We start from the raw sequence: 57,671 nt of genomic DNA, 5'->3' as shown, positions 1-57,671 counted from the left end.
AAAGGCGTGCTGATTGTGCGCAGCGATAACACCAGTATCAAATCCTTCGAAGATTTGAAAGGCAAAAAATCAGCGCATACGCTGACCAGCAACTATGCACAGCTGGCACGCAGCTACGGTGCGGAGATTGTCGGCACCGACGGCTTTAACCAGTCGGTCGATCTGGTGGCCAGCGGCCGTGCCGATGCCACCATTAACGATAACCTGTCGTACCTCGACTTTAAAAAACACAAGCCGGACGCCAACGTGAAAATCGCTGCCACCCGTGCCGATGCCGAGCAGGAAGGTATTCTCATCCGTAAAGGCAACCCTGAGCTGAAAGCCGCCATTGATAAAGCCTTAGCTGAGATTAAAAGCGACGGGACTTATCAGCGCATTTCTCAGCACTATTTTGCCGCTGACGTTTCCAAATAACCCCCTCTGTGACACTCCGCAGGGCAACTAATGCCCTGCGGAGACGCTTCTCCTGCTGATGAGTGACTTCAATGACGATCTCCTCCACTGACCTGTTTACCGTCGTTCAGCCCACGGTGCCGCTTGCCGATCCGCATGTTCTGTCAGATATCCGTGACCGGCGCAGCATTATTGATGCGATCTTTGATGCGCTCGTCAGACGCAACGATGAGGGCGAGTTTATTCCGTGGCTGGCGGAAAGCTGGTCAGTGGAGGACGATTGCCGACGCTGGTGCTTCCAGCTGCGCGCTGGCGTGCGCTGCCACAACGGCGCAATACTCACAGCCTTTGATGCCCAAGCCTCTCTGCTGCGCGCGCTCTCACCGGAGATGCCAGGCGAGCTGGGTACGCAGGGCGTGCTGCGCAGCTATTTACAGCATGCCACCGTGACAGTGGCCGATAATGGCGCGCTGACGATCGACAACCCGGAACCTTTTGCTGATCTGCTGGATTTACTGGTGGATATTGCCATTGTTCCGGCAGACAGCCTGCACGCGCTGCCACAGCAGCCTATCGGCAGCGGTCCTTACCAGTTCGCAGAGCAGCAGCCAGGGCGTATAACCCTGCACGCCTTTGATGATCACTGGGCGGGTAAACCGCCAGCCGCCACGCTGGTGTGGCTGGCCGAGCCTGATGCCGTGCAACGCCAGGCGCTGTTCGCCCGTGGTGAGGCCGATCTGCTGGTTGACCCGCTGTTTGAGCCAGCTGGCGCGGAACACATCGTCAGCCAGCGTAGTTATCTGTGCATTATTTTTCTGCTGAACCTGTTTGAGGGTGCCACACAGGATGTTCGGGTCAGAAAGGCGCTGAATTATGCCGTTAATCGTCAGGCGATTATCGCGCATCCACAGATCGCTCAGGGCCACGCGCGCCCCTTAGCCGGGCCGTTAACGGCCCGCCACAGCGTTATTCCGCAGGATGTGCAGCCCTATCGCTACGATCCCAACGCAGCACGACAGCTGCTGGCAGACGCGGGCTATGCCTCAGGGCTGAAGCTGTCGCTGGCGCTCCCGGCACGCTTTCCCGATGAATCGATTGTGCTGGCCCGGCATATCGCGGAGGAACTTCAGGCGGTGGGTGTGACCGTCGATTTGACTATCTATGAAGACAGACCGGCCTATGCGCAGCGGGTACGCGATAAGCAGTTTGGCGATATTGCCTGCTTTGACTCCAGCCCGGCCAGCGGCTGGCGCATTTACCGTGAAAAACTGGATTCCCGCCAGCAGGGCCCGTGGTGGCAGGGGTATCACAGCGAGGCGCTCAATGCGCTGCTTGACCGTGCCGCCGCGACGGCTGATGGCGATCAACGTGCGGCAATCATGCGCCAGGCGTTTACTCAGGTTCACGATGACGCACCCTGGCTATTTTTGTATGCCCCGGATCATCGCTGGGCGCTGGGAGAGAAAGCCCGCGGCTGGCACCCCTGCGCAGAAGGTCGGGTCCGCATCCTCTGATACCCTAAGGTGGCTCACAATACCGAGCCACCTCCCCGGCCCCCCATCCGTCTTTACTCTTCCCCTCTCAGCAGTCGCCCGGCGTCCTCTGCGCTAAACCATGCCACCAGAAAATCCAGCAATGTACGCAGGCGTGCAGACTGGTACTGCCGCGACGAATAAATCGCATACAGCCCCAGCTCATCAAGCTGATACTCTGGCAGCAAGGCTACCAGTTCACCGCTGGCCAACAGCGGTCCTGCACTGTAGTTCGGCTGCATGGAAATACCGGCCCCCGCCAGGGTGGCAGAGAGCAGCATCACCGAATCATTGCCACTCAGATTACCACTGACCGCCACCGCCTCTTTCTCCTCGCCCCGGGTGAAGTGCCACAGGCTTTTACCGAAATGCGAGTAGGCCAGGCAGTTGTGATGGGTGAGGTCCTGCGGGATCTGCGGCGTTCCCGCACGGGCAAGATAAGCGGGAGCCGCACAAATCACCGACTGACAGGTATGCAGGGGGCGGGCAATCAGGTTGGGCTCCAGCTGGGCAGTAATGCGCAGCGCCAGATCAATACGTTCTTCCACCAGGTTGACCCGTTGATTGCTGATGTGCAGGTCGATACGCACCCGAGGATAACGCTGCTGAAACGCGGTCAGTGCCACCATCAGCACGCTTTGCCCCAGCGACAGCGAACAGGAGACGCGCAGCAGCCCGGAGAGCCCCTCTCCCTCTGGCTGGTTGCTGTGCTCAATCTCGGCAGACAGCGCCGCCAGTTGCTGGCAACGCGCCAGGGCATGCTCTCCGGCAGGCGTCAGGCTCAGACGGCGGGTGCTGCGATGCAGCAGGCGCGCCCCCGCCCAGCTTTCCATCTGGTTCAGATAGCGGGTGACCATAGCCCGCGACATATCCAGCGTTTCCGCCGCCGCCGACAGGCTGCCGCGTTGAACAATGGTGATAAAAACCGTCGCTGCGGTGACGCGATCCATAATATGTCCGTTTTATGCAACAATCTGTTGCCTGATAGTCGGTTTATCTGCTGTATTTTGCAACCTACACTGGGTTCTTTTCCGACTCACAGGTTATTTACGATGAAAACCCGCCTCACTCTCCTGCTGGCGCTGACGGCCAGCGCTCCACTGTATGCCGCTGAAACCCTAAAACTGGAAGTTTATAATCCAGGCGAAGCCAGTATGTTTGCGGTTTCCAGCGAAATCATTTCCGGCCCGAATGAAGTGGTGCTGATTGATGCCCAGTTCCAGCGCAATGATGCCGAAGCGCTGGTCAAACGCATCAAAGCGACAGGAAAAACGCTCACTACGGTGTTTATCAGCCAGTCGGACCCGGATTTCTACTTCGGCCTCGATACGATTAAGCACGCCTTCCCACAGGTGAAAATTCTCGCTACTGCCGCCACGGTAGATCTCATTAAACAGAGCAAAGAGGGCAAGCTGGCGTTCTGGGGGCCGAAGATGGGCGCTAACGCTCCAGAGTCGCTGATTGTTCCCGAGGTCTTACAGGGCGACAGTTTTAAGGTGGACGGTGAGCGCATCGAGGTAAAAGGCGTGAACGGCCCGCAGCCGCAGAATACCTGGCTGTGGGTGCCCTCCCTGAAAACAGTGATGGGCGGCGTGGTGGTGTATGGCAATAATATTCACGTCTGGATGGCCGATGCGCAGTCAGCCACCGAGCGGTCAGTTTGGCAGCAGAAGCTGGAAGCGATTACAGCGCTGAAACCGGTGCGCGTTGTTCCAGGGCATTTCCTGCCGGGTGCGGCAGAGACAGTGGCGTCGGTGAACTTCACTCACCAGTATCTGAAAACGGCTGAAAGCGTGTTGGCAGAGAGTAAAGATGCCGCCAGTTATACCGCGACGATGAAGACGAAATACCCTGATTTAAAAGATGCGTCGAGCCTGGAATTGAGCGCGAAAGTGCTGAAAGGCGAGATGAAGTGGCCGCAGTAACCCTTCAGGGTCTGAAATCGTAGGGGCGAGGCACGCCTCGCCACATCCGCAACGGGTGAGGCATGCCTCACCCCTACATGGCCCTGTCGATCCGGGTCAGGCAATATTCAAATATTTGTGCGTCTGCATCGATAACCGCCAGTTACGCGCAATGCAGGTTTCAATGCACAGCTTCGTCGCATCATCCTTCTGACTGATCGGCTGTAGCGCGATAATCCGCGCCTTATCATCGCTGAGCGTTGCCAGCAGATCATCCAGCGCATCGACGTCGCGCTGACGCGCCACCGGGTGTTTCACTTCATCGGCGCGCACCAGGGCCTGATGCAGCACATCATAGCCGCCGCGCATATTCACCTTCGGCGACACTGTCACCCAGGTTTCCGGCGTACAGCGCACATCGTGCGTGCCGCTGGTTTCAATCTGGCAACCGAAACCATGCTGCTGAAGGGCTGCGGTCAACGGAGTGAGATCGTGAATGCACGGCTCACCGCCGGTGATCACAATATGTTTCGCCGTCCAGCCATGCTGGCGGATCACGCCGATCAAGGCCTCTGCATCGGCGGCACCCCAGGCATCGGTTTCGACGGTTTTCAGCAGAATATCGCCCAGCGATGTCTCCCGATCGGCCAGTTTATCCCAGGTATGTTTGGTATCACACCAACTGCAGCCCACCGGGCATCCCTGCAAGCGGATAAAAATTGCCGGTACGCCGGTATAAAGACCTTCGCCCTGCAACGTCTGGAACATTTCATTTATCGGGTACTGCATTAACATCTCGACTGGTGGCTAAAATACGGGCGCAGATTATGGCAGATTGACAGAATAAGGCCAAACAAAGCGTGCCAATCATTGCGCCGCCGTTGACCCTCCCCCCAATGCAGACGGTCAACGGCCAGGCAGGCGGGGTTAAAACGTCTCCCAATTCCCTTCGTCGGTGGCTGCGGCTTTACGCGGAGCGGCCAGCCGTGGGGTTTTGAGTGCCTGAGCGCTGCGGTTATCGACAACCACAGCACGCTGTGGTCCGATTTTAAACACGGCAACCGCCTGAGACAGCAGGCTGGCCTGCTCTTCCAGTGACGCTGACGCAGCCGCAGATTCCTGCACCAGAGAGGCATTCTGCTGCGTCACCCGATCCATCTCGGTGACGGCAAGGCCAATCTGGTCGATGCCACGGCTCTGTTCATCAGACGCCGAGGAGATCTCACCCATAATATCGGTGACGCGCACCACCGCGCTGACGATATCCGTCATGGTTTCCCCTGCCGTCGCCACCTGCTGTGAACCGGCATCCACGCGGTTGACTGAGTCCTCAATCAGGGATTTAATCTCTTTGGCAGCCTGGGCGCTGCGCTGGGCAAGATTACGCACTTCGCCCGCGACAACGGCAAACCCACGCCCCTGCTCACCGGCTCGTGCCGCTTCAACCGCCGCATTCAGTGCCAGGATATTGGTCTGGAAAGCGATGCCGTCGATCACGCTGGTAATATCAGCAATCTTTTTAGAACTTCCCGCGATCTCATTCATGGTTTTCACCACACCTTCTACCACCCTGCCGCCTTTCGCGGCGGTTTCTGAGGCGTTCTTAGCCAGCTGTGACGCCTGACGCGCGTTTTCGGCGTTCTGCTTCACGGTGGCCGTTAACTCTTCCATGCTGGCCGCAGTTTGCTCCAGCGAGGCCGCCTGCTGTTCAGTACGGGAAGAGAGATCGTTGTTACCCTGAGAAATTTCACTCGCCCCGGTGTAAATGGCATTCGAACTGTCACGCACATTACCCACGGTGCCGATCAGCGACTGCTGCATTTGCGTCAGGTTACTGGCCAGCAGACCCATTTCGCTGCGCCCGTCCACCACCAGGGTTTCGGAAAGGTCACCCGCCGCGATACGCTGAATATGGACCAGCAACTGTTTTAACGGCGTCAGCAGAACACGTTTGATCACCACCCAGACCGAGCCCACCAGCAGCAGCAATATCAACACCACCGCCCCCAGCGTCCAGACCATATGGTTGTAGCCGTTTTGGTTATCGGTGACGCCCACCGCCAGCAGGCTGCCGTTCTGCTCACGCCAGCGGTCATAATTTTTTTCTAAATCATCCTGGGCTTTCTGCGCTTCCAGATTACCGTACGCTTCGTAGTTATTAGCCCCCAGATACTGAATGGACTGTTTCATGGTGTCGTACATCAGCTGATAGCTGCTGACAATGGCGTCATCCAGTGCCGTATTCTGGCCCTCTACCGCCGGATACTGTTTATAACGGGCAAAATGTTGTCCGGCATCGTCCAGCGTTTCAGAGGCCTGGCCCAGCAGTTTTTCAATCGCCGCCATGGAGGCAGGATCGGTCTGCTTTTTCAGGATACGGATAGCCACCCGGTTGATGGTGACCCGCGTTTTGACCAGTGTTTGCCATGCATCACTCAGTTGCCCCTGTTGCTCAGTCAAAATCGTGGCACGGGTGAAGTTGGCTTTGTCCTGGCTTATCGCATTGAACGAGAGCGCGCTGGAGACAAGCAATAGCGCACTAAAAATGATCAGCATGATAACGATGCTGGTGACGACTTTTATATTTTTTAGCATGGTGCGCACTCTGTGATGGGGTTAGCCCGATAACAGCTAATATCGGTTCAGAGTGGCATTTACTTTAATTACTTACAAAAGCCCTGTGGGCGGCCCTTTGACGGCCGCCCGGATTGATAAATTACATAAATCTGTTGTCGCGCATCTGCACCATCGCCTGCTTCGCCACGTCTTTCGCCCCGCTCAGGGTAAAGTGACCGTAGTCGTTCGAGGTCGGATGGCCGTCAGACGCCAGCCCGCGACAAATGTTACCGGGGCAGACAATCGAATAGACCGAGATATAGGGCGTTCCCTGCTCGGCCATCGCTGTACGCATTTGTTCGTCCGTCCCGCGGATCTCTTTCTTAATCGATGAGGCAACCAAATCTTTTCGTCCGTCCGTCTGATAAGCCAGCAGGTCCGGCAGCGCTTCGGTATATTCGACGGTCGGCCCCATGACGATGATATTGCCAGAGCGAGATTTCAGGTGCTCGAGCGTTGCGCGCAGAGGCGCGATATCCTCCGGTGCCCAGCGCGCCGAAATGATAATGCCGTCAATATGATGTTCTGCGATCCACTGGTCGTAGACATAGTCCACCAGTCGGGTGCACGGATTACGCAGTGACTGCTGGTACAACGGCTTACAGCCTGCTGAGGTCGCCTGAATAACGTTCACTCCGTCCCCCGCCGCCAGGCTGATAGCACGCCACAGATGCGCTGCATGGCTGTCACCGATCATCACATAGTTCTTCGCGGTCGGAGAGGTCTTGAGGCAGAACTCACGATCAAACGGCTTATCTTCCTCGCTCTTACCATCAACGAAACACTGCCCACGACGATATTGGTAGTCAAACTCCGGCATCTTGCTGTATTCCGAGTACTGCGCCAGCGCCAACGCCGCCGGAGAAAATTGCCCGGAGCTGTTACTGATATGGCCTTTATACAGCGCTCCGCTGGCCATCACGGCAAGCCCTATCACCGAAGCCGCCACAATACGGCCCGGGCTGATGTAAGACAGTTTGTAGCGGAACGGGATTTCGATCAGATAGCGCGATGCCACTGCCAGTCCAAAGGTTAAGGCGAGGATCACCAGCTCACGCACACCCGGTTCAAAATTAAAGAACATGCGCGAGTAAACAATGATCGGCCAGTGCCACAGATACAGGCAGTAGGAGATCATACCGATATACACGACCGGCTTCAGTGCCAGCAGACGGGAGACGACAGACTGCTGACCCGCCAGGATAATCAGGAAGCTACCAAGACACGGATAGAGCGCATTCCACGCCGGGAAAGGCAGGGTGGTATCAAGCCAGAGAAAACCAAACAGAATCAACGCCAGCCCGCTGAGGCTCATGGCGTGTTTCACCCCGGTACGGTAATGGGCGGTTTTGGCTTCCAGCCCGGCGATAGCAATAATCCCGCCGAGCGCCATCTCCCAGGCGCGGGTCGGAAGCATGTAGAAGGTAAAGGTAGGTTTGCGCGTAACGCCGTAAATACTCAACAGCAGCGAACCCGCTATCACCAGCAGCATCACCTGAGTGGTACGGTTGCGGAACAGACGGATCACCAGCAACAGGATGATGGGGAAGAGAATATAGAACTGCTCTTCCACCGCCAGCGACCAGGTATGCAGCAGCGGCTTGAGATCGGCCGGGCCATCAAAATAGCCGGTGGTTTTCCAGAAAAAGATATTCGATGCCGACAGCAATGCCGCCAGCGCACTGTTGCTCAGATCGGTAAACTGAGCGGGAAGCAGGTGGTAATAACCAAATATCATCACCGCCAGCAGCACCACAAACAGCGGTGGCAAAATACGCAGGCAGCGACGTTTATAGAAATCGAGATAAGAGAAGTTGCCACTCATGGCACTGTTATAAATAATGCCGCAGATCAGATAGCCGGAAATCACAAAGAAGATATCGACGCCGGTAAAACCGCCGGGTATCCCCCCTATTCCCATGTGGTACGCAATAACCGGCAGTACGGCGAGTGCGCGTAGCCCGTCAACATCAGCACGGTATTTCATATTTTCTGATCCTGGTTACAAATAGTCACCGCGAATTTACACAAAATGACGCATAAAAACGCCCTGCAATCCATGAACCAGGACTTTTCCGCATTCAAGAAATAACCTTAACTCGCTGAAAAATAAAAATAAGCAAAAAAAAGCCCCGTCCGGAGACGGGGCTTTTCAGATAATCCTCAACCGGATAACCGGTTCAGAATATCGGCAGCTTACTGACCTTTAACTTCTTTCAGGCCGTTGAATGGCGCACGGTTGCCCAGCGCTTCTTCGATACGGATCAGCTGGTTGTACTTAGCAACACGGTCAGAACGGCTCATAGAACCGGTTTTGATCTGGCCCGCTGCAGTACCTACCGCCAGGTCAGCGATAGTGGCATCTTCAGTTTCACCTGAACGGTGAGAGATCACCGCAGTGTAGCCCGCGTCTTTAGCCATTTTGATCGCAGCCAGCGTCTCGGTCAGAGAACCGATCTGGTTGAATTTGATCAGGATGGAGTTAGCGATGCCTTTGTCGATGCCTTCTTTCAGGATCTTGGTGTTGGTCACGAACAGGTCGTCGCCCACCAGCTGGATTTTGTCGCCCAGCACTTCGGTCTGGTATTTGAAGCCAGCCCAGTCAGATTCGTCCAGGCCATCTTCGATAGAGACGATTGGGTACTGTTTGGTCAGGTCTTCCAGGAAGTGAGTGAACTCTTCAGAAGTGAAGGCTTTGTTGCCTTCGCCTGCCAGCACATATTTACCGTCTTTGTAGAATTCAGATGCTGCACAGTCCATTGCCAGGGTGATGTCTTTACCCAGAACATAACCCGCTTCTTTTACCGCTTCAGCGATAACAGCCAGTGCTTCTGCGTTAGAACCCAAGTTTGGCGCATAGCCACCTTCGTCACCAACCGCAGTGCCCATGCCTTTAGATTTCAGCACTTTTGCCAGGGTATGGAACACTTCAGAACCCATACGTACAGCTTCTTTCAGCGTTTTCGCGCCAACAGGCTGGATCATGAATTCCTGGATGTCGACGTTGTTGTCTGCGTGCTCGCCGCCGTTGATGATGTTCATCATTGGCAGTGGCATAGAGAACTTGCCTGGGGTGCCGTTCAGTTCAGCGATGTGCTCGTACAGTGGCATGCCTTTCGCAGCAGCAGCCGCTTTAGCCGCAGCCAGAGAAACAGCCAGAATGGCGTTAGCACCAAACTGTGATTTGTTCTCAGTACCGTCCAGATCGATCATGATCTTGTCGATATTGGCCTGGTCTTTGGCATCTTTGCCGGTAACCGCGTCAGCGATCGGACCATTAACAGCAGCAACAGCTTTAGTGACGCCTTTACCCAGGAAACGAGATTTGTCACCGTCACGCAGTTCCAGCGCTTCGCGAGAACCAGTAGAAGCACCTGATGGCGCCGCTGCCAGACCGACAAAGCCGCCTTCCAGATGCACTTCAGCTTCAACAGTCGGGTTTCCACGAGAGTCGATGATTTCGCGACCGATGACTTTAATGATTTTGGACATTAGTTTTTCCTCAGTACAAGTTAGCTTAAACTTAGACACACGGCTTGAAACCCTAAGATTTCAAGCCGTTATGAAAACACTTATTTTGCCAAACGCTTCTGGTACTCGCTGGCAGCTTTCACAAAGCCACTGAACAGCGGGTGCCCGTCCCGAGGTGTTGAGGTGAATTCCGGATGGAACTGACACGCAACAAACCATGGGTGGTCAGGGATCTCAATGATCTCAACCAGTTGGTCATCCCCAGAGCGACCTGCCACACGTAAACCGGCCGCTTCAATTTGCTTCAATAGCATATTGTTGACTTCATAACGATGACGGTGGCGCTCAACAATGGTGTCAGAACCATAGAGATTACGCACCAGGCTGTTATCCGTCAGCTGGCACTGCTGGCTACCCAGGCGCATGGTGCCGCCCAAATCGCTCTGCTCAGTACGCTGCTCAACGTTGCCTTCTTCATCACGCCATTCGGTAATCAGCGCCACAACCGGGTACTTACAGTCAGGAACGAACTCCGTTGAGTTCGCACCCTCCATATGTGCCACGTTACGGGCAAACTCCATCAATGCGACCTGCATACCGAGGCAAATGCCGAGGTAAGGAATATTGTTTTCGCGGGCATACTGCGCCGTCATCAATTTGCCTTCCACACCACGATAGCCGAAACCGCCAGGGATAAGGATAGCATCCAGATCCTTCAGCACTTCAACACCACGGGTTTCAACATCTTGAGAGTCGATCAGCTTGATATTCACCGTCACACGGTTTTTCAGACCACCGTGCTTCAGGGCTTCGATCACTGATTTGTACGCATCCGGCAGTTCGACATATTTACCGACCATCCCGATGGTCACTTCACCACCTGGATTCGCTTCCTGATAAATCACCTGCTCCCACTCGCCAAGGTTGGCTTCCGGAGCATTCAGATTGAAGCGTTTGCAGATAAAGTCATCCAGGCCCTGCGATTTCAGCATGCCAGGAATTTTGTAGATGGAGTCGACATCTTTCAGTGAGATAACGGCTTTTTCCGGCACATTACAGAACAGCGCAATCTTAGCGCGTTCGTTAGCGGGAACCGCGCGGTCAGAACGGCAAATCAGCACATCGGGCTGAATACCGATAGACAGCAGCTCTTTCACGGAATGCTGGGTTGGCTTCGTTTTCACTTCGCCCGCCGCGGCCATGTACGGCACCAGCGTCAGGTGCATATACATGGTGTGCTCACGGCCCACATCCACCGCCATCTGACGAATGGCTTCCAGGAATGGCAGTGATTCGATATCACCCACGGTGCCACCAATTTCCACCAGCACGACATCATGGCCTTCGCCACCTTCAATGATGCGTTCTTTGATGGCATTGGTAATGTGCGGGATCACCTGAATGGTCGCACCCAGATAGTCGCCACGACGCTCTTTGCGCAGGACTTCTGAATAGATACGGCCTGTGGTGAAGTTGTTACGGCGGCTCATCTTAGTACGGATGAAACGCTCGTAGTGACCGAGATCCAGATCGGTTTCCGCGCCATCATCGGTGACATAAACTTCACCGTGCTGGGTTGGACTCATGGTGCCTGGGTCCACGTTGATGTACGGGTCCAGCTTCATGATGGTCACGTTAAGACCACGCGCTTCAAGGATAGCGGCCAGGGAAGCTGCGGCAATGCCTTTACCCAGAGAGGAAACGACCCCGCCGGTCACAAATATATAGTTCGTTGTCATGCTGAACCTGAGAATGTAGGTTTAAAGACGATGGAATGAATAACCAAGACGGGAAAATAGTATACCCGAAACACCCCGTTGCGACAATTGCTCGTTTCCGGTTGTGTGCTTACCACCGCATTTACCGCCATGAGATTACCTGAATATGCGCATCAGGAGGTTGACGCGCGTCACATTTTTGTTGAATCGTGTCAGCCAATTATTCCTGAGATTTCACAACCTGCCATGCGGCTTCCATCTGTTCGAGGGTCGCCTGCTGCATTTCCATCCCCCCTGCAGCAATAATCTGCTCAACCTGGCGAAAACGACGTTCAAACTTGGTATTGGCCTTCTGCAATGCAGTTTCGGCTTTACTGCCGAGGTGCCGTGACAGGTTGACCGTGGCAAACAGCAGATCGCCAATCTCTTCTTCCAGCTTGTCCTGATCGATGACCGCCTGCTGCGCTTCATGCATCACTTCATCAATCTCTTCATGCACTTTATCGAGCACCGGTCCAATCGTGGTCCAGTCGAAGCCCACGTGACTGCAACGCTTCTGGATTTTGTGAGCACGCATCAGAGCAGGCAAGGCATGTGGGATATCATCCAGCGCCGAATGCTGTGCTTTTCCGGCACGCTCATCGCTTTTAATTTTTTCCCAGTTGACCAACACCTCAGCACTGTCGCTGACCTGCGCATCGGCAAAGATATGCGGATGGCGGCGTTCCAGTTTATCGCTGATCGCATTGCAGATATCGTCGAAGTTAAAGCGCCCCTCTTCCTGCGCCATCTGAGCGTAAAACACCACCTGGAACAGGAGATCACCCAGCTCACCGCGCAGATCGTCAAAATCAGCGCGGTTAATCGCATCAATCACTTCGTAGGTTTCTTCGAGGGTATAAGGGGCAATAGAGGCAAAAGTCTGCTGGCGATCCCACGGGCAGCCGTGTTCCGGATCGCGCAGGGTTTTCATGATGCCCAGCAGGCGATCGAGAGAAGTCATAGTGTATTCCATGTTGAATTAGGAGGGCGACGCATGCGTCGCCCCTACGATCGAACCGGGCACCAGGGGCCGGGCATGCCCGGCCCGGTTAATGCAATCTCTTAGCGTCGATGATATCCGGGACCTGGTTAAGCCGTGCTATCACCCGGCTCAACACCTGCTGGTTATAGATCTCAATATCCATATCAATCGTCGCCAGCTGCTTTTTGGTGTCACTGTGGCTGGATACGCCCAGCACGTTCACTTTTTCATTGGCCAGGATGGTGGTGATATCGCGCAACAGGCCGCTGCGATCGTTCGCGGTAACACGCACCACCAAGGAATAACCGCTGGAATAAGTCTCACCCCAGACCGCATCGACGATACGTTCCGGTGCATGAGACATCAGATCCGCCAACTGGTCACAGTCGGCACGGTGAATCGAAATTCCGCGTCCCTGGGTAATAAACCCGGTGATATCGTCACCCGGAATCGGCTGGCAGCAGCGCGCAATGTGGTGCATCAGATTACCGACCCCTTCCACCACCACGCGGCCGCTCTCTTTGCTACGAGGTACGCTGTTAGAGGTTTTCTGCGTCAGTTTTTGCAGCGCTTCACGATCTTCTTCCTCAGCGCTTGGCTTGTTCAGCTTCGACTGCAGGAAGTTGCTCATCTGGTTGAGACGGACATCGCCACCACCAATCGCGGCCAGCAGCTCATCCAGCGTGTTGAAGTTGTAGCGCGGTAGCAGCAGCTTCTCGGCATCTTTCAGATTGATATCAAGATGGTCCAGTTCGCTGTCGAGGATTTGACGCCCGGCAATAATATTCTTGTCACGATCCTGTTTGCGGAACCAGGCGTGGATCTTCGAGCGCCCCCGGCTGGTGGTGACATAGCCCAGGTTCGGGTTCAGCCAGTCCCGGCTTGGGTTCGGCTGCTTCTGAGTGATGATGTCAATCTGGTCGCCCATCTGCAGCTGATAGGTGAACGGCACAATGCGCCCGCTGATTTTCGCGCCGATGCAACGGTGGCCGATATCGCTGTGGATATGGTAAGCAAAGTCCAGCGGTGTGGACCCGGCCGGCAGATCGACCACATCCCCTTTCGGCGTAAAGACATAAACCCGGTCGTCGAACACCTGGCTGCGTACTTCGTCGAGCAACTCGCCGCTGTCCGCCATCTCTTCCTGCCAGGTAATCAGCTTACGCAGCCAGGCAATACGTTCTTCGTGGCCGGAAGCCCCGCGAGCGCTGCCACTTGCTGCACCCTCTTTATATTTCCAGTGCGCGGCAACGCCCAGCTCGGCATCTTCATGCATCTGGCGGGTACGGATCTGAATCTCGACGGTTTTACCCTTTGGCCCGAGAACCACGGTATGAATAGACTGGTAGCCGTTCGGCTTAGGGTTGGCAACGTAGTCGTCAAATTCGCTCGGTATATGGCGGTACAGAGTATGGACGATACCCAGCGCACCATAACAGTCCTGCAAACGCTCAGCCACGATGCGCACCGCGCGCACATCGAACAACTCATCAAACGACAGCGACTTTTTCTGCATCTTGCGCCAGATGCTGTAGATATGTTTTGGGCGACCATACACCTCGGCCTTCACGCCCTCTTTCACAATCTCCGTGCGCAGCGACTGCACGAAAGTATCAATGTAGTCTTCCCGATCGATACGACGCTCGTGCAGCAGTTTGGCAATACGTTTGTATTCATCAGGATGCAGATAACGGAAGCAGAAGTCCTCCAGCTCCCATTTAAGCTGGCCGATACCCAGGCGGTTTGCCAGCGGAGCATAAATATTGGTGCACTCTTTTGCCGCCAGGACGCGTTCATCTTCCGGCGCGTCTTTCACTTCACGCAGGTGGGCAATACGCTCCGCCAGCTTAATCACCACACAGCGGAAATCTTCCACCATCGCCAGCAGCATGCGGCGCACGTTATCGACCTGCTCTGAGGCCATCGAATCATTGTGGGTCGCTTTTAACTGACGGATGGCATCCATATCGCGCACGCCATGCACCAGCGAGACAATGGCTTTACCGTGCTGCTCTTCCAGAACCTCTTCGCTCACCACGTTGGCATCGGCCAATGGGAACAGCAAAGCGGCACGCAGCGTTTCGTTGTCCATGCTGAGCATTGAGAGGATTTCTACCATCTCGACGCCACGCCACAGTAACAGTGCTGCGTCAGGATGATTTTTGGTCGCTGTTTCACAATAGCGCCAGGTATCGGCCAGTCGTTCACATGACTGCTGGTTGGAGATCCCCAGACTGGTGATCCATTGGTCGAGCGCAAACTCGCCAGCTGTATTCAGATGTGCACTTCTTACCGCAACCATATCCTCTCCTGGAATAGCCTCTGTTCAGGCCTTATTTTCAGCTAAACAGCACCATGGATCTTCGCCGTACACAGTGACGCCGTTGTTTTCAGATTATTGAATCCCGCATTATACGCAGCCTTCACGACTATTGCTGCAACGCCTTCCACACCTGCGACATTTTCAGCCATTTTTCCTGGCGTCTGAGCCCAATTTCTCATTTCAAAAGCACATTTCATCGGTGTGTGGCGATACAGTCAGCTGCTATAGCTTAGGCTTATGCGAAAACTGTTCCAGTTTTTAAAAAAAAATTTATCATTCTGCGTTACTGAGCAGGAAGAACTGATACAAGCCTTTGCCTGCCCCTGTTCGTGACGTTCATGCCAATGTCCTGCCACAAAGCGTGGCGCTGAACGCTATCATCAATCTGAAATGACGCCTTATGTTCACGCTTCACGATGGGGCAACACAATCTTTCAGGGTAGAATTTCATCATTGTTTCTTTGTGATTCACACGTCATCATTATCGGCAGGAAAATCGGGTATTGCCTGCCTCTGAACACAGCGCCAGTTGGACGGCACAGAGCGAAACACCGCGCACAGGGAATATTATGACCAAATACAGCCTGCGGGCTCGAATGATGATTTTGATTCTGGCACCCACGCTGATGATTGGGCTGCTGCTCTCCACGTTTTTCGTCGTGAACCGATATAACGAATTACAGAGCCAGCTCACCGATGCCGGGGTCAATATTATCGAACCGCTGGCGGTCTCAAGTGAATATGGCATGACCTTTCACAGTAAAGAGTCCGTGCGCCAACTGGTCAGCCTGCTGCATCGCCGTCATTCAGATATTGTGCGGGCCATTTCGGTTTTCGACGATCACAATCAGTTGTTTGTCACGTCAAACTACCATCAGACGCCCGACCTGCTGCGCCTGCCGGACAACACGCCGTTAACCACTCGCTATATGAAACAGCGCCACGGAAACTCCGTGATCCTGCGTACCCCCATCCTCTCCGAAAGCTATTATCCGGATGAATCGCCGGGCCAGGATGCGAAACCCAATGGTAATCCCCTCGGTTATGTCGCCATTGAGCTGGATCTGCAATCCGTCAGGCTACAGCAGTATAAAGAGGTGTTTATCTCTACCCTCTTGCTGCTGCTTTGCCTGTGTATTGCCATGCTGTTTGCCTACCGTCTGATGCGCGATGTCACCGGGCCGATCCGCAATATGGTGAGTACCGTTGACCGCATCCGCCGTGGCCAGCTAGACAGCCGCGTAGAAGGGCATATGCTGGGTGAACTCGATGTGCTGAAAAACGGCATCAACTCGATGGCCATGTCTCTTACCGCCTATCACGAAGAGATGCAGCAAAATATCGACCAGGCTACCTCTGACTTGCGTGAAACGCTGGAACAGATGGAGATCCAAAACGTCGAGTTGGATCTGGCTAAAAAACGCGCCCAGGAAGCCGCGCGTATTAAATCAGAGTTCCTCGCCAATATGTCACATGAGCTGCGCACGCCGTTAAACGGCGTGATTGGCTTTACCCGCCAGACGCTCAAAACCACGCTGAATTCCACCCAGCGCGATTATCTTCATACCATTGAACGATCGGCGAATAACCTGTTAAGCATCATTAACGATGTGCTCGACTTCTCAAAACTTGAAGCCGGAAAATTAATACTGGAGACCATCCCCTTCCCGCTGCGTGCCACGCTGGATGAAGTGGTGGTTCTGCTGGCGCAGTCCGCACATGAGAAAGGACTGGAGCTCACGCTTAATATCCAGAGTGACGTGCCGGATAATGCCATTGGCGATCCGCTGCGCATGCAGCAAATCATCGTCAACCTGCTCGGCAACGCAATCAAGTTCACCGAACGTGGCAATATTGATATTCGCGTGGAGAAACGCGCCCTGAGTAATAACCGTATGGAGCTGGAAGTTCAGATTCATGACAGCGGCATCGGGATTTCAGAAAAGCAGCAGTCGCAGCTGTTTCAGGCGTTTCGTCAGGCGGATGCCAGTATTTCGCGCCGTCACGGCGGCACCGGGCTGGGTCTGGTGATCACTCAGAAACTGGTTAATGAAATGGGCGGCGAAATCTCGTTCCACAGCCGCCTCAATCACGGTTCCACCTTCTGGTTCCACGTTAATCTGGCCCTGAATCCGAACGCTGCCAGTGATCCACGGGTGATGGATTGCATCGAAGGCCAGCGCATGGCTTATGTCGAACCCAACGCCACGGCCGCGAAAGCGCTGATGGAGATGCTGGCCGCAACGCCAATGAACATCAGCTACAGCCCGTCACTGAGTGAACTTCCGGAAGCACACTATGATGTGCTGCTGATGGGCGTTCCGGTAGCTGACCCGCAAAATCTTGAGATCACCGGAGAACAGCTGACGCCAATACTACAACGTGCTAACAGCGTCATTATGGCTCTGCCATTCCAGATGCAGGTTTATGCGGAAGAGCTCAAAGCACGCGGTGTGACGGCCTGCCTGATTAAACCGATATCCATGACCCGTCTGATCCCCGTTCTGGTCGATCATCATCACCGTGATGCCCTGCCACTGACCGAACGGCACCGTCTGCCGCTGCGTGTGATGGCGGTGGATGATAACCTGGCTAACCTGAAGCTGATTGGAGCACTGCTGGAAGAGCAAGTCGCGCACATTGTGCTGTGTGACAGTGGTGAAGCGGCGATTAATCAGGCGCGTCATCAGCATCTGGATATTATTTTAATGGATATTCAGATGCCGGAGATCGACGGCATTCGTGCCAGTGAAGCCATTCGTACCCTGCCACAGCACGCCAATACACCGATAGTGGCGGTCACGGCGCACGCACTGGATGGCGAAAGGGAACAGCTGATCAAAGCCGGGATGAACGATTACCTCGCCAAACCTATCGATGAGCATAAACTGAGTCGACTGCTGGCACGCTATTCACCGGGCGGGCAACGCATGTCGCTGCCGGTGATTGAAGTACCGGCGTCCCTCGACTGGGCACTCGCGTTACGTCAGGCGGCGAATAAACCCGATCTGGCACGCGATTTGTTGCAGATGCTGGTGGATTTCTTACCGGAAGTTCAGATGCTGATAGAGCAATATATGACGGAGAATAATACAACTTCACTGCGCGATATCATCCATAAACTGCATGGCAGCGCCAGCTACAGCGGAGTACCACGCATGAAGCAACTCTGCCTGGCACTGGAACAAAGCCTGCGTCAGAGTGAGGATATCACTCAGGTAGAGCCTGAATTGTTTGAGCTGTTGGATGAGATGCAGAACGTGGCACGGCTGGCGAAGGAGCGGCTAAAACTGTAGGTTCGGGATCCGCTGCGAGGCGGGCCTGCATTGCAGACCCGCTCATCAATTATGCAATGAGCTTAGCCCACTGCTCAACCCACGGAGAGGTGACCTCTTCCGGCTCCGGGTTTTCCGTGGCATCCACCAGCAGCATCTCACCCACGCGGATAGCACTTTGATCCTGTAACAGGTCAGCAAATTTTTTGCCGCCGCCGCAGAACTCATCATAGCTGCTATCGCCCAGCGCGATAATGCCGTAACGCAGCTCAGGCTGGTAACCCAACTTATCTTTGATGCCAGCGTAAAGGGAAGCAATGCTGTCCGGCAGATCGCCTTGTCCAGTGGTTGACGTGATCACCAGCACGGCTTTCTGCGCATAGTGCTGCCAGTCTTCCAACGTGGGATCTTCAAAAATCTTCACCTGATGGCCCGCCGCAACCAGCAGTGGTTCAGCCTCTTCGGCCACCAACAGGGCATTACCGTAAACGGTGCCAACAAAAATGCCTACCTCAGCCATGCTCTTCTCCATTTTGGAATGCTTATCGTTGTTCACTATCCTGCGGGCTTTCCGTCGCGAACTCAACCCGTGGAATATCAGGGAGACAGTGCTGCCAGTCGAACTGCGTCATCGCCGTTTGCCAGACGTCATCCAGCCCGGCACGCAGCACCAATGGCACCTGGGTTACCGGGTGCGCCAGGCATAGTTCGCTGGCGTGCAGCATAAGTCGGTTCATCCCGAAGTTTGCCGCAGCACTGCGATTCTGCTTCAAATCGCCATGGGCGCTATCGCCGATAATCGGGTGGCGCAGATGGGTCATATGACGACGCAACTGATGCTTACGCCCGGATTCCGGTTTCATCTCTACCAGAGAATAGCGCGAGGTTTGATAAGGGCCGACGGGCACGGGCAGTTCGGCAGTGGCCAGCCCACGCCAATGGGTGACGGCCGACTGCGGCGCTTTTTCAGGCTGGCTAAACTTATCCGCAATTTTGTCCAGTTCTTCGGTCAGCGCATAGTCCAGTACCTCATCACCTTCCAGCCAGCCGCGTACCACGGCATGATAGGTTTTCTGCAACTGATGCTGTTCAAATTGTTCTGACAATAAACGCGCCACATCACTCGACAGCGCCATCAGCAGTACGCCGGACGTTGGCCGATCCAACCGGTGCACGGTAAACACGTGCTGGCCAATCTGGTCTCGCACCGTTTGCATCACAAAACGGGTTTCATGACGGTCCAGCCAACTGCGGTGAACCAGCCAGCCGGACGGCTTATTCACCGCCACCAGCCACTGATCCTGATAAATAATTTCCAGCATCAGTTTTGTGACTCAAATAACTGGTCAAAGGCATTTAAAAGGTGCAACAGTTGCGCACGCTCCGGGATCTCACCTTCCAGCCACACTTCATAGTAAGGCGCTATCGCCAACGTTGTCGGCAGCGGCGCACCGGCATCCAGCAGCGCCTGCATGCGCGGCAGGAATATCCATTGCAGCCATTGTAATGGCGTCATGGTATCGACGCAGAAAGGTTCTGTGCTGGCAAACGCCTCACTATTTGGGGCAATAGCCTGCCATAAACCCGCCTGTTTAAGCTGCGTTTCAATGGCCAGCAACCGTTCCTGCACCTGTTGTTCACGGCTCATGAGCAACCTCCTGATTAAGCGTTGGGGATAAAGGTCGCAAAGCATAGCATCCGCACCGTGCCGGGTAAAAATTTCAACGAAAAAAGGGGCACTGTATATACAGTGCCCCTGGTCCGTTTGCAGCGTTCCAGCTACATTTATGCTCCCTGCTCATCCTTGAAAACTATTCCTGACACTCTCCATAGCGTGCACCATCCTGATGCGAATCCTTTGACGTCCATGATCACCGACTACCTTGTTCGGTCCACATTCTCCGTCCTGGAGGTGTCCTTTACCTCTCCCTGAGGTTTCCACGCTTCATCCGGAAGCCTTTCCCTGATACGTCATCCTGACGGGTCCAACTCATTCCATGAGCACATCGTCCTGATGTTCGTTCAACCCTGACTGTCCTTTGCGATGGGTGCTATTTTGCCTGTTCAGCATAAGCAAACAAGACACCCGTGCCAGTTTTTTACGCATCTCACAGGCGTGTTATCACAATCAGTACCCTAACGTGATGATCTACAATATTTTTACAATTAGAACGATTGATATGTCTGCATCAAAGGGATGCGATCTCTCACAGAGCACGTGAGACATCTCGCACAAAATGAACGGGCAAACTCTCAGCAACGTTCGCTAAGGGGTTGTAAAGAAATAAGAAAATTCTCAATTGAAGGGGAGATGACCTGCCGTTTTTGCGTTCCTAACTGCTCAATAATTACTTCGCCATTGAGATTACAAACCGACACCACCTCCAGTTCAGACTCCGTAGTAGCAATAAACAGAGTAGGAGAGTGTTTAAGACGACGCTTCATCACCAGGTGCCCAATCAGATTTTCCTGCACGCGCACAAAATCGTCTTCACTCCACACCTGTACCAAAGACACCTGGTGTCCGGCATAAGTTCCCATCATGTCACCGGCAAATTGTGCGGTATAGAATCCGGTGATCGAGGGCTGCAAGCTGATATCCAGTGCACGTTCAACGGCATCCAGGTTTTTTGCCAGCGTAAAGGGCTGTGGCTGCCACCAGACTTCATCATTATGGGTGGCGGTGACGCAAGGCGAGGGAATGCCGTACAGATCGGCGCTCGCCGGTGCATGACCATGCTGCTGCTGCCAGAGATCGCAATAGCGCTGGCTAAAATCGCGTAGGGCCTGGGAGGTTTCTTCGATCATTATTTTTTCACTCTTTGCTGGCTGGGTTACACTGACAACCTGGTGTGCACATCGGTACACGACACTCTTCAAGCTGCCTGCCACGGCGGGCACCCTAAAGTAACACAAGGTAACACCATGTCTTCATACGACCATCATCAGGCACTGGAAGGCCTGACTCTGGGGAAACCCACAGAATATCACGACAGCTATCAACCAGAGCTGTTACAGGCTGTCCCGCGTAGCCTGAACCGTGAACCGCTGGGCCTGTATCCCGATAATCTGCCGTTCAGCGGCGCGGATATCTGGACGCTGTACGAACTGTCCTGGCTGAACAGTAAAGGGCTGCCGCAGGTGGCGCTGGGTGAAGTCACTCTGGATGCCGGCAGCGTTAATCTTATTGAATCCAAAAGTTTTAAACTGTATCTGAACAGTTTTAATCAAACGCAATTTGCCGACTGGGGTGACGTCCGTCAGACGCTGGAACGCGATCTCAGTGACTGTGCTGCGGGTAAAGTTAGCGTTGCGCTATTCCGCCTGCAAGAGATTGAAGGCCAGCCCATCGGCCGTTTCAACGGCGAATGCATTGATGAGCAGGACATTGTGATTGATCACTATCAGTTCAATGCCGACTATCTGCGCGATGCCACCAGCAACGAACGCGTTGAGGAGCAACTGGTCAGCCACCTGCTCAAATCTAACTGTCTGATCACTAACCAGCCGGACTGGGGGTCAGTGCAAATCAGTTATCGTGGCCCGCGTATTCAGCGCGAGGCACTGCTCCGTTATCTGGTCTCATTCCGCCATCATAATGAGTTCCACGAACAGTGCGTCGAACGCATCTTTAACGATATTCTTCGTTACTGCCAGCCGGAGAGTCTGACTGTTTATGCCCGCTATACGCGGCGTGGTGGTCTGGATATCAATCCCTGGCGTACCAACGATAAGTTTGTCGCCAGCCGTTCAAGACTGGTCCGTCAGTAAATCGCCGATCGCAACGTTAAGCTATTGTTAAATATCAATGGAAAAGGCTACTCTGACAACGGGCAGCGACAGCGGCCCAAGGACATTTTGCTTTTGTGATCGTCACATCACGGAGTTACTGCACCCCTGCGGGTGTAAAGGAGTTCACTTGATTACACATGTCAGCCCTCTCGGCTCAATGGACCTGCTTTCACAGCTCGAAGTCGATATGCTGAAGCGCACGGCCAGCAGCGACCTCTACCAGTTATTCCGTAACTGCTCACTTGCCGTGCTGAATTCAGGCAGTCAAACCGACAGTAGCCACGAACTGCTTTCCCGCTTCGAAAGCTTTGATATTAACGTGCTGCGCCGTGAGCGCGGCGTCAAACTGGAACTGATCAACCCGCCAGAAGAGGCATTTGTTGACGGGCGAATTATTCGTGCGCTTCAGGCTAACCTGTTTGCCGTTCTGCGCGACATCTTGTTCCTCAACGGCCAGATCGATAACGCCGGGCGCTTCCAGCAGTTGAAAGCGGAAGATCCCGTCCATATCACCAACCTGGTTTTCTCTATTCTGCGTAACGCGCGAGCGCTGCACGTAGGAGAAGAGCCCAATACCGTAGTGTGCTGGGGGGGGCACTCAATCAACGCCGTTGAATACCAATACTGCCGCAACGTTGGCTCCCAGCTTGGCTTACGTGAACTGAATATTTGCACCGGCTGCGGGCCGGGTGTAATGGAAGCACCGATGAAAGGGGCGGCAGTGGGCCATGCCCAGCAGCGCTACAGAGATAGCCGTTTCATCGGTCTGACCGAACCCTCGATCATTGCTGCCGAACCGCCTAACCCACTGGTGAATGAACTGATCATCATGCCCGATATCGAAAAACGCCTGGAAGCGTTTGTGCGTATCGCCCACGGCATTATCATCTTCCCCGGCGGGGTCGGAACAGCTGAGGAGCTGCTCTATCTGCTGGGTATCCTGATGAACCCACACAACCATGACCAGGTTCTGCCGCTCATCCTCACCGGGCCAAAAGAGAGTGCCGACTACTTCCGCGTGCTGGATGAGTTCATTGTCAGTACCCTGGGGGATGACGCGCGCAAGCACTACACCATCATTATTGATGATGCGGCCGAAGTGGCACGTTTGATGAAAAAAGCGATGCCGAAAGTGAAAGAGTATCGCCGCGAAACGGGCGATGCTTACAGTTTCAACTGGGCATTACGCATTGCGCCCGACCTGCAAATGCCCTTTATGCCAAGCCATGAAAATATGGCAAACCTCAATCTTTCTCCCGAACAGCCTGCCGAACAGCTGGCAGCTGCACTGCGTCGGGCGTTCTCCGGTATCGTGGCCGGTAACGTGAAAGATGTGGGCATCAAGGCCATCAAAGAGAAAGGGCCGTACAAACTGCACGGTGACCCGGAAATCATGCGTCGCATGGATGATCTGCTGCAAGGATTTGTCGCGCAGCACCGTATGAAGCTGCCGGGCAGCGCGTATATCCCCTGTTACGAAATCATTAAGTAAAGAGCGGCCTGCGGGCCGCTCAGGGTTATCTGATGATACATCTGTTAATTATCGATGCGCTGAATCTGATTCGGCGCATTCATGCGGTTCAGGGCTCCCCTTGCCAGGAAACCTGCCTGAATGCCCTGCAACAATTGTTGCTCCACACACGCCCAACGCACGCCGTGGCCGTTTTTGATGATGATGATCGCAGCGACAGCTGGCGCCATCAGATCCTGCCTGATTACAAAGCGGGACGTTCACCGATGCCGGATGCCCTGCGTGACGAAATGCCGTTGCTCCGGGCTGCCTTTGCCAGTATTGGTGTAGCCAGCTGGCTCTCAAAAGGCGATGAAGCTGACGATCTGGCCGCAACGCTGGCCAGCAAGGTCGCCTCCGCAGGCCATCAGGCGACGATTGTGTCGACCGACAAAGGCTACTGCCAGTTGCTGGCACCGACTATCCAAATTCGTGATTACTTCCAGAAACGCTGGCTGGATGTGCCTTTTATTGCCGCAGAATTTGGCGTGGCTCCGGCACAGCTGACCGATTACTGGGGGCTGGCGGGGATCAGCAGCAGCAAAATTCCCGGCGTTGCGGGCATTGGGGCCAAAAGTGCCAGCCAGCTACTGCAACAGTTCGGCAGTCTGGCGCAGATTTATCAGCAGTTGGATCGCGTGCCGGAAAAATGGCGCAAAAAACTGGCCGAACATCAGCAGATGGCGGAAATCTGTCAGCAGGTGGCAACGCTTAAAACGGATTTAGTGCTGGAAGGGAATCTGAAGGATCTGCGTTTGCCGTAGGGTCGGGCTCGTTTAACAACGGGCGAGGCATGCCTCGCCCCTACATTCTGGATTATTTTTCGTCGCGGCGGCCCGGCGCAGCGCTCCAGATGCGGCGGATATGTACCGTTACTTCTTCACGATCGTGATAAAGCTGACGCGCCTGAATCTGTGCATTAATGCCATTTTCTTTCAGCTTTTCATCGATCATCGCCAGGTTCTGCGAGACCTCTTCATAGCGTTTTTTCATCGGCAGCTTAAGGTTAAAGATCGCCTCACGACACCAGCCATTCACCAGCCAGTCCGCCATCAGATTTGCCACACGCACCGGTTTTTCTACCATGTCGCAGACCACCCAATAGTTATTGCTACGCGTTGGGCGATATTTGAAGCCGTCTTCACGCTGATGGAACACCTGCCCGGTATCCATCAGGCTCGGTGCCATCGGACCGTTATCTACCGCGTTAACCATCATGCTGCGCTGCACAAGCTGATAGGTCCAGCCGCCAGGACAGGCCCCCAGATCCACTGCCCACATCCCGCTGGCCAGGCGCTCATCCCACTCATCGGCAGGAATAAAGACATGGAAAGCCTCTTCCAGCTTGAGCGTGGAACGGCTTGGTGCATCGGAAGGGAACTTCAGGCGCGGAATGCCCATAAACAGCGCGGAATTATTCTGCGGCAGGGAATACCCTACATAACAGCAGCCAGAAGCGATAAAGAACACGTGAACCACCGGGCGCTTATTGCTTTCGTAGTTAAGCAGAATGCCTTCTTTACGCAGGCTGGCACGCAGCGGGACGGTAAACTTACGGCAGAACTTCAGCAGCTCTTTGCTGGCATTGGTGTCCGGCACTTCAACACGCAGATCGCCGCCCTTCTCTACCACTCCGGTCAGCATCCCCGCGACAGGTGAGATGCGATCCTCGGTGGGCAGGTCACGCAGCAGTTCACCCACCACGATCATCTGGCGGGAGAAAATCAGTTCGCTAAACGGCAGCTCATTGAGCAACTTTTCTGCTTCACCCTGCTGATAGCACTCAAACAGCACGTAGGCAGAGTCATCTTTCACGCGGGCGAAGCCATACACTTCGCGTTCAGCGGCTTTGGCGGTAATTTCGGCCGCACACTCTTTCTCAAAACCCTGACGGCAATACAGCAAAATTTTATTCATGGCGATCTGCCCTTTTTTTCAGACGCAGCGCGCCAACCAACATCAGAACCCACCCGATCAGGAAGCCAGTGCCGCCAATCGGGGTGATATAAACCCATAACTTCAGGTGGGACAGCGCCAGGCAGTAAAGGCTGCCGCTGAACAATACCGTACCCAGCGCTAAAAATGCGCTGCTCCAGTAAAACCAGATATTTGCACGGCGCAGCATCGCTGCTGCCATACCGAGTATCGCCAGGGTGTGAAACGCCTGATACTCCAGCCCGGTTTTAATCCAGGCCATCTCTGCGCTTCCCAGCGACTTGCTTAACACGTGGGCACCAAATGCCCCCAGCATCACGTAGAAGAATCCACTGATGGCGGAGAAAATCAGCATTGCACGACTGGACATGACACCATCCTCTATCCGGACAGGGAGGCCCCTCCCTGTCTCTTTATTCATTACCCCTGCCGCTCGGCGGCGAAGGCATCACGGTCAGTGTTCGTAGCGAAAGCGAAATTTTTCTTGTTCGCTGGCCGCTTTTGCCAGAATCCACTGACGGAAGGCGGCTATTTTACCCAGTTCTGCCTGACTGTCATGACAAACCAGATAAAAAGCATTTTTACTGACTAATACATCATTAAACGGGCACACTAACCTGCCCGCTTCAATCTCGCTCTGCGCCATCACGTTATTAGCCAGTGCAACGCCTTGTCCATGGATTGCCGCCTGGAGCACCATGGCACTGTGGCTGAAAATCGGCCCCTGCTGAACATTAATACTGTTCAGCCCCAGTTGTCGGGTATACGCCTGCCAGTCACGGCGTGATGCATCATGCAGTAAAGTATGGCCTGCCAGTGCCGCAGGCGACGTCAGCGGGCGATCGCCCGTTAACAGCAGCGGTGAACAGACTGGCAGCAGGTATTCCGCATAGAGTTTTTCCACCCGCAATCCCGGCCAGTTACCGCGTCCGTAGAAAATCGCCACGTCAACATCATCAGCCAGTTTCTCTTCATCGCGGTCCACGGCCTGGATACGAACGTCGATCCCCGGATAAGCTGAGTTAAAGCTGGTCAGTCTTGGCACCAGCCACTGAATGGCAAAACTCGGCAGCAAACTGACCGTCAGTGCGCCTTTTGCACTGCGGGCCTGTAGCTTGCGCGTGGCATCATTCAGTGCGGTGAAAATTTCTTTAATATCGAGGTAATAGCTTTGCCCTTCTTCCGTCAGCAGCAAAGATCGATTACGTCTACGGAACAGCTTAAGGCCCAGAAAGTCTTCCAGTGACTTGATTTGATGACTGACAGCGGCCTGAGTCACAAACAGTTCTTCTGCCGCTCGGGTAAAACTGAGATGACGCGCAGCAGCGTCAAAAACCCGCAGCGCATTCAAAGGTGGTAAACGTTTAGACATGATAGATGGGTACTTTTCATCAAGGCCGGGCGTTGCTCTGTTACACAGAGTTACGTATTAGTTTTTTTTATCCGAGGCATTATAAATTGTCCGTTGAGGAACTGCCAGCAAATACCTATAGTTGCGCCACTTCCTGAGCCGGAACGAAAAGTGTTTTGAAATTTGGTGCTAACGCGCGGAATTTTGAGGGGCTTTTGGCTTGTGTCGTGATGTTGTGTTTGCATTTGACCTGACGATTTTCAGGTCTGGTAGCCTGGCTACCTTTTATTCCTGTAGATTTACCCTGTCTGTCCATATTGATTGTTAATAGCACCGCCTGTGGCGGTGCTTTTTTTTGCCTGCGTTTTACTGGCCCATCTCAACCATCTCTTTGACATCAGAGCGGTTAATCTGCTGTTTTGACCCATTGGCATCTTTATAGCTGATCATCCCGGTATCATCGTCTACCATAGGTTTGCCCTCGGCAACGATAGTCCGGCCGTCATTGGTATGCATCACATAATTGCTTGAACAACCAGCCAGAGCTAATGTCATGGTGCAGGCTGCGATCACAGCGGCGAGCTTTTTCATTTTTATATCTCCGTGATGAGAAGAAGTACCCGATGAGCTGTCAAAATAACAATAGAAAAGGGTTTAACATCCTACTAAGACAGCGCTTCTATTTGCGGGTAAACACTATAAACAGTCATAATTCAGCATAACGCGCTTTTTCAGCTTTGCCAGAAAACCACATCTCTTTCAGTCTGGTCCTAAAAAGGCACGAACCATCCCAGAGGAACGCGTAAAAAGTATGACGTCATTTAACCCGCGGCACTTTCGCCAGCAGTTCCCCGCACTCAACGATGCCACCTGCTATCTCGACAGCGCAGCCACCGCGCTGAAACCGCTGGCGGTGATTGATGCCACGGAACAGTTTTATCGCCTGAGTGCGGGTACGGTCCATCGTAGCCAGTTTGCTGCCGCACAGCGCCTGACCGAACGTTATGAACAGGCCCGCGCACAGGTGGCACACCTGCTGAATGCCGCCAGCAGCCACAATATTGTCTGGACCAAAGGCACCACTGAAGCGATCAATCTGGTGGCACAAAGTTGGCTGCGCCCGCGCCTGCAAGCGGGGGATGAGATCGTGGTCAGCGAAGCGGAACACCACGCTAATCTGGTGCCCTGGCTGATGGTGGCAGAACAGACGGGTGCCCGCGTCGTCAAATGGTCGATTGGTAAAAACCGCCTGCCAGACCCCGATCTGCTCCCGGCACTGCTGAATGCACGCACACGTCTGGTGGCCGTGGGGCAAATGTCTAACGTCACTGGCGGTTGCCCTGACCTGCAACGGATCATCAGCCTTGCGCATGGCTGTGGTGCAAAAGTGATGGTCGATGGCGCCCAGGGCGTGGTGCACTGCCCTCCGGATGTACAGGCACTGGATATTGATTTTTATGCTTTTTCGGCACATAAGCTGTACGGCCCGATGGGCATTGGTGCGCTGTATGGCAAAGCCGAACGCCTGGCAGAAATGGTGCCCTGGCAGGGGGGCGGCAAGATGATAAGCAGCGTGACCTTCGAGGGATTTACCCCGCAACCCGTCCCGTGGTGCTTTGAAGCCGGCACCCCTAATGTGGCTGGCGTCATTGGCCTGAGTGCTGCGCTGGAGTGGTTAAGCCACATCGATGTAGCTGCCGCCGAGCGCTGGAGTTGTGAACTGGCGACACAGGCCGAACAACGTCTGTCGGCACTGCCCGGTTTTCGCAGCTATCGCGCCAGCCACTCCAGCCTGCTGGCATTTGATATTACGGGTATCCATCACAGTGACGTCGTGATGCTACTGGCCGAAAGCGGCATTGCCGTGCGCGCCGGGCAGCACTGCGCCCAGCCGTTGCTGGCCGCCCTGGGCGTCAGCGGGACATTACGTGCCTCCTTCGCCCCTTATAATACCGTTGAAGATGTGGACGCGCTGGTCGCGGCCATGACCACCGCCCTGACGCTACTGGCAGATTAATCATGAGTTTACCGCTTATCGCTTCGCATCCCTTTGGCACACTGATTACTCCGGACACACTGCGGGCGCAGTTTTCCCATTTCAGACAGTGGGAGGAGCGTTACCGCCAGCTGATCCTGCTGGGCAAACAGTTGCCCGCCCTGCCCGATGAACTGAGAAGTGCTGATATTGAGCTGACCGGATGTGAAAATCGCGTCTGGCTGGGGCATCAGCTGATGGCTGACGGGCGTCTGCATTTCTTTGGCGAGAGCGAGGGACGTATTGTGCGCGGGCTGTTGGCCGTACTGCTGACGGCTGTAGAAGGTAAAACAGCGACACAGTTACAACAGGACGATCCGCTGGCGCTATTTGAGCAGTTGGGATTAAAAGAACAGCTGAGCGCCTCACGCAGCGCCGGATTGCAGGCGATGGCCGATGCCGTGATGCGGGCGGTGAATGAATAATACGGCTGCTTGTAACCGTCGGGTCGATCATTTTTTCGATCGACCCGTGCAATAAAAGGCTGACCGAAACAGAAGATCAGCCTCTACGCTATTTATGCCTGACGCGCTGCTTTTGCCATCATTTTCTTCAGCACATGGGATACCGCGACAAAACCAAAGGTGGCGGTGACCATCGTTGCAGCACCAAACCCTGCCGCACAGTCCATACGCTTCGGGCCTTCTGCGGTGCTGCGCGACGCACATACCGAGCCATCCGGCTGCGGATACATCAACGCCTCGGTGGAAAACACGCAGTCGATTCCCAACTTACCTTTGCTGTTTCTGACGATATTGAAATCACTTTTGAGCCGCTCGCGCAATTTCGCCGCCAGCGGATCCTGAATGGTTTTTGCCAGATCGGCCACCTGGATCTGTGTGGGATCAATCTGCCCACCTGCGCCCCCGGTGGTCACCAGCGGCACTTTATTACGCCGACACCATGACAGCAGCGCTGCTTTGGGTCGCACGCTATCAATGGCATCAACCACATAACTGAAGTCCTTCCCAATCAGCTCCGCCGTATTCTCTGGTGTAATGAAGTCGTCAACACAGGTCACCCGGCATTCCGGATTGATCGCCAGCAGACGTTCAGCCATCACCTCGGTTTTCGCCCGGCCAACATTCTCTTTCAGCGCGTGAACCTGACGATTGGTGTTGGTGACGCAGACGTCGTCCATATCGATCAATGTGATCGCACCGATGCCGGTACGTACCAATGCTTCCGCCGCCCACGAACCAACCCCACCAATGCCCACTACACAGACATGCGCATCCGCAAAGAGCTGAAGCGCAGACTGGCCATAGAGGCGCGCCGTTCCGCCAAAGCGTTGCCGCCAGGCATCTGAAAGAACCATCATCTGTTATTCCTCGAAACCTATCCAAACACAGCGGGCCGCCTTCGCCGCCCGCTGTGGATTTACTGACTGACCAGTAAACCACTCTGAGAAGAACTATTCTGTGCAGAAGAGAATATCGGTGCGCCGGCGCCTGGGGCATTTTTCAGCACCCAGACGCGGCCATAATGGTTAAACCAGCCCGCCATATGCCCGGCATCGGGGCCGATTCCCTGGTATATGTCGAAGTGCTGCCCTTTAATGGCCCCCCCTACATCCAGCGACACCATTATACGCATCTCATATTTGCCGGTAAATTTACCGTTGTTATCCAGCAACGGAATCTCTGCCAGCAGCGCAGTACCCGGTGGGATCAACGCACGGTCAGCCGCGACCGAAGCTTTTGCCACCAGCGGCACCGCGCTGGCACCACGCACGGGCGCAAAGTTCTCAGGTTTAAAGAAGACAAAGGAAGGGTTCTGCTCCAGCAGTTCGCGCACCTCAGCCGGGCTGTGCGTTTCGCCCCACTGACGGATAGCCTGCATCGACATGTCTTCGCGCTTCACTTCACCGCGGTCGATCAGAACTTTACCGATACTGCGATAAGGATGGCCATTCTTACCACCGTAGCCGAAGAACGTCAGCGGACGCCCATCCCCGTAGTCAACATAGCCGCTGCCCTGCACATCCATAATAAAGTTATCCATCAGCGAATTGCTGTAGCCCGCGATAAAGCGTTCATCCAGCGCACCACTGTAGATTTCCGCCCGGCTTGGCAGCTTCCTGCCCTTACTACGCGGTGGCATACGGTATAAAGGATACTGGAATTCACCCTGGCGGGTGTAACGCGCCTGAATCACCGGGGTGTAGTAACCGGTAAACTGAACGTTGCCATAATTGTCGGTGCCTTCCATCTGATATGCATCCAGACCGAACTGGCGCAACTGACGAGTATCGCCCCCAGCCATCAGCCAGCTCTCGATGGCGCTATAGGTGCCGGACTGACGCGAATACATGCCCGCAGAGGAAAAACGGATTTGAGAAACCTGGTCGGCAAAGTCTTTGCCATTCACCGGGCGCCCCTTCGCGTTGGGCTGATTGACCAGCGCCAGCGGTTGATTCAGTGTCCCATCCTTATACTGTTGCCCACGATCGGTGGGTTTCGACGAACACCCCGCCAGCAGCGCCAGCAGCGTGCCGGTCACCAGATATTTTGCCCAACCTGCTTTCATGCCTTCTTTACCTTTATACGGGAACCCTGCGCGAAGATAGCAAAGGCACCGCCATAATTAAATGCGCCTTCTGAAAAAGACCTGAGGCATTTGTGCAACATTCCAGCATCTGAGCGTAAAAATCCATCACAACCACGATTTTAGCCACTTATCTGCAAAAAGGGGTTGCAAGAAAACCCATCAGGCGTATAGTGCGCAACCACGGACGCGGGATGGAGCAGCCTGGTAGCTCGTCGGGCTCATAACCCGAAGGTCGTCGGTTCAAATCCGGCTCCCGCAACCAATTAACTAAAGTCTGTAAGATTGAGTTAAGCAGTAAAGAAGATAGTTGTCGTGATGGAAGCGACAAACCACGCGGACGCGGGATGGAGCAGCCTGGTAGCTCGTCGGGCTCATAACCCGAAGGTCGTCGGTTCAAATCCGGCTCCCGCAACCAATTATCCGTCGTGGGTGGAAGTAAAAGTAGTTAAAGCGTTAATCGGACGCGGGATGGAGCAGCCTGGTAGCTCGTCGGGCTCATAACCCGAAGGTCGTCGGTTCAAATCCGGCTCCCGCAACCAATTAAACACCCTTAAGGGTGTTTTTTTGTATGTGTCGTTTGTCCCCCTCTTGCTGAATCACAGCGGAATCCTTTCCGCCCGTTGACTATTTATGCAGTGCCAGCGGCGCACCGTTAGCAAAATACGCTTTAATCCCTGCCAGAATGGAATCCGCCACCTGATGCTGAAAACGTGTGGTGCGTAATTTACGTTCCTCTTCGATATTGCTTATAAAGGCCGTTTCTACCAGAATCGAAGGGATATCCGGTGCTTTCAGTACCGCAAAGCCTGCCTGATCCACCGTCCGCTTATGCAGATGGTTAATTTTCCCCATGCGCGACAACACCTCTTTGCCAAACTTCAGACTGTCGTTAATCGTCAGGCTCTGCACCATATCGAACATGGTGTGGTCGAGGTAACGGTCGCCGCTTCTGCTAACGCCCCCAATCAGATCGGATTCATTCTGCGTCTGTGCCAGAAAACGGGCAGCGGTACTGGTTGCCCCTTTCGTCGACAGCGCAAACACCGATGATCCGCGTGCCGCACGGCTGGTAAATGCATCAGCATGAATCGAGATAAACAGGTCGGCACGCTGCTTGCGCGCTTTCGCCACACGCACTTTCAGGGGAATAAAGACATCCTCATTGCGCGTCATATAGGCACGCATGTTCGGCTGCTTATCGATCAGGGCCTTCAGCCGTCGGCCAATCTTCAGCACCACATCTTTCTCGCGCGTTTTATGCTTACCAACGGCCCCGGAGTCTTCACCGCCGTGGCCGGGATCGATCATGATGACAATGGGACGATCCCGACCCGCCTTACCGGGAAGCGGTGCGGCCGCTGGCTGGCTGCGTTCGAGATCGCCCTTGTTGTAATCTTCCAGCAATGCCAGTAGCGGATCATCATTGTGCTGTTGTGTTTGCACCGGATAGAGATCCAGTACCAGACGATTTTTGATCCCGGCAACCGGATCGAGCGTAAAAATACGCGGCGCAACGTTTTGCTTTAGCTCAAGCACCAGCCGGACGGTGTTTTGGTCGAACTGGCCGACACGCGCATTTTTAATATAGGGATCGTCCTGACGGACCAGATTGCCCACGCTATTCAGCGCCGAATTCAGCCGGATATTATCGATATCCACGACCACGCGATCGGGATTGCTGAGGGCAAACTGCTTATACTTAAGCGGCGTGTTGGACTCAATGGTCAGACGTGAATAAGTAGAAGAAGGCCAGAGGCGGATCGCGACCACATGGCCGCTGGCGGCCATGCCGACACGGCTGATGCTGAGTAACCAGGCTGCGCCTGCCCCTTGTAATAACCGCCGCCGGTTAAGTGAGGTTGAATCGGTCATGCCACTCCTGATGCGTTGCTGTGTTTAATAAAAAGCCAATAACAAAAATTTTGCAAAAACTTTAACGAATCCACCAGGCAGTGTCACCCAAAAAAAGCGAATAAATGCAGGGCATTAGCCACAGAGAAATGCGGTAGCAGGTGATAAGTAAGGATAAATGCCACTTGCACCCGGAGTGATAAAAGAATAAAAATACACTTTTACCGAATAATAATTCAAAGAGGGTTTGCCGTGAAGGAACGTAGTACCGAGCTGGTCCAGGGATTCCGCCATACAGTTCCCTATATCAACGCCCATCGTGGTAAAACGTTTGTCATTATGCTGGGTGGTGAAGCCATCGAGCATGAGAACTTCTCAAGCATCGTCAATGATATCGGCCTGCTGCACAGCCTGGGTATCCGCCTGGTCGTAGTGTATGGCGCCCGCCCGCAAATTGATGCCAGCCTCGCCGAGCGTAACCTCGAACCGCTCTACCATAAACATACCCGCGTTACGGATGCGCAGTCGTTGGAGCTGGTCAAACAGGCCGCAGGCCGTTTACAGCTGGATATCACTGCCCGCCTGTCGATGAGCCTCAATAACACGCCGTTACAGGGCGCACATATTAATGTGGTCAGCGGCAACTTTATTATTGCCCAGCCGCTGGGCGTGGATGACGGCGTGGACTACTGTCACAGCGGCCGTATTCGTCGTATCGATGAAGAAGCCATTCATCGCCAGCTGGACAGCGGTGCCATCGTGCTGATGGGGCCCGTCGCCGTTTCGGTCACCGGAGAGAGCTTCAACCTGACCTCTGAAGAGGTTGCCACCCAGCTGGCGATCAAACTGAAAGCTGAAAAAATGATCGGCTTCTGTTCCGAACAGGGCGTGACGAACAATGAAGGCAATATTGTTTCCGAGCTATTCCCTAATGAAGCGCAGAAGCGTATTGAAGAACTGGAAACCAGCGATGATTATCACTCCGGCACCGTGCGCTTCCTGCGTGGTGCCGTGAAAGCCTGCCGCAGCGGCGTGCGCCGTAGTCACCTGATTAGCTATCAGGAAGATGGCACCCTGTTGCAGGAGCTGTTCTCACGCGACGGTATCGGTACGCAGATTGTAATGGAGAGCGCCGAGCAGATCCGCCGCGCCACGATTAACGATATTGGTGGCATTCTGGAACTGATCCGCCCGCTGGAGCAGCAGGGCATTCTGGTGCGCCGCTCGCGCGAGCAGCTGGAAATGGAAATCGATAAGTTTACGATTGTTGAACGCGATAACCTGACCATCGGCTGCGCTGCACTTTATCCATTCCCCGAAGAGCAGATCGGTGAAATGGCCTGCGTGGCAGTACACCCGGATTACCGCAGTTCGGCACGCGGCGAGGCACTGCTGGAGCGCGTAGCGTTACAGGCACGCCAGATGGGGTTAAAAAAACTGTTTGTGCTGACCACGCGCAGTATTCACTGGTTCCAGGAACGTGGTTTTGTCCCGGTGGATATCGAACTGCTGCCGGAAAGCAAAAAACAGATGTACAACTATCAGCGTCGTTCCAAAGTGCTGATGGTCGACCTGCGGGAAGCCAACGCCCATACGCGGCAAAGTTAATCGCGCACCGCACGATTAACCGACGGGGCGAGGCATGCTCCGTTCGATGTTAACCGGGACGGGCATGCCCGTCCCCCTAAACCTGCGTTAATCGATCCACCAGCCCACTGCGCCTTTGCGTGCGCATCTTCACTGCGGCGTTAAACACGCCTTTATCGGCGTACAGCGTTAGCTGCCGTTTGGCACGCGTGATGGCGGTATACACCAGCTCACGCGTCAGCACCGGCATGATCTGATTTGGTAACACCATCAGCGTATGTTCAAACTCCGATCCCTGCGACTTATGCACCGTCATCGCCCAGGCGCTGTCATGCGGCGGCAGGCGGCTCGGTTGCACAGCCTTGATGCTGCCATCGGGCAGTGGGAAAAACACTTTCAGCTGCTGCTCATCGTCCAGCATCGCAATACCGATATCGCCGTTAAACAACCCCAGCGCCCGGTCATTACGGGCAATCATCACAGGCCGCCCGACAAACCACTTGCCGTTCATCGCCACAACGCGGCGAATCAGCCCCGCCTGGCGCAGCGACTGCTCAATGCGTTCATTCAGTCCGGCAACCCCAAATGGCCCCTCGCGCAGGGCGCACAGCAGTTGGAATCGGCCAAACTCCGCCAAAACCTCAGCAGGCGGCGCTCCGGCGGCGAGCAATTTCAGATAGCCGCGATAACCCGCCACACAGTCATTCAACAGCTGCTGGTAATCCTCGCTGCTGCTCAGTGCCTGGCGACGAATATCCGTAAATCCACCGCTGAAGACCTGCTCAACCCGCTTCACCTCACCGGCGTTGACCGCCAGCGCCAGCTGACCAATACCTGATGACGCTGTAAAACGGTAGCTTTTCCGCAGCAGGCAGATCATATCGCGCACCACAGAAGCACTGGCATCCTCACGCCCGGCAACGTCACACCCCGTCAGACGCGTGAGTTCAGCGGCACGCTCCAGGCTGTAACCGAATTCGGCACAGCGGCAGATATCCCCCAATACGGCACCCGCCTCTACCGAGGCAAGCTGGTCGCGGTCACCCAAGAAGATCACTCGTGCCTGTGAAGGCAGCGCCGCGATCAGGTTAGCCAGCATCGGCAGATCGACCATTGAGGCTTCATCCACCACCAGCACGTCCAGATGCAACGGATTACCCCGGTGGTAACGCATGCGTTGGCTGCCTGGCAGTGCGCCCAGCAGGCGGTGCAGCGTGGTCGCCTCCGTCGGGAAACGGCTGCGAATCTCCTCGTCCAGCGTCAGTTCCTGTAGCGTTTTTCCCAGTGACTCCGTGAGTCGGGCTGCCGCTTTCCCGGTTGGAGCTGCCAGTTCAATCCGTGGCGCCGTCACTGATAGCTCAATCAGGCTGGCGAGTAATTTCGCCACCGTTGTGGTCTTCCCGGTGCCCGGCCCGCCTGAAATCACTGCAACCTGACGGGTGAGCGCCACGGCAGCGGCAATTTTCTGCCAGTCGTCAGGCTGCTGGCCGAAATAGCGGTCAAGCGTCTGGCGCACCTGCGCCTCATCCAGTGCGACGGCATGCTGCTGGCGCTGCACAAACTGCGCCACTTCCCCTTCGCTCTGCCACATCCGGTGCAGATACAGCCGCTGTTGATGTAACACCAGCGGCGTCGCTGACTCCCCGTTGCTGACGGCGGTTTGTGCCAGTAATGTATCAGCCCAGTCCTGTGGTGCTCCTGCCGCCTGCCACAATGCCTGCGCCAGCTCCGGGTGACGGCCGGCAAAAAAAGCCTCAGGATGCAGTTGGTCCAGCGGCAGACAGACGTGCCCTTCCCCCGCATCGCGACTGACCAGTGCGGCCGCCAGCATCAGCGCCGGTTGCTCTGCTGTCGCCACCATCTGCGCAAACTGCACATCAAGGGGCCGCAATAGCCGCAGTCGCTGCGCCTGCTTTAATCCTTCTGTCAGCGTCATGCGCCCTGCTCCGCGTTGTTAGCAAACAGCTGGTCAAGCGCAGTGACAAAGTCTGCCTGGGGCCGCGTGCTGTAAATGCCATTGCTTCCCTCCGTCCCGTCCAGGCCACGCAGGAACAGATAAATCACGCCACCGAAATGACGTTCGTAGTCATAGTCCGCCAGACGGTGCCGCAGATAGCGATGCAGCGCCAGCGTGTAAAGCTGGTACTGCAGGTCGTAGCGATGTGACTGCATCGCCTGCGCCATAGCCGGACGCGTGTAAGCGCTACTGTCCTCACCCAGCCAGTTCGATTTGTAATCCAGCAGGTAATATTTTCCCTGCCAGCAAAAGACCAAGTCGATAAAGCCTTTCAGCATGCCCTGCACCTGATAAAAATCGAGCGGCGGGCAGTCAGCCGAAAGCGGGTCCTGGCGCACCACCTGGTCCAGTGCATCAGCCGTCAGAAGACGTGAAATCGGCAGATAAAATTGCAGCTCAACTCGCCGGGCTTCAGGTGCAAGCTGATCCAGGCTCACGCCACTGTCATTGAGCGGCGTATGCAAAATACGCCCGAGCCAGTCATGCATCACCGGATGCCAGGCCTCGTCCAGCCCCTGACGACTAAGCTGAAGCGCCAGCCAGTCATCTTCCAACGGTGCGGTAAATTCGAGGGTTTCGAACAATCCATGCAGGAAGGTGCCCGGTGCCGCTCCGCGCGGGAAAGTGTGCGGCGTAAGCTGTGGTAACAGCTCATCGCTGGCTTCCCCCACCGCATCAACATCCAGCCGGGGCAGCAGGTCCAGCGCGGGCGCATGTCCGTGCTGTTGCAGGCCGGAATAACTGGTCACTCGCCAGTCATCGCGCAGGGTACGTTGTAACTGCTGGCTGCTCAGGCGCTGTGGGTCTTCGTGCTGTGGCTGCCACGGCGTATCGTCCGGTTCCTGCGGAATAACGACCGCGGTCGTATCACTTTGCAGGCTCAGCAGTGCCGTCCTTAATCCTGCGGCATCTGCCGCTTCGCCTTGCTGGATCAAGTAGCCCAACGCGCTGCGGTGCAGGTCGCTGTCGCCCTCTTTTTTACGTGTGCCTTTAATCAGGGGAGCAATACCGACGCTACAGTGGTAAACCGAGCGCGTCAGCGCCACATACAGCAAGCGCAGATCTTCTGCCAGCCTTTCCTGCTCGGCCAGCGCCACGCTCTCTTCCCCTTGTTGTAAGTCGAGCAACGCTTCGAAGGTTTGACGATCGTGATAAACGCCGTTTTCCGCCTCGCGGAAGTTGGCAACAAATGGCAACCACACCAGCGGATACTGTAAACCTTTCGATTTATGGATGGTGACAATCTGCACCAGGTTACGATCGCTCTCCAGGCGCAACTGCTGGTTAGCCACTTGCCCGTCCGGCTGTTCCACCTGCTGAGCGAGCCAACGCACCAGCGCATGTTCACTGTCGAGGGTGGCTGCAGCCTCCTGCAACAGTTCACCCAGATGCAGCAGATCGGTCAGACGGCGTTCCCCGCTGTCGGACGCCAGGAGGTTTTCCGCAATATGCCGTTTCACCATCAGATCGCGCAGCATCGGCAGTACACCGCGCTTTAACCAACGCTGGCGGTAGTCGGCAAATTCATCCACCAGGGCATCCCAGGCCCGTTCGTCCTGGTTCAGCGCATCCAGTGCCCGGGCATCAAGGCCCAGCAGGCTGCTGGCCAGCGCACTGCGCAGAACACGCTCCTGCTCCGGTGCCAGCACCGCCTGCAACAGCCACAGCATTTCGCGGGCTTCCGGTGTGGTAAATACGCTGTCACGGTTGGAGAGATACACCGAGGGGATTGCCAGGCCGTTTAATGCCTCACGCATCACCGAGGCCTCACTACGGCTACGCACCAGAATCGTGATATCCGAGGCACGCACCGGCTGCTGTTTACCGGCCTTACCGATCATCGCGGTGCCCTGCTGCCCGGCACTGAGCCAGCGGCGAATTTCCGCGGCACACTGGCGCGCCATAAACTGCTGGTAATCACTGACCCCAACGCCCTCGCCGGGCTGCAACCAGAACTGCAAAGCCGGCTGTTCTGCTCCCTCCAGGCTAAAGCTCAGAGTGGCGTTCGGCTCTGCCGGGCTGACGGTAATAAACGGGATATCATTGAATAAAAACGGGTTTACCTGGTGCAAAAACAGCTTATTAACGCCATCCACCATCGCCGGTGATGAGCGCCAGTTAGTCTCAAGCGTATAGTGAGCACTAACTTCTGCTCGCGCCTTCATATAGGTAAAGATATCCGCACCACGGAAGGCGTAGATAGCCTGTTTCGGATCGCCGATCAGCAGCAGTGCACTGTCTGGCTGCCGCGCATACAGCGTGTGGAAGATGCGGTATTGCTGGGGATCGGTGTCCTGGAATTCATCGATCAGGGCGACCGGGTAACGCTGACGGATTGCCGCTGCCAGCGCGGCCCCCCCCGGCTGCTGCAATGCAGCATCAAAACGCCCCAGCAAGTCATCAAACCCCATCTGCGCATGCAGGCGTTTCTCCTGCTGGGTCACAAAACGCACCTCGTGCAACGCCCGGGCAATCACCAGGTCGCGCAATGACAGAGGCTCTGCGAGGAAGGCATCAATCTGGTCAAACAACGGATGCCGTGGCGGCTCGCCTTTCTTGGTTTTATCCGACAGCACGCGCTGACCAAAACGCTCAAGGTCTTTCGCGACCTCATAGTCTTCCGTTGCTGCCTGCGCCCACTGGGTAATTTTTTCCAGCCAGTTAGGTAAGTGCTTACTACTGTAACTGCGCTTGTCCACACCGGAGGACTCAACCAGCGACTGCAAATCGCCTGCCGCCAGCCATGCCTGTTTCAGCAGGTCGATGTGGGCAATGATTTTCTCATGGCGCTGCTCCAGCGTTTCATCGCGGTCTGGCGCTGATTTGAGCGCTGGCGCTTCTCCCCCCAGCCACGGCGAAAGCGTTTTCAGCAGTTGCTCCGGCCCTTCCCACAGTTGACGCACCACGCGCGCCACTGGCAGCGGCAACGGATAGCAGTGACGACGCCAGAAATCGGCCGTTGCGCGACGGCGCAACGGGGTTTCGTCCTCAATCAACTCCTGTTCAAACAGCATGCCGGATTCAAAGGCGTTGAGATTCAGCATACGCTGGCAGAAACCGTGAATAGTAAAGATACCGGCCTCATCCATCTGCCGTTCTGCGGCCAGCAGCATTGATGCTGCCCAATTTCGGTCGGCGACTTCAGTCATAAGCTGTTTAAACATCGGGTTATGACTTTCACCGCGAACGCAGGCAATGCGCAGCTCGTGGATATTGGCACGGATACGCCCGCGCAGCTCCGCCGTTGCCGCCTCGGTAAACGTCACAACCAGAATCTCTTCCACTGACAACGGGCGACTGAACGCCGCTTCACCGCCCAACCCCAATAACAGGCGCAGATAGAGCAGCCCGATGGTGAAGGTTTTCCCGGTTCCGGCGGACGCCTCAATCAGCCGCTCGCCGTGCAGTGGCAGGGTTAACGGCTCAAGCCTTTCAGGCACCCGTTGGTTCATGGCTGATCCTGACTCACTGGTAATGATTGCTGCAAGGTAGAGAGATCCTTCCAGGTCTTCCAGCCTGATGGCGCAGCATAGTCAGCTTTGCCGTGGCGGCTGCCGGACACCTGGGACAACAACGCCAGCCCACTCGGCGCAATGACAGCCTGATGGAAGAAGTCAGCCAGCCCCTGCGGCGTTAACGTCTGGATCTGCGCAATCACCTTCTCGCGGGTATCGAAATGGTAGTTCTCACGATCGAAATCTTTGCTAAAGCGCCCGGCTTCCTCATCCAGCGTTTGCGGGCGCTGCTTCAGTTCGTTGATCATCGCAGCCTGATACTGAGCAAAATCTTCGTGGCTCATTTCACGCAGGCGCTTCTCAGCCGTTGGATAAAACGCCTCAAAGCGCTTCAGCAGATAAGCGGGTTGCTTCACGTTACTTTGCAGCAGGAAGCCGATGCCCCACTGACGGCCCACCGGCATCTGGAAGGAGAAGACCGCATAGCCGAGTTGCTCTTCCGTACGGAGCTGATTGTAGAACCACGGCTGAATAATCTGGCTCAGCATCGCACTGCTGGCCATACTCTGATACTCCGGGAAGCCCAGCGGAATATAGACGGCGGCCAGTGCAGAGTCGGTACTGCTACCGGGCTGTTGCAGGTTAGCCAGCACTTTTTTATCCACCGTCACGTGCTCACTGTGCCACCAGTCGCTGCCTTCGCAGTTAAGCTGATTTTTCACGTCAGTGGCCAGCTTACGCACGGCATCCGGCGTCATATTCCCTACCACCATCAGTTCCGGAGTGGATTGTTCCAGCAGCATTTTACGGTAGTCGAGTAGCTGTTGTAGCGTGATGGCAGGCACCAGTTTACGGCGTTCACTGCGTTGCGTGTAAGGCAGCTGTGACAGCAGTTGCGCAGGCTGAATCGCCAGCTCAAACGCTTTGCCTTTTTCGGCCGAATCCAGACGTTCCAGATACCAGGATTTCGCCTGTTCCAGCTGCTGTTCCGTTGGGGTAAAGCTGGCGTAACCGTCCAGCAGTTGGCCCATCAACTTCGGCAAACGCTGCGTGAACCCGCTGGCACTAAAGGAAACGCCGTCATCTTCACTGGTGGAGAAACTGATGCCACCGACAGAAGCCTGGGAACTCAGTTCATCCAGCGCAACCCCCGCCAGATAATCATTAAGCGCAAACAACACCTGATTTTGCGCGGTGCTCATTGACGCCTTGTTACGCAGGGCCAGGGTGATATTGGCCTTAGGCTCATCGGCGTAGTACTGGCTTGGCATGTAGAACACGCGCAGCCCTTTCTGATTCACCAACTCTTCCGGGCGCTGATACTTTTTATCGGCCTTGATCAGGCTGAAATCATCCGGGATGTAAGGGTTAAGAACCGGTAACGACAGGCTGATTTTGTCGCTTGCCGCCTGCCACTGATTAAAACGCTGCGCAGGAATACGATCGACCTGATAAGGCGCATCGACAAAGTAAGCGGTTTTATTGTGTGGCTCTTTCGGGCTGATAAACCAGATACGCGCATTTTGTGGCGTCATGCCATCCAGACGGGCATTAACCGCCTGCGGATCAAACTGGTCGGCAATATACGGGGCGACCAGCGTATCCTCGACCGGTACGCGCAGCATGGTATCCACCAGCCATTCGATGTAGTCCATATCGCGGGTAATCGACGGATAACGGAAGTCCAAATCCAGCACGTGGGACACTTCATCAAAGTAGCGCTTATCAATGCCCTGAGTACGCAGCGTTTTCAGGTAGCTGAATACGGCGGCAATCACTTCATCCCGGTTAGCCTGGCCTTTATCGGTCAGGGAGATAGCGATGGAGAACACGCCACCGTTGCGGTCGATCATCGGGTCAGCACCCGCACTGATGGAATCCGCCAGGCCCTGATTTTGCAGCCAGTCTGAGAGCGTATTTTTGCTGCGGTTACCAATCAGATACCCGATCAGCGTGTCCGTTTTGCTGCGGAATTTGTCGCTGTTGTTATCGATGCGGAATTCGATTTTCAGCTGCTTACGTGGCTGGGCCGGCACGTAGTGAATGATCACGCCTTTCTGCTGGTCGGTCACCACCGGAACGGTGATATCCGGCACCGTGGCATGGCGGTTTTCCACGCGCCCAAAGGTTGCGGCGGCAATTTTCTCCAGCTCCGGCAGTGGCTGATTACCGTAGATCACTGCCTTCATTAAGTTGGCGGAGTAGTAGCGATGGTAAAAGGCCTTCAGCGCATCGTGCAGTTTGCTGCCCGGTTTATCGCGCAGGGTTTCCAGATTCCCGCCAGAGAAGCGTGAGCTGGGGTGTTCTGGATTGAGAGTTTCAGCACCGACCTGCGCCATGCGCAGACCGTCACGCGAACGGGCCATCGTCAGCTCGGCGTTCACTGCATGGCGCTCGCGGTCAGCATTCACCGGGTCGAGCAGCGGTTCAGCGATAGCATCGGCCAGGCGGTCGACGGCGGGTTGCAGGGCATCGTTTTCCACTTCCAGGTAGAACGCGGTGCGATAAGACGCGGTGCTGGCGTTATGGCTGCCACCGTGTTTTTTGAGGAATTCAGCGAGGTTATCCGGCTGCGGGTAACGTTTTGAGCCCATCAGCACCATATGTTCGAGGTAGTGTGCCAGGCCAAGTTGATCGGTTGGGTTTTCCAGTGAGCCGACCGGCAGCGTCAGCGCTGCCAGCGATTTCGTGGCCTGCGCGTCGGACACCAGCAGAACGGTCATGCCATTATCGAGCTTAATGGCCTGATACTGGCGTGGGTCCTTCTCACTTTTACGGATGGTTTCAGTGAGGGGCTGCCAGCCGGTCTGAGCAAGTGTCAGTGGGCTGAACATCGAGACGGAAACAAAACAAGCTAACCAGACTGCATAACGACGCATTCAAACTCCTCAACGGGCTGGTGTTATCCGGCTTCCCGCCAGATGAACATCGGCTTACAAATTTCAGCGTACGGCTGTGTGACGTGACATACGCTAACACAATAAAAACACTACAGGATGTCGCCCTGAATGTCCTGAAAACATCAACTATTATGCACCAGTAACGGCAGCAACCACCGCTCTGCCTGCACGGCCATCTCTTGTTCGCTATTGCTATCCAGGGTACGCAGTAAACGTTGCAGATAGGGGTCTGTGCCCTCGCCGTCAACCTGATAATTTCCCTGCCAGCTCAGCAACAGTTTCCCGCGTGCTTTTTTCAGCGTTGCGTCATCGCGCAGCACCGCGCCGGCTTTCTCATCAAAGCAGGCTTTCAACCAGGCACCGCCGGATGCGGTCAGCAGCAGTGGCGCACACATGCCCTGACGATAACCGTCAACATACCCGGCAAGCTGCTGCTTTGCAGCAGTAGGGGCCAGCGGAGGGAAATGCCATTCGCTCTCTTTGCGTCCCAACATCCTGCTGCTGCCGGTGCCCCCCATCGAACAGTACACCAGGTGCTCCAGCCACAGCGTCAGGCCATCATTGAAGTTGAGAATACCGGGCCGCCAGCGCAGCAATCCGCTGTCCTGTACCTGGGGCAGCCAGCCGTTTAAGGTCACGCCCCCCACTTCCAGTGCGATCTCCCAGCTCTCAGCCGCCGCCCGCAGTTCACGTACGCGCCCCGCCAGCTCGCTCATCTCCTGCTCCTGTTCCTGCCAGAACAGTTCGCCAAAGGCCCCATAGGGTAACGCCCCGGCGGCGCGCTGACGGGCATACAATCGTTCGCTTTCACTGCCCTCAATCAGGCTGTTAAGCAGTTGAGTGTTGACCTGATAGCGGCTCAGACCCTGTAAAGAAAAAGGTTCCGCATCGGGCAGCCCGGTCTCTTCAAGATGGAAGCTGACCCCAAGACGCAGGCTGAAAAAAGCCCTGACCGGATGGCGCCAGAAGCGCACCAGCTTGTCGAAGCTGAGCTCATCCGTACTTTCATCAGGCAGTGCCTGCATAAACGGCGGGTGTGCCGTCCCCTGTGCGCTGGCAGCAGGGAGCCATTCAGCGGCAAAGCTGCGGAACTCCGATTCAGCGCTGAAGTTTTCCGCGGCAAAGGGCATCCGGCTATGCAAATGGTGCAGATGCTCCACGACGGCTTTTGCGCTGCTGTCAACATCCCGATCGCGGTCCTGCTCCAGGCAGAAGCTCTGACTGATGTATTCCACTAATTCACTGACCAGCACAGAGGGGTAACGTTCCGTATTATCCTGAATCGAGCGGCCGATGTAGCTGATATACAGCTGTTGCTGCGCCGAGTTCAGCGCTTCGAGGAACAGATAACGGTCATCGTCACGGCGACTACGGTCCCCCTTCTGCGACTGCTGGCTCATTAAGTCAAAGCCCAGCGGCGGCAGCGTACGCGGATATACGCCGTCGTTCATTCCCAGCAGACAGACGACTTTAAACGGGATCGAACGCATGGGCATCAGAGTACAGAAGTTAACCGGGCCGGCGAGGAAGCGCTGGCTGATGCGCTGCTGGTCGAGGCGTGACGACAGCTCATCACGCAGTAGCGTCAGCGGCACGGCCTGCTGATAACCTGCCTCCACGCCGTAGTTGATCGCCTGCTGCCACTGCTCTTCAATCAGCGTCAGCGCCGCTTCGGTTTCTGCGTCACTGGTAAAGAAATCATCCAGCATTTGGCGGCACAGCGGCAGCCAGTGCTGGAGTTCACGGGGTTCACTCAGCCACTGCCGCCAGCGGTTGAGCTGCATCAGCAGTTCAGCAAGGTTTCCGGCCAGTTCTGCAATCAGCCCGCTGGATTCATCGTAAGGCAGGATACCCTGCCAGTCCCCGGCCTCGCTGTTCATAGCATAGCCCAGCAGCATACGCGTCAGACCAAAATGCCAGGTGTGCTGGCCGGTAGCAGGCAGATCCAAATCGCGCACGCTGTCATCATCAAGCCCCCAGCGAACGCCGGACTCCGCAACCCAGTGGCGCAGCAGACGTAATCCTTCTTCATCCACGGTAAAACGGCTGGCGAGTGCAGGCACTTCCAGCAACGCCAGCACATCCTCGGCGGTAAAGCGGCTTTCCGGCAAACTGAGCAACGAGATAAAAGCCTGCAATGCAGGGTGCGCCTGGCTGGCACGGCGGTCGGAAATAGCAAACGGCAACGCGCGATCGGCCGGAGCATTGCCAAACACCGCCTGAATAAACGGGGTATAAGCGTCAATGTCAGCCACCATGACGATAATATCGCGCGGGGTCAGCGACGGGTCGTCAGCCATCATGGCCAGCAGCCGATCCTGGAGCACCTCCACCTCGCGCTGTGGGCTGTGACAGAGGTGGATCGCCACCGAACGATCTTCAGGGGAGAGCACCCGCTTGCTACGACTCGTAGACCATTCACTTTGCTTCAGGCCAATCGCGGCATGATCTTCCAGCTCCAGCAAATCCCGCTTCAGGGCATGCAGCAGGTTTGTCGGCTCAATATCGACAAAGGCAAAGACTTCATTCGGTTCCATTTGCGCCAGCAGGTACAAATTGTCACGCCCCAACTTGCCCCAGGAGGCCAGCAACGGGTTACTCAGCTGCTGTTCACCGCCTTCATTAAACAGCCCTGGGGCTGCATCGCTGTCACGAAACTGGGGGATCTCGCGGTTATCCTGATAATGGCGACGATGGCGGCTTTGTAATTTTGCCAGGAAACCATAATCCTGAATGTCGCCCCAGTAGTGACGGCAGGGATTCGTGAAAAGCAGATGGATATCAATATGTTTACCCAAAGCCTGGAGGGCTTGCAGGTAAACCGGCGGCAGTGCTGAGATACCACAGATAAACACACGATCGGGGAGGTTAGCCGGGCGTTCACCGCTGTTGTCCAGCCGGGCAATAAAGCGCTGATAGAGGTTGGCACGGTGCCATTCTGGCTGGCCGAGTTTATCCGTGTAGTCAACCAGCGCAGCCCACAGCGGTGCCTGCCAGCATTGGGATTCCCCCAGATCATCCACCAACTGCCCTTTTTCCCAGCTGTTCAGCCAGTGAGGGCGATAGACCAGATACTGGTCAAAGAGATCCGCCACGCGGGACGCCAGCTGGAACAGCTTACGGTCGTCGCCATCGCTGAGATAATGACGCAGCATTTCAAATTCTTCACCGCCCAGCATTCCGGGCAGGATAGCCATCAGCTTCCAGCTCATGCTGGATTTATTAAAGGCACTCTCTTTCGGGATCTCCGGCAGCACGCGGACAAACATGTCCCAGATAAAACTGGCGGGCAGGGGAAAGTCGATATTCGCGGCAATGCCGAACTCTTCGGCCAGCGACATTTGCAGCCACTGCGCCATGCCCGGGCTTTGTACCAGCACCACTTCAGAACGCAGTGGATCGCCCAGCGGCTGGTTTTCTATCTGCCAGCACGCCAGTGTTTTTAGCAAATCCAACTGATTGGAGTGGTACACGGTAAACATACAAATATGCCCTTAAACAATACGCCGGAGGCTACTGTAACCCGATAAGCCCGGCTTGCAAATGTCACTATGTTATCGGTTTCTCTCATCGCACTGGAGGTGCGTCAGTTCGGCACGCCGCCCGGCGGGGCTGATTGCCTGCACGGTGATCAGTTGGCAACCCTGTGGGCCGCTACGTGACTGTTGCTGTATTTGCCAGCCTGCGGTCGCCTTACCCTCTCGTCGCTGGAAAGCCTGCCACCAGGCATCGCGCTGCTGCCACTGCCAGTGGAAACCCTGCCCCAGCACCTGCTGGTAGTGCAGCAACGCCGTGTAACTCAGGCTGAACAACAGCAGAGAAAACAGGATTTCCACCAGGCTAAATCCCTGCTGCGTGCGACTAGTTGACATCGCAGGCCCCCTCCCCGGTCAAGGGGCAGTAATCCAGCCAGCCGTGCGGCTGTGCCTGTAAAGTCCCGTTCGCTTGCTGACCGACCCAGCGATAAAGTGCCAGCGTATCTGGCCCACTGTCACCGCGCAGTAATTGATCAACGGGCTGAAAACAGGCACGCCAGTGATGCTCCACTTGCTGCTGGCAATGCCACTCTTCAGCCGCAACCCAGTGCAAACGTTCGCCCCAGGCCAGGGCGGACATCGCCCCGGTAAACTGCTGAAGGTAATGTCGTTCATCGCCCACCTGGCTCATTGAATCATCAAGCTGCCGTCGTGTGGTGTTCAGCATCAGAGTTCCCATCAGCAGGATCATCATCACCATAACGAGTGCCCCGCTACCCCGCTGTGTCGATGTCTGCATCACAGATTCTCCGCCGTCAGCCAGTGTTCCAGATCGCGCACGATACCCGGATCGCGCTGCGCAAAACCACTGAGGCTGACCTTGATCTGGCGCCCTGTCTGGACCAGCTGAAAAACACGGATGCCAACGCGCCGGGGGTCATTCAGCCTTTCCCAACCGCCGCCCTGGCAGTCTGTGACGCCACGCTGCATTTCCAGACTGGTGCCACGCAGACGGTAACCATAAACTTCACTGTCCTCACGCCCCGGCGCTTCCCAGCGGCCATTACTGTTTTCATCCCAGCGCACCAGCAGGCATCCCGCTGAGATGTGTAACCCGGGTTGTGCAGCATCACGGCAGTTGCCGTGGCAGTACCCGGCACGCCGCACGGCTTTTTCCAGGGTGTGCATGATCTGCTGAAGATCCTCATGCAGTTGGGTCTGCATCATGAGACGCAGGTTTTGTGCCTGAAGCTGCGGCAGCGTGCGCGCCGCTGACAGCATTAACATGCTGCCAATCGCCATCGCCATCAGCATTTCCAGCAGCGTGAATCCCTGGGCCTTCATCGACAGTTCTCTTCAGAGGGTGAACAGATGCGTACCCGTCCACGAGACGAGACAACAATCCGCCGCTTACCGGCTGCGTTGCCGATTAAAATACTGCCGGGATGGGCGGTATTTTTCTTGCCATAAAACCCTAAATCGCTGGTGACCAGCTCAACGCTCACGCCGGGGTGCGGTGAACGTAACGTATGTTTTGTGATGCTCAGACAATCTGCCGTCCCCGCCCCCAGGCACCAGCGCCCGGCGGATTTCAGCCACAAGAGATGCACAGTATTGTGCCAGTTGGCATCACTGCGCAGCCGTTGCAGCAGACGCTGGATCTGCTGGGCACTGTCGTTCAGTTGCTGCCGCTGCTGCCAGCTGTGCCAGCCGCTCCATGCGCCCAGGCTCAGCAGACTGACAATCGTCACTACCACCATCATTTCCAGCAGGGTAAACCCGCGCACGTTTTTCGTTTTCATGCACGACAGTGTGCGCTTTCCGTTCGCTCAAACCAGCGGCAGTTGGCAGGGTTGCGCGCCGTCTTCCAGACTGATTGCCCACTTGCATGTGCTTTCATTCAGATGACAAGAAGGCTCTTAATGTTGGGGAAAATACAGGGAGGTGAACAAGCCAGTGAGGAGAGATAAAGCGGTAACATCAACAACAGAGAGGGTTTTGTCGAAAGGTGATGCCCCCGGTGAAGGGGGCATGCAGGTCTAGATTGCGACCGGGGCTTTAATTGCCGGATGCGGATCGTAGCCTTCAATCTCGAAGTCGTCGAAACGATAGTCGAAGAGGGAAGCCGGTTTACGTTTGATCACCAGCTTCGGCAGCGCACGCGGCTCACGCGTTAACTGCAAACGCGTCTGCTCAAGGTGGTTGCTGTACAGATGAGTATCCCCGCCCGTCCAGACAAAATCACCGACTTCCAGGTCACACTGCTGCGCCATCATATGCACCAGCAGCGCATAGCTGGCGATGTTAAACGGCAGGCCGAGGAAGATATCGCAGGAGCGCTGATAAAGCTGGCAAGAGAGCTTGCCATCAGCCACGTAGAACTGGAAAAACGCATGACAGGGTGCCAGCGCCATCTGATCCAGCTCACCGACATTCCAGGCGGAAACAATGATGCGACGGGAGTCCGGGTCGCTTTTCAGCTGTTCGACCACTTTCGTCAGTTGGTCAATCTGAGCACCATCGGGTGCTCCCCAACTGCGCCACTGTTTGCCGTAAACCGGGCCAAGATCGCCATTTTCATCAGCCCACTCGTCCCAGATCGAGACCTTATTTTCTTTCAGGTACGCGATGTTGGTGTCACCGTTCAGGAACCACAGCAGCTCATGAATAATCGAGCGCAGATGGCACTTTTTGGTGGTAACCAGCGGGAAACCTTCCTGCAAATTGAAACGCATCTGATGACCAAAAATCGACAATGTGCCGGTGCCGGTACGATCATTTTTCGGCGTGCCCTGGTCGAGCACATGCTGCATTAACGCCAGATACTGTTTCATTTTTCCTCACGAAGCTGTGGCTGCGGACGACGACGATACGCCCAAATCATCATAATCACGCCAGCCACAATCATTGGTACAGAGAGGATCTGCCCCATGCTGATGCCGCTGAACAGGCCAAGCTGCTGGTCAGGCTGACGGAAGAATTCAACGATAATACGGAACGCACCGTAGCCAATCAGGAACAGCCCGGATACCGCGCCCATCGGGCGAGATTTACGAATAAAGACATTGAGGATGATAAACAGCACGATACCTTCAAGGATCAGCTCATAAAGCTGTGAAGGATGACGTGGCAATACACCGTAGGTTGACAACAACTGCTGCCATTCAGGATGGGTTGCGACCAGGGCGATATCTTCGCTACGCGAGCCAGGGAACAACATCGCCCACGGCAGATTGGGGTCAACGCGGCCCCACAGCTCACCGTTAATAAAGTTGCCGAGTCGGCCAGCACCCAACCCAAATGGGATCAGCGGTGCCATAAAATCAGAAACCTGGAAGAAATTGCGTTTGGTGCGCCAGGCGAAGATCAGCATCACCACGATCACCCCAATCAGGCCTCCGTGGAAAGACATGCCGCCATCCCAGACTTTAAACAGGTACAGCGGGTTATCCAGGAACAGCGGCATATTGTAGAACAACACATAGCCGATACGCCCGCCGAGGAAGACACCCAGGAAACCGGCATACAGCAGATTTTCTACTTCTTCTTTTTTCCATCCGCTACCCGGTTTGTTAGCACGGCGAACTGCCAGCCACATCGCGAAAACGAAACCCACCAGGTACATCAGTCCGTACCAGTGCAGTGAAACCGGTCCGATGGAGAAAATCACCGGATCAAATTGGGGGAAAGCCAGATAGCCGTTATTCATCTTTCACCATTAGTAAAGTCAGTCCTGACAGGCAGCCGCACACTCCGGGGCTGCATAAGGCGCGCATCATAGCATAATGCGAATTATTGCGGCCTGAGCTAACTGTAAACTTTGTTAAGCAAACGCTGCCAAAAAACACGGTTAACGGCCACCACGAATCAGGCCGCCTAAACCTCGCCGCTCCATAAACGAGGCCACCAGATGACGTACCTCTGTCGCGAACTGGGCTTCCATACCCCGTTGCGCCAGGACTTGTGCATCTTCATGCTCAAGATGGCTCAGCAGGTATTTTACGCGTGCCACGTTGCGGCCATTCATACTGAGATGGTGATAACCCATGCCCACTAACAGCGCCACGCACATTGTATCACCGGCCATTTCACCGCACAGACAGAGTTCGATACCGGCGCGTTGGGTTTCATCCGCAATACTTTTTAATGCCCGCAGCATCGCCGGATGCAGGCTGTCATACAGACTGGCCACCCGGGTATTGTTACGGTCAACCGCCAGCAGATACTGTGTCAGATCGTTGGTGCCCACAGAGACAAAATCGACGCGCCCCTTAAGCTGCCCGATCATAAAGATCATGGAGGGGACTTCGATCATGATGCCAATGCGCGGCTGTGGAATAACATAGCCGAGCATCTCTTCCACTTCACGCGCAGCACGTGCGATCAGGCGGCGGGCCTCATCGATCTCTTCCAGACTGGTGATCATCGGCAGCAGAATATTCAGATTGCCGCTGGCGACGTTGGCACGCAACATGGCGCGCAGTTGCACCAGGAAGATCTCCGGTTGATCCAGCGTCAGACGAATACCGCGCCAGCCAAGACAAGGGTTTTCTTCACTGATGGGCATATAGGGTAGCTGTTTATCCGCCCCCACATCCAGAGTACGCAGGGTCACCGGCTTATCCAGGAACAGTTGCAACATGCCCTGGTACTGCGCCACCTGCTCTTCTTCCGATGGAAAACCGTTTTGCAGCATAAACGGAATTTCGGTGCGATACAGACCCACACCGTCCACCCGGTTCCCTACCATCTTCTCGTGTTCGGCGCTTAGGCCTGCGTTGAGCATCACTTTTACCGGCTCACCGCTTTTCAGCGCGCCGGGCAGGAAGACAAAATCCTCCGCCAGCAGGCTCAGTTCATTCTCTTCGCTGATCAGCCGCTGATATTCCTGCACCAGCACGGGTTCAGGATCGACCAGCAGTTCGCCACGATAGCCGTCAACGATCAGCAGATGCCCTTTCATCAGCTCGGGCTGGATGTCAGCACCCATCACCGTTGGGATGCCCATCGCCCGCACCATAATCGCGGCATGCGAGTTGGCGGCACCATCGCGCACCACCACCCCCGCCAGGCGGTCACGCGGCAGCTCGGCCAACGTGGTGGCGGTCAGCTCATCGGCCACCAGTACAAAGCGCTCAGGCCAGGTGTTAGTGCCCTGCATGGTGTCATCGAGGTGAAACAGCAGACGCTGCCCCAGCACGCGCAAATCGCCTGCACGCTCACGCAGATAGCTGTCCTGCAAGCTGGCAAACTGCGCGGCGAATTTTTCAATGACTTTTTTAACCGCCCACTCGGCCACCGATCCGGCATCGATTTCCGCCAGCAGGTCTTTTTTCAGCCGGGCATCACTTAAGAGGTGTGAATAGAGATCGAAGATCGCCGCACTCTCTTTGTGCATGCTGGCAGTAAAACGCTTGCTGTAACGACGAAACTCGTTCGAGGCTTCACTCATGGCGAGCGCGAGGCGTTCGCGTTCTCGCACGGTATCGAGGGTCGATGCCGCGAAGACGTTTTCCAGTGAAGGCTGGCTAGAGTCGACCCAACCCTCCGCTACCGCAACGCCAGGCGCCGCCGCCAGCGCACGAATGCGGGTTTGACGGTACTGGCCAAACAGGGCATTAAGCTGTGACTGTGAGAGGATCGCTGCCATTTGCGTGGCCAGCGTAACCAGAAAAGACTCTTCACTTTCGTCGAACTGACGATGTTCGCGCTGCTGAACCACCAGCACGCCAAGCAACTGGCGACGGCTGATAATCGGCACGCCAAGAAAGGAACGGAAGCGCTCCTCTTTCACCGAAGGAATATATTTGAAGCTGGGGTGACTCTGCGCATCGGCGAGGTTAATGGGCTCTGCAAGCCGCCCTACTAAGCCAACGATACCTTCATCAAATGCCAGGGCAACAGTGCGCCCACGCGGCTTTTTTAGCCCACGGGTAGCCATCAGGTAATAGCAGCGACGATCGTGATCCGCGAGATAGACCGAACAGACTTCGGTTTGCATCGCCACACAGATTTCGTTAACCAGAATATCCAGCGCCTCGGTAAGCCGGGGCGCTGCCGCCACTTTCTCAACTATTTCGCGTAGCTGTGTGAGCATAATCTACGTGGCTTAACCTCTCTTCCGTCGAAAACCTGGCGCATTTCGCTGTACGGTATTCTCCTGCAGGGGCATAACCACACTGGCAAACTCTTTCATCACGCGGCGGTAAACATCGCGTTTAAAAGAGACCACCTGGCGTACCGGATACCAAAAGCTCACCCAACGCCAGCCGTCGAACTCTGGCGTGCTGCTGGTTTGCATATTGATATCCGCGTCATTGCACATCAACTGCAGAAGATACCACTTCTGTTTTTGGCCGATACAAACCGGCTTTGTGTCCCAACGCACCAAACGTTTTGGCAACTTATATCGTAACCAGTTACGGGTGGATGCAAGGATGCGGACATCCTTGCGGTTCAAACCGACTTCCTCGAAAAGTTCGCGGTACATCGCCTGCTCCGCCGTCTCCCCTGCGTTAATACCGCCCTGGGGAAACTGCCAGGAGTGCTGACCAAAACGTCTGGCCCACAACACCTGTCCCTGCCTGTTACAAATTACGATACCAACATTCGGGCGGTAGCCATCATCATCGATCACCGGACTACCTCAAACTAAAACTGGATGTTCTGATTGTTTCATACTCCTTACAGACGGTAAACCACTGCTTTTAGGGGATGTGACTGCATCCGGCTGGGATAACTTGCCCTTTTTTGCAAAGTTATAAACAGATACCCGGATAAAAATGCGATCTTATTCACGTTTTCTGTGGATAGCTTTGTGCAGAACTCTGTTAACAGGTGGGGAAAACTTTTTGACTGGCACAGAGCGACTTTTTTAAAACTAAGAATAACCCCCTATTAATCATCATCTTTTGCCGTTAACCACAGGCTTTCAACCGCTTGTCATTTGGCTGTCATCATCCGATGATCGCCAACTGGTGAAAGATCGAACGCCTTGCACGTTATCCACAGAATATGCCGATTAGTTAGGCATGAAAAAGGTAAAATAGTGGAAAAGAGCCAACGTCGAGGCTGTAAATGGAAACAGTATTATTATAAAAAGTGAGTTATCCCACTTTTCTGTGGATAACTACCCCGGTGATCCTGTTCATTGTCGGTGGCAAGCCGGGTAAAACTGTAGAGAGAGGCTTTTTTTTACGTGCCTGATGCAATAAAAAAACATGATTTATCATGCTATTATTGGTGTTTTCCCCAGACCTGTCCGGGATATTTTCTCTGTGGGCAAATGACGGCTATTTTTTGAACAGATTACGGACGTGATGATGACTGGTGATCTCTACCTCGTTTCTCCGCCAGAAAATGAAGACGAACTGATGGCGCGCGCCGCCGCACTGGCCGGTTATACGCTGGGCGAACTGGCAGCGCGCATCCACCTGCCCATCCCACGCGATTTAAAACGCGACAAAGGCTGGGTTGGCCTGTTGCTGGAACGCTACCTCGGCGCCAGCGCCGGCAGTAAGCCAGAGCAGGATTTTGCCGGGATTGGCATTGAGCTGAAAACGATTCCGGTTGATGCCAGCGGCCGCCCGCTGGAAACCACGTTTGTCTGCGTGGCACCGCTGACCGGCAACAGCGGTGTCACCTGGCATAACAGCCACGTACGCCATAAGCTAACGCGAGTACTCTGGGTGCCCGTGGAGGGTGACCGCGCTATTCCACTGGAACAGCGCCATGTGGGCGCGCCCTTATTATGGAGCCCGGATGCCACAGAGGAGTTGCAGTTGCAGCGCGACTGGGAAGAACTGATGGATATGATCGTGCTGGGCCAGGTTGAGCAGATTACCGCACGTCACGGGGAGTTCCTGCAAATCCGGCCGAAAGCGGCGAACAGTAAAGCGCTGACAGAGGGAATTGGCCGTGACGGGCAGCCGATCATGACGCTGCCACGGGGTTTTTACCTGAAGAAAACCTTTACCGGCCCGCTGCTGGCCCGGCATTTTCTGCTATAAAAAACCCCTGTAAAGATTTTCCCGCTGCTGTAAACCTTAGGTATAATCGTCGTTTAGCTTTCGTTTAACTTTTATTAGAATTTAGGATGCAACATTACCATGTTTGACTGGATTGCCGATCCCAATGCCTGGTTAGCGCTCGGTACGCTAACGATCCTCGAAATTGTCCTCGGGATTGATAATATTATTTTCCTCTCGCTGGTGGTGGCAAAACTGCCTAAGCATCAACAGAATACCGCCCGCCGTATCGGTCTGGCTGGCGCCATGTTGATGCGTCTTGGCCTGCTGGCCTCGATTGCATGGGTTATCCGCCTGACGGACCCGCTGTTTACGCTGATGGATCATGCATTCTCAGCGCGCGATCTGATTCTGCTGTTTGGTGGATTATTCCTGCTGTGGAAGTCGAGCATGGAAATTCATGAAACCATTGAAGGCGGCGGCGGTGAGCACAACACCAATGTGCATTCATTTATCGGCGCTATCGTGCAGATCATGCTGCTGGATATTATCTTCAGCCTTGATTCCGTCATTACTGCCGTGGGCCTCTCCGACCATCTGGTTATTATGATGGCTGCCGTGGTGATCGCGGTACTGGTGATGATGTTTGCCGCGCGTGCTATCGGTGATTTTGTTGACAGACATCCGTCGGTGAAAATGCTGGCGCTGGCGTTCCTGATCCTCGTGGGTTTCACGCTGATGCTGGAAAGCTTCAATATTCACATTCCTAAAGGCTACATCTATTTCGCCATGTTCTTCTCTATGGCGGTGGAATGCCTCAATCTGGCACGCAATAAAAAACGTCCGCTGTAACATCACCTCCTTACCCGGCCTGTCGGGCTGGGTAAGGAAATAGTGGTGATGCAATGTCAATGGTGTGTTGTGCGCACGATCCATTTTCAGACTCATACTATTATCGCTACAGGGAAAATAGTTTATTACTACACTTATGCTGAAGTGTTGAGTAATGAAGAGTAAGGGAGACAACGATGAAGTGGATTTTTAGCGCAGCGGTGCTGGGCATGGCAGTATTAGCGAGTGGTTGCAGCAGTAATTATGTGATGGCAACCAAAGACGGCAAGATGATTATGACCGACGGTAAGCCGCAGATTGATAAAGATACTGGTCTGGTGAAATATACCGACGATTCCGGCCACGAACTGCAAATTAACGGTGATGAAGTCTCGTCCATCGTTGAGCGTTAATTTTTAACGCAACAGTCCCATCATTCATTCGAGTTGCAGAATCAACCGACTTCTGCGACTTGATAAAGGATGAGTTTCAAGCGGCCTTTATAGCACTTCCCGATAAATACCCTCTTCCCCCACCCGCGCTGCACGGTTATAGTCGAAAACCGGGTTTTTGGCGTAACCTGCCAGCCCCAGGCAAAAAGCCCCTGTTGCGGACGCCCTGATGTCCCTGACCTTTGACGAATGAAAAAGGAAGCCGGCCATGCATTATCACCGTATCCCTCACAGCACCCTGGAAGTCAGTTCCCTGGGGCTGGGCACCATGACGTTTGGTGAGCAAAACAGCGAAGCCGACGCCCATGCACAACTGGATTTAGCCCTCAGCCGCGGGATCAACCTGATTGATACCGCCGAAATGTACCCTGTGCCACCCCGCCCGGAAACCCAGGGCCTGACCGAGCAATATATCGGCAGTTGGCTGAAGGCCCGTGGCAACCGCGATAAAGTCATTCTCGCCTCTAAAGTCTCCGGCCCGGTACGCGGTGCCGATGCCTCTATCCGGCCAAATCAGGCGCTGGATCGCAAGAATATTCGTACGGCGCTGGATGCCAGCCTGAAACGTTTGAACACCGACTATCTTGACTTATACCAACTGCACTGGCCGCAGCGTCAGACCAACTATTTTGGCAAGCTGAACTATCAGTACACCGATAACGCCGCCACCGTGACGCTGCTGGAGACGCTGGAAGCGCTGACTGAGCAGGTGCGCGCAGGTAAAATTCGCTATATCGGCGTATCCAATGAGACGCCGTGGGGCGTGATGCGCTATCTGCAACTGGCAGAGAAACATGAACTGCCGCGTATTGTCAGCATTCAGAATCCCTACAGCCTGTTAAACCGTAGCTTTGAACTGGGGCTGGCAGAGATCAGCCAGCACGAAGGGGTTGAACTGCTGGCTTACTCCAGCCTGGCGTTTGGCACCCTGAGTGGCAAATACCTTAACGGCGCGAAACCTGCCGGGGCGCGTAATACGCTGTTCAGTCGCTTTACCCGTTACAGCAGCGAGCAGTCGAATCAGGCAGTAGCCGAGTATGTCGCGCTGGCGAAGCAACACGGGTTAGATCCGTCACAGATGGCGCTGGCCTTCGTGCGTCAGCAGCCATTTGTTGCCAGCACCCTGTTGGGCGCCACCACGCTGGAACAGCTGAAGATCAATATTGACAGCTATGATGTCACGCTGAATGAAGAGGTGATTGAAGGGCTGGAAGCGATTCACCGTCGCTACACCTACCCGGCACCGTAAGAACCGCAGGCAGGGCGATCGTTCGCCCTGCCTGGTCTGACTGCCCCGTCAGAGCTGACGGGTGACTTTGCGTTTCTGCGCCAACTGCCAGCCCCACAGCACCGCAATCGCCAGCGCAAACAGCGCACCAAAGCCAACGCCCGTTGCTACCGGCGGCGCACCAAACTTAATCGCCAGCGTATAAAGCCCAAGCATCAGCAGCATCGCGGTGTTCTCACCCAGATTCTGTACTGCCACCGCATTCCCCGTGCCTACGGAGTCTTTGCCACGCATCTGCAATAACGCGTTAAGCGGTACGACGAAGAAACCGCCGAGCATCCCGATAATCACCAGCAGCACATACGCATTGATGGCCTGCTGCTGTAATGAGAAGAACAGCACCGCCACGCCAATCAGTACACCGGCCGGCATACAGCGCCCCACGGTTTTTAACGTCACCAGCTTCGCTGCGGCAATG

At 55.1% G+C, this 57,671-nt stretch carries 46 protein-coding genes and 3 tRNA genes (2 of these 49 cut by a window edge); 17 read left to right on the top strand and 32 right to left on the bottom strand.

What is annotated here, in order from left to right; translation table 11 throughout:
* Nucleotides 1-414, top strand: partial view of an amino acid ABC transporter substrate-binding protein gene (locus tag FY046_RS17185; protein WP_171149564.1) — the 3' portion only. The gene continues 360 nt to the left of window position 1, outside the view; 414 of the gene's 774 nt are visible here — the last part of the coding sequence; the start codon falls outside the window, past its left edge; the stop codon is at nucleotides 412-414.
* 71 nt (nucleotides 415-485) lie between these two features.
* Nucleotides 486-1,907 carry an ABC transporter substrate-binding protein gene (locus FY046_RS17180; RefSeq protein WP_133846043.1) on the top strand — a complete coding sequence of 474 codons (1,422 nt, stop codon included), beginning with the start codon at nucleotides 486-488 and terminating at the stop codon, nucleotides 1,905-1,907.
* A 53-nt stretch (nucleotides 1,908-1,960) separates the two neighbouring features.
* On the opposite strand, the gene FY046_RS17175 is transcribed toward FY046_RS17180, so the two are convergent.
* The gene (locus FY046_RS17175; RefSeq protein ID WP_133846044.1) at nucleotides 1,961-2,875 is read right to left on the bottom strand and encodes a LysR family transcriptional regulator; all 915 of its coding nucleotides are present in this window, start codon (nucleotides 2,873-2,875) and stop codon (nucleotides 1,961-1,963) included.
* A gap of 102 nt (nucleotides 2,876-2,977) precedes the next feature.
* Here FY046_RS17175 and FY046_RS17170 point away from each other — a divergent pair, with 102 nt between their 5' ends.
* Nucleotides 2,978-3,850, top strand: coding sequence for an MBL fold metallo-hydrolase (locus FY046_RS17170; RefSeq protein ID WP_159337940.1), 873 nt, complete (start codon nucleotides 2,978-2,980; stop codon nucleotides 3,848-3,850).
* 96 nt (nucleotides 3,851-3,946) lie between these two features.
* Here FY046_RS17170 and queE read toward each other — a convergent pair whose 3' ends face one another.
* The 7 genes from queE to relA all read right to left on the bottom strand — a co-directional run bounded on the left by queE (nucleotide 3,947) and on the right by relA (nucleotide 14,960).
* Complete coding sequence (gene queE, locus FY046_RS17165) at nucleotides 3,947-4,618, bottom strand: 7-carboxy-7-deazaguanine synthase QueE (RefSeq protein ID WP_133846046.1); 672 nt, start codon at nucleotides 4,616-4,618, stop codon at nucleotides 3,947-3,949.
* A 138-nt stretch (nucleotides 4,619-4,756) separates the two neighbouring features.
* Nucleotides 4,757-6,424 carry a methyl-accepting chemotaxis protein gene (locus tag FY046_RS17160; protein WP_133846047.1) on the bottom strand — a complete coding sequence of 556 codons (1,668 nt, stop codon included), beginning with the start codon at nucleotides 6,422-6,424 and terminating at the stop codon, nucleotides 4,757-4,759.
* A gap of 121 nt (nucleotides 6,425-6,545) precedes the next feature.
* Complete coding sequence (locus FY046_RS17155; RefSeq protein WP_167863285.1) at nucleotides 6,546-8,432, bottom strand: acyltransferase family protein; 1,887 nt, start codon at nucleotides 8,430-8,432, stop codon at nucleotides 6,546-6,548.
* Nucleotides 8,433-8,641: 209 nt separating this feature from the next.
* A complete protein-coding gene (eno, locus tag FY046_RS17150) occupies nucleotides 8,642-9,937 on the bottom strand; it encodes a phosphopyruvate hydratase (RefSeq protein WP_133846049.1) in 1,296 nt (431 codons plus the stop codon).
* An 80-nt stretch (nucleotides 9,938-10,017) separates the two neighbouring features.
* Complete coding sequence (gene pyrG / locus FY046_RS17145) at nucleotides 10,018-11,655, bottom strand: glutamine hydrolyzing CTP synthase (protein WP_133846050.1); 1,638 nt, start codon at nucleotides 11,653-11,655, stop codon at nucleotides 10,018-10,020.
* Between the two features lie 199 nt (nucleotides 11,656-11,854).
* Entirely contained in the window at nucleotides 11,855-12,637 is a 783-nt protein-coding gene (gene mazG / locus FY046_RS17140; protein ID WP_171149563.1) for a nucleoside triphosphate pyrophosphohydrolase, read from the bottom strand.
* 88 nt (nucleotides 12,638-12,725) lie between these two features.
* Entirely contained in the window at nucleotides 12,726-14,960 is a 2,235-nt protein-coding gene (gene relA, locus FY046_RS17135; RefSeq protein ID WP_133846052.1) for a GTP diphosphokinase, read from the bottom strand.
* A gap of 590 nt (nucleotides 14,961-15,550) precedes the next feature.
* On the opposite strand from relA, the gene barA reads away from it, so the two are divergent.
* Entirely contained in the window at nucleotides 15,551-18,277 is a 2,727-nt protein-coding gene (gene barA, locus FY046_RS17130) for a two-component sensor histidine kinase BarA (protein ID WP_446186309.1), read from the top strand.
* A 49-nt stretch (nucleotides 18,278-18,326) separates the two neighbouring features.
* Here the strand turns inward: barA and FY046_RS17125 are convergent, their stop codons facing one another.
* The 4 genes from FY046_RS17125 to syd form a co-directional block, all read right to left on the bottom strand.
* A complete protein-coding gene (locus tag FY046_RS17125; protein ID WP_133846054.1) occupies nucleotides 18,327-18,776 on the bottom strand; it encodes a flavodoxin in 450 nt (149 codons plus the stop codon).
* A gap of 22 nt (nucleotides 18,777-18,798) precedes the next feature.
* The gene (gene truC, locus FY046_RS17120) at nucleotides 18,799-19,578 is read right to left on the bottom strand and encodes a tRNA pseudouridine(65) synthase TruC (protein WP_133846055.1); all 780 of its coding nucleotides are present in this window, start codon (nucleotides 19,576-19,578) and stop codon (nucleotides 18,799-18,801) included.
* Nucleotides 19,578-19,904: a YqcC family protein gene (locus tag FY046_RS17115; RefSeq protein WP_133846056.1), complete on the bottom strand. Its 327-nt coding sequence runs from the start codon at nucleotides 19,902-19,904 to the stop codon at nucleotides 19,578-19,580. Before FY046_RS17115 ends, truC begins: the two co-directional genes overlap by 1 nt.
* Before the next feature lie 605 nt (nucleotides 19,905-20,509).
* Nucleotides 20,510-21,064 (bottom strand): SecY-interacting protein, encoded by a 555-nt coding sequence (gene syd, locus FY046_RS17110; RefSeq protein ID WP_159337937.1) that lies wholly within the window; start codon nucleotides 21,062-21,064, stop codon nucleotides 20,510-20,512.
* A gap of 117 nt (nucleotides 21,065-21,181) precedes the next feature.
* Here syd and queF point away from each other — a divergent pair, with 117 nt between their 5' ends.
* The 3 genes from queF to xni all read left to right on the top strand — a co-directional run bounded on the left by queF (nucleotide 21,182) and on the right by xni (nucleotide 24,322).
* Nucleotides 21,182-22,027, top strand: coding sequence for an NADPH-dependent 7-cyano-7-deazaguanine reductase QueF (queF, locus tag FY046_RS17105; protein ID WP_159337936.1), 846 nt, complete (start codon nucleotides 21,182-21,184; stop codon nucleotides 22,025-22,027).
* A 148-nt stretch (nucleotides 22,028-22,175) separates the two neighbouring features.
* Nucleotides 22,176-23,540 (top strand): nucleotide 5'-monophosphate nucleosidase PpnN, encoded by a 1,365-nt coding sequence (ppnN, locus tag FY046_RS17100; RefSeq protein WP_171149562.1) that lies wholly within the window; start codon nucleotides 22,176-22,178, stop codon nucleotides 23,538-23,540.
* A 32-nt stretch (nucleotides 23,541-23,572) separates the two neighbouring features.
* A complete protein-coding gene (gene xni, locus FY046_RS17095) occupies nucleotides 23,573-24,322 on the top strand; it encodes a flap endonuclease Xni (RefSeq protein ID WP_446186308.1) in 750 nt (249 codons plus the stop codon).
* 52 nt (nucleotides 24,323-24,374) lie between these two features.
* Here the strand turns inward: xni and rlmM are convergent, their stop codons facing one another.
* The 4 genes from rlmM to FY046_RS17075 all read right to left on the bottom strand — a co-directional run bounded on the left by rlmM (nucleotide 24,375) and on the right by FY046_RS17075 (nucleotide 27,435).
* A complete protein-coding gene (rlmM, locus tag FY046_RS17090) occupies nucleotides 24,375-25,475 on the bottom strand; it encodes a 23S rRNA (cytidine(2498)-2'-O)-methyltransferase RlmM (RefSeq protein WP_133846061.1) in 1,101 nt (366 codons plus the stop codon).
* Entirely contained in the window at nucleotides 25,468-25,863 is a 396-nt protein-coding gene (locus FY046_RS17085; protein WP_133846062.1) for a DUF423 domain-containing protein, read from the bottom strand. The genes rlmM and FY046_RS17085 overlap by 8 nt, the downstream gene beginning before the upstream one ends.
* 84 nt (nucleotides 25,864-25,947) lie before the next feature.
* Nucleotides 25,948-26,865 carry a transcriptional regulator GcvA gene (locus tag FY046_RS17080; RefSeq protein ID WP_159337933.1) on the bottom strand — a complete coding sequence of 306 codons (918 nt, stop codon included), beginning with the start codon at nucleotides 26,863-26,865 and terminating at the stop codon, nucleotides 25,948-25,950.
* A 345-nt stretch (nucleotides 26,866-27,210) separates the two neighbouring features.
* Nucleotides 27,211-27,435: a YgdI/YgdR family lipoprotein gene (locus tag FY046_RS17075; RefSeq protein ID WP_133846064.1), complete on the bottom strand. Its 225-nt coding sequence runs from the start codon at nucleotides 27,433-27,435 to the stop codon at nucleotides 27,211-27,213.
* Between the two features lie 220 nt (nucleotides 27,436-27,655).
* Between FY046_RS17075 and csdA the strand changes: the two genes are divergently transcribed.
* The gene (gene csdA, locus FY046_RS17070; protein WP_133846065.1) at nucleotides 27,656-28,861 is read left to right on the top strand and encodes a cysteine desulfurase CsdA; all 1,206 of its coding nucleotides are present in this window, start codon (nucleotides 27,656-27,658) and stop codon (nucleotides 28,859-28,861) included.
* A gap of 2 nt (nucleotides 28,862-28,863) precedes the next feature.
* Nucleotides 28,864-29,304, top strand: coding sequence for a cysteine desulfurase sulfur acceptor subunit CsdE (gene csdE / locus FY046_RS17065; RefSeq protein WP_159337932.1), 441 nt, complete (start codon nucleotides 28,864-28,866; stop codon nucleotides 29,302-29,304).
* 92 nt (nucleotides 29,305-29,396) lie between these two features.
* On the opposite strand, the gene tcdA is transcribed toward csdE, so the two are convergent.
* Both tcdA and mltA read right to left on the bottom strand, forming a co-directional pair.
* Nucleotides 29,397-30,197, bottom strand: a complete 801-nt coding sequence (gene tcdA, locus FY046_RS17060) for a tRNA cyclic N6-threonylcarbamoyladenosine(37) synthase TcdA (protein ID WP_171149576.1) — start codon at nucleotides 30,195-30,197, stop codon at nucleotides 29,397-29,399.
* 62 nt (nucleotides 30,198-30,259) lie between these two features.
* On the bottom strand, nucleotides 30,260-31,408 hold the full coding sequence (gene mltA, locus FY046_RS17055) for a murein transglycosylase A (protein ID WP_167863290.1): 1,149 nt from the start codon (nucleotides 31,406-31,408) through the stop codon (nucleotides 30,260-30,262).
* A gap of 206 nt (nucleotides 31,409-31,614) precedes the next feature.
* Between mltA and FY046_RS17050 the strand changes: the two genes are divergently transcribed.
* From FY046_RS17050 to FY046_RS17040, 3 genes are all read left to right on the top strand, one after another.
* Nucleotides 31,615-31,691, top strand: a tRNA-Met gene (locus tag FY046_RS17050).
* Nucleotides 31,692-31,767: 76 nt separating this feature from the next.
* A tRNA-Met gene (locus FY046_RS17045) sits at nucleotides 31,768-31,844 on the top strand.
* Nucleotides 31,845-31,891: 47 nt separating this feature from the next.
* A tRNA-Met gene (locus FY046_RS17040) sits at nucleotides 31,892-31,968 on the top strand.
* Between the two features lie 85 nt (nucleotides 31,969-32,053).
* On the opposite strand, the gene amiC is transcribed toward FY046_RS17040, so the two are convergent.
* Nucleotides 32,054-33,301, bottom strand: a complete 1,248-nt coding sequence (amiC, locus tag FY046_RS17035; protein ID WP_133846069.1) for an N-acetylmuramoyl-L-alanine amidase AmiC — start codon at nucleotides 33,299-33,301, stop codon at nucleotides 32,054-32,056.
* Between the two features lie 231 nt (nucleotides 33,302-33,532).
* Here amiC and argA point away from each other — a divergent pair, with 231 nt between their 5' ends.
* Nucleotides 33,533-34,888, top strand: a complete 1,356-nt coding sequence (gene argA, locus FY046_RS17030) for an amino-acid N-acetyltransferase (protein WP_159337930.1) — start codon at nucleotides 33,533-33,535, stop codon at nucleotides 34,886-34,888.
* Nucleotides 34,889-34,964: 76 nt separating this feature from the next.
* On the opposite strand, the gene recD is transcribed toward argA, so the two are convergent.
* The 12 genes from recD to rppH form a co-directional block, all read right to left on the bottom strand.
* Nucleotides 34,965-36,803 carry an exodeoxyribonuclease V subunit alpha gene (gene recD, locus FY046_RS17025; protein WP_159337928.1) on the bottom strand — a complete coding sequence of 613 codons (1,839 nt, stop codon included), beginning with the start codon at nucleotides 36,801-36,803 and terminating at the stop codon, nucleotides 34,965-34,967.
* Complete coding sequence (gene recB, locus FY046_RS17020; RefSeq protein ID WP_421505269.1) at nucleotides 36,800-40,336, bottom strand: exodeoxyribonuclease V subunit beta; 3,537 nt, start codon at nucleotides 40,334-40,336, stop codon at nucleotides 36,800-36,802. Before recB ends, recD begins: the two co-directional genes overlap by 4 nt.
* Nucleotides 40,333-43,218: a pitrilysin gene (gene ptrA / locus FY046_RS17015; protein WP_227535006.1), complete on the bottom strand. Its 2,886-nt coding sequence runs from the start codon at nucleotides 43,216-43,218 to the stop codon at nucleotides 40,333-40,335. The genes recB and ptrA overlap by 4 nt, the downstream gene beginning before the upstream one ends.
* A gap of 143 nt (nucleotides 43,219-43,361) precedes the next feature.
* Entirely contained in the window at nucleotides 43,362-46,721 is a 3,360-nt protein-coding gene (gene recC / locus FY046_RS17010; protein WP_446186307.1) for an exodeoxyribonuclease V subunit gamma, read from the bottom strand.
* A gap of 72 nt (nucleotides 46,722-46,793) precedes the next feature.
* On the bottom strand, nucleotides 46,794-47,111 hold the full coding sequence (locus FY046_RS17005) for a prepilin-type N-terminal cleavage/methylation domain-containing protein (protein WP_133846075.1): 318 nt from the start codon (nucleotides 47,109-47,111) through the stop codon (nucleotides 46,794-46,796).
* Nucleotides 47,101-47,514, bottom strand: coding sequence for a DUF2509 family protein (locus FY046_RS17000; RefSeq protein WP_133846076.1), 414 nt, complete (start codon nucleotides 47,512-47,514; stop codon nucleotides 47,101-47,103). Before FY046_RS17000 ends, FY046_RS17005 begins: the two co-directional genes overlap by 11 nt.
* Nucleotides 47,514-48,065, bottom strand: coding sequence for a prepilin peptidase-dependent protein (locus FY046_RS16995; RefSeq protein ID WP_133846077.1), 552 nt, complete (start codon nucleotides 48,063-48,065; stop codon nucleotides 47,514-47,516). The genes FY046_RS17000 and FY046_RS16995 overlap by 1 nt, the downstream gene beginning before the upstream one ends.
* A complete protein-coding gene (locus FY046_RS16990) occupies nucleotides 48,056-48,517 on the bottom strand; it encodes a prepilin-type N-terminal cleavage/methylation domain-containing protein (protein ID WP_133846078.1) in 462 nt (153 codons plus the stop codon). Before FY046_RS16990 ends, FY046_RS16995 begins: the two co-directional genes overlap by 10 nt.
* A gap of 237 nt (nucleotides 48,518-48,754) precedes the next feature.
* Nucleotides 48,755-49,549 (bottom strand): thymidylate synthase, encoded by a 795-nt coding sequence (thyA, locus tag FY046_RS16985; protein WP_133846079.1) that lies wholly within the window; start codon nucleotides 49,547-49,549, stop codon nucleotides 48,755-48,757.
* Nucleotides 49,546-50,424 carry a prolipoprotein diacylglyceryl transferase gene (lgt, locus tag FY046_RS16980; RefSeq protein WP_133846080.1) on the bottom strand — a complete coding sequence of 293 codons (879 nt, stop codon included), beginning with the start codon at nucleotides 50,422-50,424 and terminating at the stop codon, nucleotides 49,546-49,548. Before lgt ends, thyA begins: the two co-directional genes overlap by 4 nt.
* Nucleotides 50,425-50,565: 141 nt before the next feature.
* Nucleotides 50,566-52,812: a phosphoenolpyruvate--protein phosphotransferase gene (gene ptsP, locus FY046_RS16975; RefSeq protein WP_133846081.1), complete on the bottom strand. Its 2,247-nt coding sequence runs from the start codon at nucleotides 52,810-52,812 to the stop codon at nucleotides 50,566-50,568.
* Between the two features lie 12 nt (nucleotides 52,813-52,824).
* On the bottom strand, nucleotides 52,825-53,352 hold the full coding sequence (gene rppH / locus FY046_RS16970; protein ID WP_133846082.1) for an RNA pyrophosphohydrolase: 528 nt from the start codon (nucleotides 53,350-53,352) through the stop codon (nucleotides 52,825-52,827).
* Between the two features lie 685 nt (nucleotides 53,353-54,037).
* Here rppH and mutH point away from each other — a divergent pair.
* The 4 genes from mutH to FY046_RS16950 all read left to right on the top strand — a co-directional run bounded on the left by mutH (nucleotide 54,038) and on the right by FY046_RS16950 (nucleotide 57,214).
* Nucleotides 54,038-54,724 carry a DNA mismatch repair endonuclease MutH gene (gene mutH, locus FY046_RS16965; RefSeq protein ID WP_374760154.1) on the top strand — a complete coding sequence of 229 codons (687 nt, stop codon included), beginning with the start codon at nucleotides 54,038-54,040 and terminating at the stop codon, nucleotides 54,722-54,724.
* A gap of 99 nt (nucleotides 54,725-54,823) precedes the next feature.
* Entirely contained in the window at nucleotides 54,824-55,534 is a 711-nt protein-coding gene (locus FY046_RS16960) for a TerC family protein (RefSeq protein WP_133846084.1), read from the top strand.
* Between the two features lie 176 nt (nucleotides 55,535-55,710).
* A complete protein-coding gene (locus FY046_RS16955; protein ID WP_133846085.1) occupies nucleotides 55,711-55,926 on the top strand; it encodes a YgdI/YgdR family lipoprotein in 216 nt (71 codons plus the stop codon).
* 247 nt (nucleotides 55,927-56,173) lie between these two features.
* Nucleotides 56,174-57,214, top strand: a complete 1,041-nt coding sequence (locus tag FY046_RS16950) for an NADP(H)-dependent aldo-keto reductase (RefSeq protein WP_133846086.1) — start codon at nucleotides 56,174-56,176, stop codon at nucleotides 57,212-57,214.
* A 48-nt stretch (nucleotides 57,215-57,262) separates the two neighbouring features.
* Here the strand turns inward: FY046_RS16950 and lplT are convergent, their stop codons facing one another.
* Nucleotides 57,263-57,671: the end of a lysophospholipid transporter LplT gene (gene lplT, locus FY046_RS16945; RefSeq protein ID WP_133846087.1), read on the bottom strand. 809 nt of this gene lie beyond the right edge of the window; only the last 409 of its 1,218 coding nucleotides appear in the window; its start codon lies beyond the right edge, outside the window — the gene reads right to left on this strand; it ends in the stop codon at nucleotides 57,263-57,265.

This window comes from Erwinia sp. 1181_3 (assembly GCF_052824965.1).
This window is presented reverse-complemented; position numbering and strand designations above follow the sequence as displayed.

Excerpts from the sequence above, each read along its gene's own strand:
- ptsP (WP_133846081.1), bottom strand. The coding sequence starts at position 52,812 with ATGCTCACACAGCTACGCGAAATAGTTGAGAAAGTGGCGGCAGCGCCC.
- relA (WP_133846052.1), bottom strand. The coding sequence starts at position 14,960 with ATGGTTGCGGTAAGAAGTGCACATCTGAATACAGCTGGCGAGTTTGCG.
- FY046_RS16960 (WP_133846084.1), top strand. The coding sequence starts at position 54,824 with ATGTTTGACTGGATTGCCGATCCCAATGCCTGGTTAGCGCTCGGTACG.
- FY046_RS16990 (WP_133846078.1), bottom strand. The coding sequence starts at position 48,517 with ATGAAAACGAAAAACGTGCGCGGGTTTACCCTGCTGGAAATGATGGTG.
- tcdA (WP_171149576.1), bottom strand. The coding sequence starts at position 30,197 with ATGGTTCTTTCAGATGCCTGGCGGCAACGCTTTGGCGGAACGGCGCGC.
- queF (WP_159337936.1), top strand. The coding sequence starts at position 21,182 with ATGTCTTCATACGACCATCATCAGGCACTGGAAGGCCTGACTCTGGGG.
- mazG (WP_171149563.1), bottom strand. The coding sequence starts at position 12,637 with ATGACTTCTCTCGATCGCCTGCTGGGCATCATGAAAACCCTGCGCGAT.
- FY046_RS16955 (WP_133846085.1), top strand. The coding sequence starts at position 55,711 with ATGAAGTGGATTTTTAGCGCAGCGGTGCTGGGCATGGCAGTATTAGCG.
- FY046_RS17160 (WP_133846047.1), bottom strand. The coding sequence starts at position 6,424 with ATGCTAAAAAATATAAAAGTCGTCACCAGCATCGTTATCATGCTGATC.
- queE (WP_133846046.1), bottom strand. The coding sequence starts at position 4,618 with ATGCAGTACCCGATAAATGAAATGTTCCAGACGTTGCAGGGCGAAGGT.
- eno (WP_133846049.1), bottom strand. The coding sequence starts at position 9,937 with ATGTCCAAAATCATTAAAGTCATCGGTCGCGAAATCATCGACTCTCGT.
- FY046_RS16950 (WP_133846086.1), top strand. The coding sequence starts at position 56,174 with ATGCATTATCACCGTATCCCTCACAGCACCCTGGAAGTCAGTTCCCTG.
- barA (WP_446186309.1), top strand. The coding sequence starts at position 15,551 with ATGACCAAATACAGCCTGCGGGCTCGAATGATGATTTTGATTCTGGCA.
- lgt (WP_133846080.1), bottom strand. The coding sequence starts at position 50,424 with ATGAATAACGGCTATCTGGCTTTCCCCCAATTTGATCCGGTGATTTTC.
- syd (WP_159337937.1), bottom strand. The coding sequence starts at position 21,064 with ATGATCGAAGAAACCTCCCAGGCCCTACGCGATTTTAGCCAGCGCTAT.
- FY046_RS17175 (WP_133846044.1), bottom strand. The coding sequence starts at position 2,875 with ATGGATCGCGTCACCGCAGCGACGGTTTTTATCACCATTGTTCAACGC.
- amiC (WP_133846069.1), bottom strand. The coding sequence starts at position 33,301 with ATGACCGATTCAACCTCACTTAACCGGCGGCGGTTATTACAAGGGGCA.
- truC (WP_133846055.1), bottom strand. The coding sequence starts at position 19,578 with ATGCTGGAAATTATTTATCAGGATCAGTGGCTGGTGGCGGTGAATAAG.
- csdE (WP_159337932.1), top strand. The coding sequence starts at position 28,864 with ATGAGTTTACCGCTTATCGCTTCGCATCCCTTTGGCACACTGATTACT.
- rlmM (WP_133846061.1), bottom strand. The coding sequence starts at position 25,475 with ATGAATAAAATTTTGCTGTATTGCCGTCAGGGTTTTGAGAAAGAGTGT.
- FY046_RS17080 (WP_159337933.1), bottom strand. The coding sequence starts at position 26,865 with ATGTCTAAACGTTTACCACCTTTGAATGCGCTGCGGGTTTTTGACGCT.
- FY046_RS17085 (WP_133846062.1), bottom strand. The coding sequence starts at position 25,863 with ATGTCCAGTCGTGCAATGCTGATTTTCTCCGCCATCAGTGGATTCTTC.
- csdA (WP_133846065.1), top strand. The coding sequence starts at position 27,656 with ATGACGTCATTTAACCCGCGGCACTTTCGCCAGCAGTTCCCCGCACTC.
- FY046_RS17000 (WP_133846076.1), bottom strand. The coding sequence starts at position 47,514 with ATGCAGACATCGACACAGCGGGGTAGCGGGGCACTCGTTATGGTGATG.
- FY046_RS17005 (WP_133846075.1), bottom strand. The coding sequence starts at position 47,111 with ATGTCAACTAGTCGCACGCAGCAGGGATTTAGCCTGGTGGAAATCCTG.
- pyrG (WP_133846050.1), bottom strand. The coding sequence starts at position 11,655 with ATGACAACGAACTATATATTTGTGACCGGCGGGGTCGTTTCCTCTCTG.
- recC (WP_446186307.1), bottom strand. The coding sequence starts at position 46,721 with ATGTTTACCGTGTACCACTCCAATCAGTTGGATTTGCTAAAAACACTG.
- FY046_RS17115 (WP_133846056.1), bottom strand. The coding sequence starts at position 19,904 with ATGAGCCGTGAACAACAGGTGCAGGAACGGTTGCTGGCCATTGAAACG.
- mutH (WP_374760154.1), top strand. The coding sequence starts at position 54,038 with ATGACTGGTGATCTCTACCTCGTTTCTCCGCCAGAAAATGAAGACGAA.
- FY046_RS17125 (WP_133846054.1), bottom strand. The coding sequence starts at position 18,776 with ATGGCTGAGGTAGGCATTTTTGTTGGCACCGTTTACGGTAATGCCCTG.
- FY046_RS17180 (WP_133846043.1), top strand. The coding sequence starts at position 486 with ATGACGATCTCCTCCACTGACCTGTTTACCGTCGTTCAGCCCACGGTG.
- thyA (WP_133846079.1), bottom strand. The coding sequence starts at position 49,549 with ATGAAACAGTATCTGGCGTTAATGCAGCATGTGCTCGACCAGGGCACG.
- xni (WP_446186308.1), top strand. The coding sequence starts at position 23,573 with ATGATACATCTGTTAATTATCGATGCGCTGAATCTGATTCGGCGCATT.
- FY046_RS17170 (WP_159337940.1), top strand. The coding sequence starts at position 2,978 with ATGAAAACCCGCCTCACTCTCCTGCTGGCGCTGACGGCCAGCGCTCCA.
- ptrA (WP_227535006.1), bottom strand. The coding sequence starts at position 43,218 with ATGCGTCGTTATGCAGTCTGGTTAGCTTGTTTTGTTTCCGTCTCGATG.
- mltA (WP_167863290.1), bottom strand. The coding sequence starts at position 31,408 with ATGAAAGCAGGTTGGGCAAAATATCTGGTGACCGGCACGCTGCTGGCG.
- recB (WP_421505269.1), bottom strand. The coding sequence starts at position 40,336 with ATGAACCAACGGGTGCCTGAAAGGCTTGAGCCGTTAACCCTGCCACTG.
- FY046_RS17075 (WP_133846064.1), bottom strand. The coding sequence starts at position 27,435 with ATGAAAAAGCTCGCCGCTGTGATCGCAGCCTGCACCATGACATTAGCT.
- FY046_RS17155 (WP_167863285.1), bottom strand. The coding sequence starts at position 8,432 with ATGAAATACCGTGCTGATGTTGACGGGCTACGCGCACTCGCCGTACTG.
- recD (WP_159337928.1), bottom strand. The coding sequence starts at position 36,803 with ATGACGCTGACAGAAGGATTAAAGCAGGCGCAGCGACTGCGGCTATTG.